Here is a 50,116-nt window from a genome sequence, read left to right on the forward strand (position 1 = left end):
ACTCCTGACTCCTGAACTCCTGAACTCCTGAACTCCTGAACTTCTGAACTTCTAATAAAATTATGGCTATGTGGTTAACTTTGTGTGGGGTAGTGGTTTTATTAGCTTACCTATTGGGTTCTTTTCCCACTGGGTATATTGTCGGTAAGTTATTAAAAGGTATTGATATTCGAGAAGTTGGTTCTGGTTCAACTGGTGCAACAAATGTCCTGAGAACTTTGGGTAAGGGACCAGGTGCTTTTGTTTTATTGGTTGATTGTTTGAAGGGAGTTTTAGCAATAAATCTAGTTTATGTTTTATTCAATCTTGCTCCCAATTACAATTTCATACCGCCAAATTTAGATGTGCAACTATGGCAATCTTTGTTAGTAACTTTAGTTGGTTTAGCGGCAATTTTGGGACATAGTAAATCAATCTTTTTGGGTTTTACTGGTGGTAAGTCTGTGGCTACCAGTTTGGGTATTTTGTTCGCCATGTGTTGGCAGGTTGGTTTGGCTACTTTTGGTGTTTTTGCTTTGGTTTTCGCTATATCGAGAATTGTTTCTTTAAGTTCAATTTCTGGTGCTATTGCTGTTTCTATTTTGATGGTGGTTTTCCAGCAACCTTTAATATATATTCTATTTACTATTGCTGGGGGTTTATATGTAATTATTCGTCATCGCAGTAATATTGAAAGGTTGCTTGCAGGTACGGAACCAAAAATTGGGCAGAAGGTAGAAAATGAATCTGAACAAACTGCGTAAAATATAAATAACGGTTTTAAATTCAGCCTGGGAATTAATTCCCAGTCTAATAGTTAAAGTCGGCTGAAGCCGACTAGAAGATTTTTATTTTTATAATTCAATAAACGAAGCAATAAATAGGGTTTGCTGAGAAAGTCTTTCCGTGAGGGCAGGGAACAGGGAACAGGGAACAGGGAACAGTTTCAAGAGTTGGATGGGAGCGATTTTTCCTTTGAGTAGCAATTAAATGCAAGGTTTTTAAGTTTCCACCTCGTAAAAGCTTGCACTTTTTTTTACTTGAAAACGGCTTAAACCCTTTACCCGTAATCTTTTCATGTTTATTCAGCAAGCCCTAAATAAAATTTTTAGTAAGTCCTGGAAATTGTCATATAGTTGTTAAAACGCTAATTAAACCAAGATGATTAACAAATGGCAGAAAATCTTTATCAGTAAATAAAAGTGAGTGTTTATTTGAGATACAAAAAGTTGCAATAATTACATCTGCCGTTTTGCGGATAGTAATACCACGTTTGCGGAGAAATCTATAGTTATCAACACTTTTGAGAGCAATATCTAAACCTAACATCTCAAAAATCGTTAGAGAAGTCAGTAATTCTTTTGCTGTTTCATATCCTGTATCTGAGCGAAAACCTTGTAAAACTTCAGTCAAAATGAGATCACCAATAGCAATTGGTTCTACTCCCAAAAGTTCATCTAGCTTATTAGCTTCTGGCGTTTCTATACCATTAAAATAGTCTATCCATACACTTGAATCTACAATAATCATGAGTTTGTTCTCATTTCTTCAAGATTGTCTTCCCATTTAAGTTTTCCTCGATAGGCTTTAATTTTTTCTTGTTGCTTGAGAATCCTTAACTGATATATTTCATGTTTAAAATTACTCCAATAATTAAACTCTTCATGTTCTACACTTTCATGATGATATGCAGCTTTTTCAGTACATCCCCGCTCTACCAGTGTAAGTAAATTATTAACAACATTTGCAAAATTATGATCATTAGGCAAATTTTCGACAAGTATACGGTAGATTTTTTGTTCTAATTCAGTATCCATAAACTTTCTCTCAGTGCTAAATATTTACAAAGTAAAAATCGAAATCTTCTATTCAATTTAGCTGGAAACCAATGCTTTTTATTTGTTTCTAATATTTTACTTTGCCTAACTTCCGGTGCGCTCGAATCTTGACTTAATATATCTATTGTTAATAATACCAAATTGTTCAGAAAAATTAACTTGTAAGTTATTTTTATTGGTAGGTTAAACAGTCGTTAACCCACCGGAAAAATTTACCTATTCTTTGTGCTGATGAAATCGAATACCTATGAAAATATCATAGACAAACTCAAAGAAGTCCTTTTTCTGCAATAACCCGGAAGTTTGAGGACTACCCTTTTCATCTAACAGCGGCTTCATGAGATAGTAAGCAGGTTGGTAATTATACCAAGGAATAGAAGGCCACAAATGATGAATTAGGTGGTAATTCTGTCCCAAAATCAGGATATTGAGAACTTTACCAGGATATACGCGGGCATTTTTCCAGCGATTACGTTCTACAAAAGGACGATGGGGTAAATAATCAAAAAATAACCCTAATGCGATTCCCACTATAAACGCTGGAATAAACCAAAAATTGAGAATATAGCCCAAAAAGTTATATTGGATGGAAATGTAAAAAATAGAAACTACAATCAAACGGCTAATAAACCATTCTAGTAGCTCATATTTACGCCACAATTTCCGTTGAAAGAAAAATACTTCATGGTACAAAAACCGCACCGCTATCAACCACAATGGACCACCTGTAGAGACGTAATGATCTGGGTCGTCTTTAGGGTCATTAACATTACCATGATGTTGGAGATGTACCCGTGTAAATACTGGAAAAGCAAAAGCTAAAATCAGGGCGCTACCATGCCCTAACATAGCATTAATCACCCGGTTACGATGGGCGGACTGATGACAAGCATCATGAATAATTGTCCCAGAACAGTGCAAGGACAGAGTATTAATGCTAAAACATAGCCAATGCGGCCATTCCCAAACCCAATAACCAAAGTTAGATAATACCAACATTGTCACTACTGCAAAAAACAGCAACATTGTGGGATTAAAATCACCAGGAGGTGCTAAAAGTTCTTTGGGTGGGATTGTCAGTGGCTTTTTTGCCTCCGACGTGAGCATTATTCAATTAACTCCTTATTTGTGACACATTACGAATATATGATAAATCTTAGTAAAAAGTAAAGTTATGTAAATTTTTGTATAGTAAGATTTAACCGCAGTGTTGCTGACTAGGGGATGAATAGGTTGATTAACGGTTATGATTTCAAACTAGACGAGTGCTTTGATAAAAAAGCTCTCCCAGAATCAGGTATTACAGTTTACCATTCCGGTTAACACCGAAAAAAGTAACTTGAGGATATGTGTCTATAAAGTTACTAACTGAACTGTACGATATCAAATCTATACCGCAGCTACCTCTTTAACTGCTAGTGACATTGATATAGCAGTGGCTGAAAAGTAGAGGCTGCTTAATTTACCATTATTTCCCAGATAGATCCAAAAAATCCTGAAATCCGCCCATGACGCAATTAAGAGATTCTCTGCGCCGCACCAAAATTGTTGCTACTATTGGACCTGCTACCAGCAGTCCAGAAATGCTGAAAGCAATTATTGAAGCGGGTGCAACAACCCTGCGCTTAAATTTTTCCCACGGAACTCATGCTGACCATCAGCGTAGTATTCGTTTAATTCGACAAACTGCTTTTGAACTTAATAGACCAGTTGCTATTCTTCAAGATTTGCAAGGTCCAAAAATTCGCTTGGGTAGGTTTGAAAATGGGTTTATAATTTTGGCTAAGGGCGATCGCTTCACTTTGACAAATCGCCCAGTGGTAGGAACCCAGGAAATTAGCTGCGTTACCTACGATTATTTAGCAGAAGAAGTCCCCGTCGGTTCAAAAATTCTCCTCGATGACGGACGTGTAGAAATGGTAGTAGAGGAGATTAACCGCGATAAAGGTGATTTACATTGTCGCGTCACAGTACCTGGTAAACTTTCTAACAACAAAGGTGTTAACTTTCCGGGAGTTTACTTATCCATCAAAGCCATGACCGACAAAGACCGCGAGGATTTGATGTTTGGTCTAGACCAAGGTGTAGACTGGGTAGCACTTTCCTTTGTTCGCAACCCCCAGGATATTATCGAAATCAAAGAGCTAATTTCCAGCACAGGTAAAAACGTTCCTGTAGTTGCCAAAATTGAAAAACATGAAGCTATAGAACAAATGGAAGCGGTTCTATCTTTGTGTGACGGTGTAATGGTTGCTAGAGGTGATTTAGGGGTAGAATTACCAGCGGAAGATGTACCTGTACTGCAAAAACGTTTAATTGCTACAGCAAACCGTATGGGTATTCCCATCATCACCGCCACCCAAATGTTAGATAGCATGGTCAGCAACCCCCGTCCTACCCGTGCAGAAGTCTCCGATGTGGCTAACGCGATTTTAGACGGGACGGATGCGGTGATGCTTTCCAATGAAACTGCGGTTGGTAGTTTCCCGGTGGAAGCAGTAGCAACAATGGCGAGAATTGCTGAACGCATTGAACAGGAAGAAGCACAAAACCCCAACTCCCGGCTGTCCAGAGATAACAGACGTTCTATTCCTAATGCTATTAGTCAAGCGGTTGGTCAAATTGCTGAGAATTTAGGCGCAGCAGCAATTATGACTTTGACACAAACGGGAGCTACTGCTCGCAATGTTTCTAAATTCCGTCCTAAAACGCCAATTTTAGCGATTACACCTCACGTTAATGTGGCGCGACAGTTGCAGATGGTCTGGGGAGTAAAACCGCTGTTGGTGCTAGAATTACCTTCTACGGGTCAGACATTCCAAGCCGCTATCAATGTAGCTCAGGAAAAAAACCTCTTGACAGAGGGTGATTTGGTGGTGATGACTGCTGGTACACTTCAGGGTGTTTCGGGGTCAACAGATTTGATTAAAGTGGAAGTGGTGACAGCGGTACTAGGTCAAGGAATTGGTTTAGGACAAGGTTCGGTCAGTGGTCGTGCTAGGGTAGTGCGTACTGCTATGGATGCAAGTAATTTTAATCATGGTGATATTTTGGTGGCATCCAGTACAGGCGTTGATTTTGTTGAAGCAATTCGCAAAGCTGGCGGTATTATTACTGAAGATGAAAGTCTCACAAGTCACGCAGCGGTGATTGGGTTACGTCTTGGTGTACCTGTTATTGTGGGTGTGAAGGAAGCGACACAGGTAATTAAAGATGGGGCAATTTTGACTTTGGATATGCAGCGGGGTTTGGTTTACTCTGGTGCGGTGGGAACACCTTAAAGAATTGAGAATTAAGAATTAAGAATTAAGAATGATGGTGGTTTTTAGTTTTTAGTTTTTAATTTATTTTGTTTTGGAAGTTCCATTGTTAAATCTGACGATAGATCGAATGCTAAGTTGAGGATTCTGTTTTTATCGTCAGATTCATTTTAATAATTAAATAAACTGTCTAAATCAGGATGTCTAGGATTTGAGGATTTACAGAATTTAGATAATACTTAATAGAATTACTAGCAATTTGGGTGAAATAGATAAAACATAGCTAGTCCAAGAAAAAGTTTTAGAATTGGTAGATAAGATACTGGTGTACAAGTTTCCTTATTTAAGTAGTCAGGAGTTAGAAGCAATGTTTGGACTAGATGAATTGAAGCAAACACGATATTTTCAAGATGTGAAGGAAGAGGGTAAAGCGCAAGGTAAAGCGGAAGGTAAGTTAGAGATGATACCTTTGTTGTTACGTTTGGGTTTAAGTGTGGAGGCGATCGCATCTGAATTGAATTTAGATATAGAATTAATTAGATCGAGGATATCGGAGAATAATCAATCAATGGATGTTAGGGAAGATTAGGAATTTGATAGATACTCAACTTCTTTAATAGACATCTGGTGAAAAAGACTGTAGAGACTTTCCATGGAAGGTCTCTACAAGGGTTTCAAGTCACGCACATTTAATTCTCGGAGATGCCTAATAAGTTTTTAAAATTGAATATCCATCCAGTTTTTTGCTTCAGCAAAGCGACTTAAATGTTTGACATTGGTGGTTGCTATGACAATATAGCGACCGGCAAAATCTTCTTTAAGTTTTTGCCAATGACTACGGATAATAATATCAATATCTAAACTTTTGTTATCTGCTGTTGGTATTCCTTGACTGCGAGCAGAAGCCCAAAGTGTAGATGCTTCTTTGAGTAATTCCCAGTCTATAGGTAAAAATGAGATTATTTCTGGAAGTTTATCTAAATTCTCAATACTATTTAAGTGAGGTTTTCTCTGATATTCTAGTATTAGATTTCTTCTAACCTCAAAATCACAAATCTGAGAGGAGCAGATATACACACCTTTTGAAAGCAATTTGTAAAGCCATTCTCTACATTTACTTGGTTCACCAATTTTATTAGGATTGGCAATAATTCCTAGTACACTGGAGTCAATAAACACTATCATACTTCTGAATACAATTTTTGTCCTTGTGGTCTTTCAGCATCCATTCTTTTTTTGAAACTTTCAAATATTTCTTGTCTTTCCCTAGATTCTTCATCGGACATATTGTTATCTTGTTCCATAAGTTGTGCCAAAATTGCCATTGCTTTTTGATTTTTTTGTAGTTGTTCTTGTTGATTCCATGTTGATTGATGGGTGGCTAATGGGGTATCTTGATCTAGTTTTGATTGCAAAATTATTTTCAGATTTTGAGCATCTGATGATTCTAAGTCGATGGGATGAGGATATCCTTCTAAAATTAGTTGATAATTACTATGAATATTATTATTGGGAATTAGGGCAATAAATCGGGCAATGTTGATAATTTTACCGCTTGGAAGTTCTATGGAGGTATTCATAGGTTTCTCCTTTAATAGTCACTATAAATCAATTTTAACATTTTCCATTGCATAAAGGTAAAGATTTAAACTTGGCCTTGTCGGGTTAGTGCCATGATTTCATTAGTTGTCATTTTGACTGTAGCTTTACCCCGCATCATTTCTATTAGAGTTTTACCAGGGGTGGGTTTCACTTTGGTTTTCTTTAAGTAAACTGCGTCTCCGATTACTTCAAATTCTACTTCTGTGTTAGATGTTAGTCCTAATCGTTCTCGTATTTCTACGGGAATAGTTACTTGTCCTTTGGATGTAATTTTCATATTTTTATTGTTAGGTAAGAATTTTCTTACTTTTAGTATTACATATTTGAGTTTTGAAGTAAATTTCTTTTTTATCCATTGTCGAATTTTCTTCTGTTTAGGATCTTAAATTCTCTTAAAGATAGTTTTTTAAAACTTCAACTGTAGCCATTCCGGTTTTGTCCCAACTAAATTGATTTGCTCTATTTATACCTTGTTGAGAAAGTTGTTTTCTGGTTTCTTCATCATTAATAAGATTTTGCATTGCTGATGTAATTTCTTCTGAATTATAGGGATTAATTAAAATAGCAGCATCTCCCGTAACTTCTGGAAGTGAAGAAAGATTAGAAGTAATTACTGGTGTACCACAAGCCATTGCTTCTAAGACTGGTAAACCAAAACCTTCCCATAAACTGGGGAAAACTAACGCAAGTGCTTGGTTTATGATTATTGGTAATTCTTCATAAGGTACATAGTTGAGAAATTTGACTAAATGATTTATTCCTAATGTTTCAACTTGCGTTTCTAATAATGGGGTGTAACGTTTATCCGTGGGTCCAACTAACCACAGTTCATAGTCATTTCTATTAGGTAGTGCGGAAAATGCAGTGATAAGACGTTGCAGGTTTTTGTAGGGATGTTGACGGCCGATATATAGGAAATAGTTTTTAGTAGGAAGGTTAAGAAATTGAAAATGTGAGCGATCGCACGCTAAAGGAATAGATGTGATTTTATTACTTGGGATTTGGTAAAATTCGGTGATATCGTTAGCTGTTGCTTGGGAAATAGAGATAATATGTTGTGCTTGATTCAGCACTTCGGGAATATAATAACGGTGATACAGTGTTAGGGGTGAGAGTTTGGGGAATCGTAAAGGTATCAAGTCAAGAACTGTGACGATAAAGCGACAGTTAGTATAAAGAGGTGCTTCTGGTATGGGGGAGAATAGAAGTTGAGATTTGAGGTTTTGATAGATTTTGGGTAGTTGAGATTGTGTCCAAATTAGACGGTTTAAATGTCCTTTAATTCCGTGTGCAGGTGTAAGATTAGTAGGGATGGGGTAGCAGTTGAAATCTGGGTAATTTTGTGCTGCTAATAGGGTAGGTTGGAGGGTTTTCAGGTAGGGAATGAGGTTTAAAGCGTAGTTGCTAATGCCGGTTGGTTGGGAGAAAATAATGGATAGGTTGATGATTAATTGATTTTCTAAAGGATGATAAAATTTATTCATTTAAGGATGGATGATGAAAAAAATAAATTATACTCACAATATGCCATTTTTGGTTTATTAGATGAAATCTAAAACTTTCATTAGCTCAGTAAATCTATTTTCCCAAGTATTAGCTTGAGCAAATTTTACCAGTAATTCTCTATTAATAACATCTGGTTCGGCAACTATCTGTTTTATATATTCAATAAATTCATGATTGTCTTTTGCTAAAAAAGCAGGAGAATCTAGATCCTCTAACTCACTCCAAGTAGTTGATACAACAGGTAAGCCAGTAGCCATGTATTCATATAATTTAATAGGATTAACTGATTCTATTAATTTTGTTCTTAAGAAAGGAATTATTCCAATTTGAGATTTTTGAAGATACATTTGTAGTATTGAATGAGGTTTATAACCCAGAAAATAAATGTTGGACAAGTCTTTCAATTTATCTATAGAAATTTCTACAGGTCCTATAATTACAAAAGAAAAATTTGGCAGAGATTTAGCTGCCTCATATAACAAATCTAAATCAAACCACTCAGAGATAACTCCTATATAAGTAATTCTAGGTTGGGGAATAGATTGAAATTCTGGAGTCAAGTCTAAACTCTGATCTGTAATTTGATTAAACTGATCAAAACTAACTCCATTTCTTAATAAAAATAATTTTTCATTAATTGAAAATTTAGATTTAATTTGTTTTAAAAGTGGAGTAGAAGTTACAGTAACAACATCAGCTTTTTGGATAAGTTTTTCGTGATTATATTTTAAACTTTTAGGTATGCGTGAAAATTCAAACAAATCATCTTCTATGCTATAAACTAGCTTTTTATATTTCAGCTTTTCTATCATTCCATAAAACTTTGGATTATTAATCCAAATTAAGTCAACATCTTTATTATTTCCTAAAAAGCTATTGATATTTTTATGGAATAGGTAACTTAATGATTGTACATGAAGGTCACTACACACTTTTAAATTAAATGGGAAAGTATTAACAACTGGTAGGAAAGTGAAAGGTATAAGACTCGCAAAATTTTGATGGTTGTTAATTTTGGAAAAAGAACGAATAATTTTAGTGAAGTTAGTTTTAATTCCATCAAGTTTCAACAAGTGAAATGGAGAAACCGCATCTGATACATATAAAACTCTAAAATTTTTATTAATTAGATATTCTGCAAAATGGTGAGACGTAACTTTTGCGTAACCGTCATAAATATTAAATGTCAAAATGATGCTCTTCATACTACTCCTATTCATGGTTCTGACAAATTAACAAGGTAATTATTTATTAGTTCATCTATTTTCTTAGCTCTTTGTAACCATGTATTTGACTAGCACTATTGTCTAAAATATGCAAATAATTAGGATCATCTTTTAGCTTGATAGCTTTCTCAACTTTTAGTATAAAATCGTTGGATAAAACATTGTACCTAATCTTCACTTTGAGTAAAATCAATGTACTGATAAAGTTGTTTTAAACTTATCTCAAAATCCACAGATTCCAACTTTAAAATTTCTGACTCTCCTCGATAATCAGTTAATACCCATTTACCTTGTTCATTTTTCACAAACTGTTTAATATAATATTCAGTTTGGGAAACTAAAACATATTCTTGAAAACTGGGAATTGTTCTATAAGCATCAAATTTATCCCCTTGATCATAGTTAGCTGTAGATTTTGATAAGACTTCAATGATAACAAGCGGATTAGTAATAATAGTTTGATTTTTACCTTGATAAATAGCTCTATCTTTTACTACCATCACATCAGGATAAGTATAGCGATTAGATGTTTCAATCCACAAATTCACATCTCCTATATATATTTCATAACCTTGTTCTTCTAAAATTGCTAAAAGTTTAGCTGCTATTTTCAAAGCTAATTTATTATGATTTGTTGTTCCTCCAGTCATCGCAATAATTTCTCCATTCAGGTATTCATGTTTGATTTCCGATTGATTTTCTAATTCCAAATATTCTTCTGGAGTATAATAGGTTTTTTCCGTTAACATAGGAGTGTTTAGAGTCATATTTTTCTCCTTTATTTAGTTACTGTATATTATAACTTGTTATTATCTATGAGTTTTTCACGGTTCATTCTTTAGCACCACCACAGGCTACTGTTAAAATATTCAGGCAGTTGATCTTAAAGGAAGTACACAACTAATTGATATGGTGCGTCAGATATTACAAATCAGATTATTTACAAGATTTATCTTCTCTGACACACCCTAAAACTATCAGATTTGTCTTTCTAGACAGGTTATTTTCCCTGAATAATTTACTACAAACTATCAGGATCAATATTTAACTCTCTTAATTTTTGTGCTAATATCGACATTTTAGTTTCTGCTTGTTCTAGTTTAGCTTTTGCTTGATTAGCTCTTTTCTGTTCAGCCTCAGCTTTTTGATTAGCAATTTCAGCTTTTTGATTAGCAATTTCAGCTTTTTTAATTTCTTGTAAATTCGCTTCTTCTGGTGTAGGTACTAATCTTCCTTCAACCGTAAAATATCTTAACCTACCTTCCAACACTCCCAGATATAAACCTAACTCCTGACTCCAATACCAATCATTTTCTGATGCGGGAATAGGTTTATATTCACTGTCTGTTAATCGCCATCCCACCAATTCTAACGTATTGGGCGAAAACCAAAAATACTCAGGAGTGCGGAATTGATTTTGATACAACTGTTTTTTTAATCCCTTGTCTACTTTGGCTGTAGAATCAGAAAGTAATTCAATGATTACATTGGGATATTTACCGTCTTCTTCCCATGTTACCCAAGACAAACGCGGACGTTTTTCCGTATCTTTGACTAGAAAAAAGTCTGGTCCTCTAAAGTCTCGATTTTTTAACTGTTGTCGGCTATAGTAGATACTGAGATTTGCACCTATAAAGAAATCTTCTCGATCACGCCATAACCATTCTAAACAAGTTACTAATATTAATAGTTGTGTATAATGTAATGAGCTTTCCATTTCTGGTTCGTCGCTAAGTAGTTCGGTGCAATCTGGCATTAATGCTTCTATTTCTTTTGCTGTTAAGGCCATATATTTTTTGTGGATAAATTACTATCTTTAGTTAATTATAAACTATGAGAATAGCAGGAAACCACGCTATTTGAGAATTGATGTGTAATTTGATGTATAACTCCTGAATAATTTACTACAAATTAACAGTATCAACGCTTACAGCAGGAGTCAGGAGTCAGGAGTCAGGAGTCAGGAGTAAAACTATCTTGGTGTACAGGTTTCAATTTAGATTCTGTACCTCATTGATCTGCAATCTGCTGTATAACTCTCTTATTAATTGTATGGGTTAACTATTAACGTAAGTTGCTAGTTATGCAAAAAGTCTTTTAAATGGAAGTGAAAACGAGAAATAGACAGCAAAAAACAAGGTAAGATTATCATAATTAATTCTTTCTACTGACTCCTGACTCCTATTCCTAACTAGCAACTATTTCCGATTCTTTAACACTTTGCAAATAATAATCTACAACTTCCTGTGAATCACCTGCAAATTTAATATTTCCTTGACTTAAATAAATCACCTTTTTACAGGATGTACTAATAAACTGTAAATCATGAGAAACCACCAAAACAGTTGTTTCCCCATTCCAAAAATCATCAATCCTCTGCTGACACTTATGCTTAAACCTCTCATCCCCCACAGATAAAACCTCATCCAAAATTAAAATATCCGGCTGCACATCCGTAGCAATAGAAAACCCCAAACGCGCCACCATACCCGAAGATAAACCCTTAACTGGAACTAAAGCATAATCCTCCAACTCTGCAAACTCCAAAATAGACCGCGCTCTTTCCTTCATTTCTGCTCTAGAAAAACCCAGCAATACACCATAAAGCAGTATATTGTCCATCACAGAAATGTCAGGGTCAAAACCTGCTCCTAGTTCAATTAAAGGGGCAACCTGACCACCTACTCTGACTGTTCCAGTTGTAGGTTGTAAAATACCAGAAATTATTTTTAACAGTGTGGATTTACCAGATCCATTAGCACCTATTATACCTATTTTTTCACCTTTTTCAACTACTAAATTAATATTATCTAATACTAATTTTTTGGCAGGATGACGATATTTACCTTCTACAATAGAAAGTAAAGTTCTCTTCAAATCGTAAGAAAACTCCTCTTGTGTACGTCGCCACAAAGAAACTTTATCCAGCCGAATAACTTCCATTTACAATAAATCCATAAACTGATGTCGCCACAGATGAAAACAAGTCCATCCCAACGACAAAATAATTATGCCACTCAGTAAAGCAGCACCAATTAAACCTAAATCTGGAGGCGAACCTGATAATGTAATCTGACGCAGACTTTCAATAATTGGTAAGAGAGGATTTAAACTCAGAAATGGTTTAACTTGCGGTGGTACGATCGCTGCTGGATAAAATACCGGACTACTGATCCAAATCACAAAGCTAACCAACTCATAAAAGTAAGGTAAATCTCTAAAAAAAACATACAAAGCACTTACCAAAAATCCGACTCCAGTGCAAACAAAAATTAATGCCAGAAATGGAAATACCAATGCTAGTACATTTACTAGACTTTGGGAATTAAATAAAGTCATCAATGCCAGTAATGGAAATGCCCCCACGGAAAATTGAAATACATTAGCTGCTACCATAGACACAGGAAAAACACTGACAGGCAGCCGAATCTTATTTAATAATGCCCCATTATACACCACACTCACCAAAGCTTGAGATGTGGAAGCTGAGAAAAAATTTATTACTACCAGTCCTGTAAACGCCGCCAATACGTAGTTGAGAACTGAGTTACCATAATAGGATGAAAAGGTAGCTCCAAAAATTGCGGTGTATAAACCAGTCATGATCAATGGGTTCAATAGGGACCAATAAACACCCAGAAAAGAACCCCGATAACGCACTTTGAGAGTCCGCACTACCAAAACGTGCAGCAGTTCCCAATAACGCTGCACCTGCAACCGAGTTAAATTGTCTTTGATTAAATTTTCTTTGATAGATAGGGTCATTCTCCACAAGCACCGCAGGGCATAACCAAGTTACCACGGCATTCTATACTATTTTCAGTATTAATTTAACCTAAACTATAACAATCCTGTTGAACGTCAAATAGATCCCTAACTTCTCTCAAAAGAAAAAGTCGGGATCTACTGAATGACAAATTATTTACAAACTCTCAGGATCAATACCTAAATCTCTTAACCTCTGAGCTAAAATAGCGGCTTTAGCTTCTGCCTCTTCAGCCCGTTGTTTTTCGGCTTCAGCTTTTTGTTTTTCAGATTCAGCCCGTTGTTTTTCGGCTTCAGCTTTTTGTTTTTCAGATTCAGCCCGTTGTTTTTCAGATTCGGCTTTTATACGTTCAATTTCAGCCTTTCTGATTTCTTCTAAATTAGCTTCTTCAGGTGTAGGTATTAACCGCCCCTCAACGCTAAAATATCTCAATCTACTTTCAAATACTCCTAAATACAATCCTAATTCCTGACTCCAATACCAGTCATTTTCTGAAGGAATAATACTTTCATATTCATTTCCAACTAATCGCCACCCTACCAATTCTAAGGTATTAGGTGAAAACCAAAAATATTCAGGAGTTCTAAATCGGTTTTGGTACAATTCTTTTTTTAATCCCCTATCCACTTTAGCAGTAGAATCAGAAAGTAATTCAATAATCACATTGGGATATCTACCGTCTTCTTCCCATATTACCCAAGAAGCACGAGGGCGTTTTTCTGTGTCTTTGACTAGAAAAAAGTCTGGTCCTCTAAAGTCTCGATTTTTTAACTGTTGACGGCTATAGTAGATGCTAAGATTTGCTCCGATAAAGAAATCTTCTCTATCACGCCACAACCATTCTAAACAAGTTACTAATATTAATAGTTGTGTATAATGTAAAGAGCTTTCCATTTCTGGTTCGTCGCTGAGTAGTTCACTACAATCTGGCATTAATGCTTCTATTTCTTGTGCGGTTAAAGCCATAGATTTTACTTGGATAAGTTACAATCTTTTATCCATTATAACCTAATACGTTTGGTGTTAAGAATTTTCTCATTATTTCCGTAATGCCAAGCAATACCAGCACTCCAACCCACACGCACACCTTTAAAAGCTTCTTGGATATATTGCCATAAAATCTGATTGCTGAGACGATGGGTAAATTTAAGCCGAATAATTCTTAATAAGCACCGATAAATTAACAGTGAAGCTAGACGTATTAACAAAAGGGGCAAAGGGATTTTTTGATAAGCGTGTTTTAAGGCAAAATAAGTCGTGTTTTTAGCTAGAGAATACCAACAAGTTAGATGTTTTTGATCATAACGATTATGACTAGGTTGAGGATAGTGATCTACAACAGTATCACAGTAGTGAATTTCATAACCTGCTTGAATCAATCGCAAACATACATCCGTTTCATCTAAAAAATATTCAAAAAATTCATCATAACCATTAATCTTTTCCAGTAATTCTTTACGGTAAGATGAATTTGTTCCCATCAAACCATTAAACCAAAAACCCTGCGGTTCGTTATAGTTAATCACATTAGCAGAACGAATGGGAATTGTATTACTAATAATATTCGTAATTCCTTGATGATATTGCAAGGGATAACCAGCTTTTGTCATATCTCTGACTGTACCACCAACCCCAGCACATTTATCACCATATAAAGTATAGGTTGCTATTAATTTATCTAACCAGTCAGTGGGCGGAATTGCATCATCATCTATAAAAGCAATAATCTTTCCAGATGATTTTTGGATTCCTATATTTCTAGAAATACTAATATTTTTGATCTGAGATGTAAATATTTTTATGCTAAAATTCACATCTTTTTTAATGAAATCCAGCATTTTTAATGTACTGTCATCCGATGAAGAATCTACAACAATAACTTCAAAATGGTTATAATTTATATGATTTAAAGATGCAATAGTTTTTTGCAGAGAAGCAGAACGATCTGCTGTACAAATAACTATAGATATCAAGACACTTGTGTTTGACATGGTTGCAATTATTTCCAATATTGTGAAGAGAGATGTTATTTTGCAACTGCGGATTTATTAACGAAAATGCTCGTATGCAAATATATTTTCAACAACCGATAAAATACTTGCAGAATTTTCAATAATACATTTTTAACCTTCCAATTTAATACTAGATAACCTGGAGCATTGAAAAAATAGACTTTCTTTGCTAAATGGAAGTACAAAAAATTAGGTTTATAGCAGCTAACTATTGCTACATCTACAGGTTTATAAAACCAAGCAATTAACCAGATATAAAACTTATGAAAAATGTTTTTTGGTAAACACCAAGGAATAATTTCTGAATGAGATTTACAAACATTTTCAGATATTGACTTTTGCAGCAAAATTTTACTATCAGAAGCAATAATTTCTGGGAGAGAATATTCTTGATAGGAAAGTTGAACTAAAGATTTACCTTGAACTCCATTAATAAAATCTCCCAAACCTTGTAAATAAAAATCTACAAGAAAAAACCGCCCAGTAAATGAATAGTAAATTAACTTTATAAAGAGTAATTTAAGACGTTTTAATAACAAATTTGGGTGATGTTTTTGCCAGCAATAACATAGATTACGTTCATCATAATAACTAATCCAAGGACGATATTTAAAATCAGGTGAAGAATGCCAAACAATAGAAGCAGGATGAGCAGCAACCACCCACCCAAATTGCTTTGCTCTTAAACACCATTCCGCATCATCAAAGTGTAAAAAGTAATTTTCAAATACTCCTATTTGAGTAATTATTTCTCGTCGAAATAATAATGAAGCTGCTGCACATACATCTACGGTTAAATAACTTTTACCTGCTAATAATTCTGCTGTAGATAAAATAGAAGAATTGGCAAAATTAGTTTTGAAATGAGCCTTGTTAACATTTATACAACTACCTATTTCTTGAATTATCTCTGGTTGTTCTAACTTTCTGATTTGAGAACCTACTAAACCTACTTCAGAATAGTTTTGCAAAGTTTCTACTAAAGGAAGCAAAGCTTGATAATCTAATCTCACATCATTATCTAGTAACCAAATGTAATCATAATTCAGGTTACTTACAAACTTCATTCCATGAGAAAAACCACCTGAACCACCGATATTTTCACCTGTCTGTAAAACTTTAATGTCAGGATAATTTTCTTCTAGATAAGCTTGTGTACCATCATTGGAAGCATTATCAACAACGAAAATATCTAGACATATCCCATTTAAATCAAGTTTATTAGTGTCTTCAATTAGCGAACAAACATCTTTAATTTTGTTCCAAGTGACAATGATAGCTGCGACTTTGGCAATCTTCATAAATCATTTATTAAAATCTATAATACCAATACCCATCCACTCTTCAGCGATATGACTAATTTCCAAAATTGACGCTGACTGACAGTATGATAATTTGAGTTCATTCCAACATCTTCTAGTTCCACCATCTAAGTGGTCATATTCGGCTGCATTAATATCATGAAAAGCACAAAATTTTGCATAACGACCTACATTGAAAAAATCATTTTTCATGCCATGATATGAATGATCAGCATCAATATAAACAACATCGAACTCTGAACCTATAAAATCAGCAGATGTCGCAGGAATAGCTTTTTCAAGGGGTAAAATAGATGAAAAGTATTCCCAATCTCTAAAGTTGTCTTCTATATCAACACAGGTATATTTAAAATTGGTGTTGAATTTAGATAAAACCGCACAGCACAATACAGAAAACCCTCCGTACATCACACCAATTTCTAGAAATGATGCGGGTTTTTTATGAATGCAATAAATTAAAAAATCTACTAATTCTGTAGGAATTTGTAGCGGTCCATAATCAGAAGCATTGAGATACTGTTGATAAGGAGAATAAAGATCCCATCCTTGATATGCACAACCATAAGCTTTTATTTTTTCTAACAAAAAATTTCTATTTGCTAATTGTTCTGTTGTAGAAGATAAAATTGATTCAATGACAACTCTACCTTTGTGTAAATCATGTTCTAGCGCTTTTGTTTTAATCACATTTGGAATATGTTCTGTTGTATCTTTCAAAGCTTCTAAATCGAATTTTCTATAACTGTTTTTCACATTTTCATACTCTAGCTTGAGATGCTTGTAATAATTTATTAGCTTTTTAAATGTTGTATTTTGATCACGAAAAAAAACAAGAAGAAACTTGGGAAAATTTTGTGTAAAGGATGTATATGACAAAGTATTCTTCCTCCAATAATTGTTGGTAAAACCTAATAAATTTGACTAATTCTGTTTTCAAACACCGTGAGAGCAGCAGCAACAACCTGATCCATGTTGTAATATTGGTATTGTGCTAATCTCCCTACAAATGTTACTGTTTCCAGCTTATCTGCTTCAGTTTTATACTGTTGAAATAACTCACGATTTTCGGGACGCGGAACAGGATAATATGGGTCTCCTTCCGCTTGTGGATATTCGTAGTAGATGGTAGTTTTCGGATGTTTTTGTCCAGTAATATGTTTAGATTCGACTATCCGTGTAAAATCATAATCGTTGGGATAGTTGACAACAGCAACTGGTTGGAAATATTCAACATCATGAGTTTCAAATTCAAAACGTAATGAGCGATAGGGAAGTTTACCAAATTTATAATCAAAAAATTGATCGATGGGTCCAGTATAAATTAGATGGTCAAACTTCAGCCATTTTTCTACGTCTTGAAAGCTAGTATTTAGCATAACTTTAATGTTGGGATTTGCCAACATTTTTTCAAACATTTTTGTATAACCATTTAGGGGCATAAGTTGATACTTGTCACCAAAATAACGGTTATCTTTATTGGTTCTTACGGGAATACGAGCGCAAACAGAAGCATCTAATTCATGAGGCCACAAATCCCACTGTTTGTAAGTATAGTTTTTAAAGAATTTCTCGTATAAATCAGTTCCTACTTTGCCAACTACAGCTTGTTCTGAGTTTTCAATTCTGTCATATTTTTCTTTAACTTGCTCATAAAAGTCTTTAATTTCTTGACTATTAAGATTTAGTCCATAGAGTTTATTAATGGTATTTAAGTTGATAGGAATTGGATATAAGTCACCATCAACTTTGGCTAATACTTCATGCTGATAAACTCGCCATTGAGTAAATTGTGAAAGGTAATCAATTATTTTTTTGCTATTAGTATGGAAAATGTGCGCTCCATATTTATGAATCAATACTCCAGCATTGTCATAAAAATCAAAAGCATTACCACCTATATGATTACGGGTATCAATAAGTAACACTTTACGATCTAGGTGCGTAGCTATACAATTTGCTAAAGTACAACCTGCAAACCCAGCACCAACAATCAAAAAATCAAACATTCTAGGGTACATAGTTTTATTCCGGTTATTTTAATTATTTTGGTTCTATTTCTAAATACTTTTCCCAGAAAGCTTGACTGGTAAATTCAGAAAATGAGTTGATATATAGCGTTTTCAATTTTGGTAATTTTAAGAGCATTACCAAGGACAACCATAAGGCATTTATTAGCACCTCAAAAAATCTGTTTCGGGAAAATTTAACTATAAAACCTTCTTGGGTTTGTAAATTGTAATACAAGACTTTTTTAGCTCGAAAAGCGTTTAAAGGTCTACTATTAGCAAATGGAACAATACTATATCCCTTATCGCTAAATGTGTCGTCTGCAAAGAAAAACCAATTTGGTAAAAGATGACCATTTAGAGTTAGAAGTCTGAAGAATCTATGTAATGGGTTTTCACTCTTTTCTAGATTTGCTATATATTTACTATATACAAATGGTAATTCTGGATCTTTAGTAGTTTTTTCTCTAGATTGACAAACTTCTTTATGCTTGTCTTGTGGTTGGTTAGCAACTAGAGCATCAGGACCTTCGAGAAAGTCGAATGTAGCTTTAATAATGCTTTCAGCCGTTTCATATCTATAACAAAATAGTTCTTTCAATAATGGTTTCAAAAACCATTTAATTGCCTTGATGCTACTAAATTCTTTTTGAAAATACAGGCTATGATAAATCATACTATTTCTGAAAAAATAGTATTCTATTGATGGATTTTTTTTATTTTCAAAGGGTTCGTGCCAAACACAGATACCATTTAAAATTATAATTTTCTTACCTATTCTTCGGCAAAATTCAACATCATCCATCTTAATAAAGAAAGGATATGGTAAACCATTATCTTTGATAAGATTAACTGGAAAGCAGAAAAACCACCATCCACTGTAATCAATATATTCATCTACTTCATTGAATAAAGTTTCTTTTAATTTTCTCAAATCCATATCTGGTTTGACAGGAACAAAACCTTTATTTCTATTCCAATATGCTCCTTTTTCATGCTGTATGTATTTTTTATCTAATCTCAACATACTACTACCAAGACAGATATCTTTTTGATTTGATAAGCTCAAAAAATTCCAAATTCTTTGGAGTATTTCTGGATCAAATAGAATATCATCATCCATCAAAATAGTATGTGAAAATTCATGTTGCTGCTGTAAAACTTCCAGCATTCCTCTTGCAAAGCCACCACTTCCCCCAGCATTTTTATTAGGTATTACATGAATTATAGGACTATTAAATCTCTCTAAGGTATTACCATTATCAATAATAAATACTTCTAGTTTATCTTCATATTCAGTTTGTTTTAAGAAAGATTCCTCTAATAATTTCATGTTTTTATAAACATAGGCTTCTCTTTTATAAGTACAGATAACAACTGCAATTTTGACCTTTGTATCCGCTTCTGTAAAAGTACAAAAATACCCTGTACTAATTTGACACATATTTTCTAATGCTTCTATTTCCAGGTATATCATTCCTGTATATGCGGATATATCGAAGTTTTCTAAAACTGTGATTTTCTCGATTTTGTTATTGTTGATTATCTTTTGTGCTAATACGGTTTTAGTTTCACCCAATCTGTCTATATTATAAATAGTAATTTTAAAATTTCCTTTTAATGTGAGACTAGCGCCTATAGTTGTAACCTTGGTGTATTCTTTCCAACTATCCACATAAAAAGCATTAAAATAGGTGTCAAAACTAACAATTCCACCTTGATTTAGTTCTAAGGTCTGATTTTCATAGTTAAATAAAACTTGTTCATTACTTCTAAAAAATAGTTCTTCAACACTACAAATATCGGTTTTAGGAAAAATAATATTTTGCAGATGATTTAATCTCTCCTTTTGAATAAGGTGACAGATAGTTGGTAATTCTAGTTGGTTAACCATAGTTTTTTTTACTCAACCTTATATTTTATATTGCCTAATAAAAATCTTCTTCAGTAACTGTTATGCCAAACCATCAGTTGAAATGCCAACAGAATAAACACTTAATTAGAAACCATTTATTCTGTATTGATATTACTTTTAACTGATACATTCTAGACCCGAATTTATTCAAAATAGATGTATAATTTGGTTTGTTTGATTTTTGCAAAGTGGCTATTTTCTTAGAAAAAATGACTTTTTTTAAATGAACAATGATATTTTTTACACCTAAATAACTCTCGATTTATGTCTAGCTATACTGGCTAACTATTTAACAGTAATAATCTATAAATCTCTTGTTATTTTTGGTTTTTGATTTCATTTAGCTTCCAGATGTAAACTTATACATTGATATTTTTGGTGATGATGTAATGTTACTTGGTAGCGATTCTAAAAATTGAGTTCATGCTCAATAAAGCAGACTGCATAAAACTTGATATTTCATGTGTCTTAAGATGGCTAATTTTTCATAAAAATACCTTGAGAGGACAGCGCATTTTTAGCTTTATAGAAAGCTTTTAAAACTAGATTGCAACTCTTCCCAGTAGCACCTGAAACTTAAACAGGGATGGAGTTTATGATTTAATCAGAATTGACTTACTAACTCTTAAAATCTAGATTATCCCTATTGGTTTAACACAGTAGGAGATATCTGAAGCCTAGTTTTTAAGCAGTTTGGAGAATATCAGTAGTAAGTTCTATTAATGCAAACATAGGGATATCAAAGAGATAGGAGGTGATGAAGTAACTTACCAAAAAGTTGTATTAAGTCCACCTATTCCCGTTACACCCTGTGACTATAAATCCTGCAACATTTCTGCTATTTCAGCACAGATTTGATTTTTGTAACAAAAGTTTACAAATCCAAATAAAATAAATGCACTCTGGTAAGTATTCGGCTATAGCAATCGTTTATACCCAGATACCCGACTTCACCAGATCAATTTATCATTTATGGACACAATAAACAAAAGAAGTTCGGGGATATTATCGCTTCACCTGAATTCTTACGCACTCTGTCATCTCAGATGGAATTTATTCTGGTATGACTTTACCCACCAGATAAGACTGTACTGCACGTTCTGCCGCACCAATGAAATTGATTTTTCCCTTCTCTAACCAAATTATTTTTTTACAAGACTGTTTCATAAAACCCAAATCATGGGATACAACTAAAACCGTTGCTTCTGCATCCCAAAACTTTTCAATTCGCTGCTGACACTTATTTTTAAACCTTTCATCTCCTACTGATAAAACTTCATCCAAAATCAAAATATCAGGTTGCACATCTGTAGCAATAGAAAAACCTAATCTTGCTACCATACCGGAAGATAAACCTTTAACTGGAACTAAAGCATAATCTTGTAATTCTGCAAACTCCAAAATAGACTGCGCTCTTGCTCGCATTTCTAACCTAGAAAAACCCAGTAAAACACCATAAAGTACAATATTGTCCATGACAGAAATTTCTGGGTCAAATCCTGCTCCCAGTTCAATTAAAGGAGCAATTTTTCCTTTTACTCTTACTGTTCCCTGAGTAGGTTGAAGAATCCCAGAAATTATTTTCAAAAGCGTGGATTTACCAGAACCATTCGCACCAATAATGCCTATTTTTTCACCTTTATTAACTACTAATTCAATTGTATCTAGCACTAATTTTTTGGCAGGTTGGCGATATTTGCCTTCTACAAGAGAAAGCACTGTTTTTTTTAAGTCGTAAGAAAATTCTTCTTGTGTTCGTCGCCACAGTGAAACTTGATCCAGGCGAATTACTTCCATTACAATAAATCCATAAATTGATGTCGCCAAATATGAAAACAAGTCCATCCCAAGGACAAAATAATGATGCCACTCAGTAAAGCACCCCAAATTAAACCTAAATCTGGTGATGTTCCTGATAACGTAATTTGACGCAGACTTTCAATGATTGGAGACAAAGGATTTAAGCTTAAAAATGGTTTTACTTGGTTTGGTACAATAGCTGCTGGATAAAATATAGGGCTACTTATCCACATTACAAAGGTGACTAATTCATAAAAATAAGGTAAATCTCTAAAAAATACATACAAGGCACTTACTAAAAATCCGATTCCTGTAGACACTAAAATTAATGCTAGAAACGGAAATACTAATGCCAAGACATTTACTAGGCTTCTGGAATTGATTAAGGTCATTAGTGACAGTAACGGAAATGCACCGACGCAAAACTGAAATATATTAGACGCAATCATTGATACGGGAAAAACGCTGACTGGGAGATGAATTTTATTCAATAATGCGCCATTATTGACTACACTTACTAAGGCTTGGGATGTAGAAGCTGAGAAAAAATTAATTACTACCAAACCTGTAAATGCTGCTAAGACATAGTTGAGTATTGAGTTACCATAATAAGATGCGAAGGTAACTCCAAAAATTGCGGTGTATAACCCTGTCATTATTAACGGGTTTAATAGTGACCAATAAACACCCAGGAACGAACCCCGATAACGCACTTTGAGAGTCCGTCCTACTAAAACTTGCAGCAGTTCCCAATAACGCTGTACTTGCAACTTAGTGAAATTGTCTTTGATAGATAGGGTCATCCTCAAATACCACTACACACCACAGCCAAGGTATTCGCGCATTTTATAGGATTGTCAGCATTAATTTTAGCCAATTTGTCAGAATTTGCCTGTCCTAAACTACGGGAATAGCATTTATACCAAATATCCCCAACTCCTTTGAGAAGTCAGGGATATATTTAGTAAACAAAATTACTTTTATTACAAATTATCAGGTTCAATACCTAACTCTCTTAACTTTTGAGCTAGAATAGCTGCTTTAACTTCTGCTTTATCAGCCCTCTGTCTTTCAGATTCAGCTTTTTGACGTTCAGATTCAGCTTTTTTAATCTCTTCTAAATTCGCTTCTTCTGGTGTTGATATTAATCTTCCTTCAACACTAAAATACCTCAATCTACTTTCAAAAACTCCTAAGTATAATCCTAATTCCTGACTCCAAAACCAGCCATTTTCGGAAGTGGTAATACTCTCATATTCACTTCCTAATAATCGCCATCCTACCAATTCTAAGGTATTAGGAGAAAACCAAAAATATTCAGGAGTGCGGAATTGATTTTGATATAACTCTTTTTTTAATCCTCTGTCTACTTTGGCTGTAGAATCAGAAAGTAATTCAATGATTAAATTGGGATATTTGCCGTTTTCTTCCCATATTACCCAGGAAGCACGAGGGCGTTTTTCAGTATTTTTTACAAGAAAAAAGTCGGGTCCTCTAAAGTCTCGATTTTTTAATTGTTGTCGGCTATAGTAGATACTAAGATTTGCTCCGATAAAGAAATCTTCTCTATCTCTCCACAACCATTCTAAACAAGTTACTAATATTAATAGTTGTGTATAGTGTAAGGAACTTTCCATTTCTGGTTCATCGCTAAGTAGTTCGGTGCAATCTGGCATTAATGCTTCTATTTCTTGTGCTGTTAAGGCCATAGCTTTGATTGTGGTTATTTATTATCTTTTTTGATTATAAACTATCAGGATTAATTCCTAAAGATCGCAGTTTTTCTGCTAATTTATCAGCCCGTTGACGTTCATTTTCTGCTTTTTCTGCTAATGTTGGCAACCAACCATCAGCGTTATACCAACTTAACCATAAACTCATAAGGGTGTATTAATCAAATACACCCTAAAACAATGAATTAATTAGTAATAATTAAAACTCTTAAATTTCCCTTTGTAAATCTTGAACTTGTTCCAAAGATAATTCCGTTATTTCCGAAATTTGCTCTAAACTCATACCAATTCTTAATAAGTTTAAAGATAATTTTCTGGTTGCTTCCGCTATCCCTTCCTGTCTCCCTTCCTGTTTACCTTCTGCTAAAGCCTCTTGATAAACTCTGGTTTGTTTTAACTCACTTAACCCTAACATGGCTTCAATCTCCTCGCGGCTTTTTTTGGGTAATTTATAGACGATAATTGTTTCAATTAGGTTGATGAGATCCCGTTTGGTGGTTGTATCATTAATTTGTTGGTTCGCTTGGGCAATTAACTGTTTTGCTAATTCTGGTGCTGTCTCTTCTGTTTCTATTACCAGTTTAACAACTCCTACCCCTAAAGAACTCTCTCCTAACTGATCTAAATAAATGCGTTTAACTCGATCCAACAGCAACATTTCGCCAAATTGTACAGGCTGTTCTCTTTCTATGTTACGACTAGGATAGATAATCACAACCTGCCAAGGATGGGGCGGTTTGTATTGTTTCAAGTAGAGGCAAAGTTCTGCAAATAGCCGATAATATAAATCATCGTCTGGTTGAAATTGCACTTCCACTAAGTAAAATGGTTTTTTGGCCTCTTTGGTAGTCGGCAAAAATAAACCATCCAAGCGAAAAGCTAGTTGTTTAACTTCACGGGATGTAAATTCATAAGCAACTGCTTCTGTAGGAGACTGGTTAATTAATTCAAAGAAAATGCTAGGAAATTCTTGAAATAAGCTATAGAAAATGGTATCTGTTTTCACGGTGGTTTATTAATTTATTATACTTTTTATAGGGATAATATTTGATTTACAAAACGATACGTAGGGTGCGTCAGACTGCATAAATTCTATCAATAAACAGATTTGTTATATCTGACGCACCCTACAAATACTTGATTTTTTCAAAATTCAAATATGAGTCCCATATAATATGCTTAAGTTGATCAAATACGCAGATTTTGTCTAAAAAATGTATCATTATCAGCTAACATAACTAGAAAAGTAACATTTCTGAGTGCCTAACTTCTAACAAAGTGCCAGATTCCGCTACACTGAGACTTGGCTTATTGGATTGTAACTAGATCATGGAAATCGGACAGAAAGTTAAGGTGATTCGTTTGCGCGATCGCGTATCTGCTACTATCGCTCAAAAATTAGGAAAAGTCGGTATTATTGAAGGCTACAAAGTTACTGACGGTGGTGGAATTGGCTTAGTAGTCAAGTTTGATGACAACTTCTCCACTTGGTTTTTTGAAGATGAAATCAAACCAGCATAGTTAAAACACCTCAAAGCATAAGCTCATAGCATTATGTTAGCGTGTTAAGTTGGAGTTGACCAGACAGACGGTAATTGGAACTCAAGTAATGGCCTTGATATTGACATTTTTAGGCAAAAGTGGTATCGCTCGTAGCAAAATAGCGATCGCCGCAGCCAAGCTATTGGCAACCCAAGGCAAACGGGTACTCCTAGCAGGATTAGCAGAACCAACGTTGCCAATTTTACTAGAAACTACTCTGTCTCCTGACCCCCAGGAAATCGCTCCCAACTTACAAGCAGTACAGTTTCAAGCATCTGTACTGCTAGAACGTAACTGGGAAGAAGTAAAAAAACTTGAAGCGCAATACCTACGTACACCTATTTTTAAAGAGGTCTATGGCCAAGAACTGGTAGTATTACCAGGCATGGATAACGCCCTCGCTCTCAATGCTATCCGCGAATATGATGCCAGTGGCAAATATGACGCAATTATCTATGATGGCACAGGCGACAGTTCCACCTTGCGGATGTTGGGAATGCCAGAATCTATTAGCTGGTATGTGCGAAGATTTCGACAATTGTTTGTTAACTCCGATTTAGGCAAAACAATTTCCGAATCTCCCTTAATTCAACCTCTGATTACCAGTTTCTTTAATGTTAATTGGACTGCTGATAACTTCTCCCAACCCACCAACCAAGTTAATAATTTTCTCGATCAAGGTAGGGCTGCTTTAGCTGATCCTCAGCGTGTTGCCGCTTTCTTGGTAACAACCTCAGATCCCATTGATGTAGCCAATTCCCGTTATCTTTGGGGTACTGCTCAACAAGTTGGTTTAACTATTGGTGGCGCTATTTTAGTATCTGCGGAAACAAGCACCAATCTAGCAGCAGAATTCACCCCCCTACCGCTAAGTATTGTTCCCGATGTGTCTAACGGAGAATGGCAACCCTTGATAGATGCTTTACCCAACTTTGTCGAGCAAGCATCACAGGCTCCCAAACCAATTGAAATAGACGTACATAATCGCCAAGTCCGCCTATTTTTACCTGGTTTTGATAAAAAGCAAGTCAAACTCATCCAACAGGGTCCAGAGGTGACGATAGAAGCCGGAGATCATCGCCGTAATATCTTCTTACCCCCTGCTCTCAGTGGTAGACCTATCACCGGCGCTAAGTTTCAAAATAGTTATTTGATAATTTCTTTTTAGGTAATGGGGACTGGGGACTGAGGATTGGGGACTGGGTAAGAATTATCCATGACCCATTACCAATCACCCATTACCCATTACCCATTACCAAACCATTACATCTTATGTCTGAATCAACTCCCATTAATCAAAATCCTCAACCAACTGAGGCTGTAGAATCTACAAATCAGGAAGTAACAACCACAGAAGACCGCAATGCGAAAACTCGCCAACTTCTGGGAATGAAAGGTGCAGCAGCAGGAGAAACATCAATCTGGAAAATTCGCTTGCAGTTGATGAAACCTATCACCTGGATTCCTTTAATATGGGGTGTAGTCTGTGGTGCGGCTTCTTCTGGAAACTATACTTGGACTTTAGAAAATGTCTTGAAGTCTGCCCTTTGTATGTTGCTTTCTGGTCCATTATTGACAGGTTACACTCAAACCATCAATGATTATTATGACCGGGAAATTGACGCTATTAATGAACCTTACCGTCCTATTCCTTCCGGCGCAATTTCTGAAAAACAAGTAGTTAGCCAATTCGTGCTTTTACTATTATTAGGATATGGGGTAGCCTACACTTTAGATTTATGGGCTGGTCATACCTTTCCTAATGTTTTGATGTTGTCTGTTTTTGGATCTTTTATCGCCTATATCTATTCTGCACCACCATTAAAATTAAAACAAAATGGTTGGTTAGGAAATTATGCTTTAGGTGCAAGTTACATTGCTTTACCTTGGTGGGCTGGTCATGCTTTGTTTGGTGAACTAAATTGGAAAATAGTAGTTCTTACCTTATTTTATAGCTTGGCAGGTTTAGGTATTGCCATTGTCAATGATTTCAAGAGTGTAGAAGGCGATCGCCAATTAGGTTTACAATCACTACCAGTTATGTTTGGTGTGCAAACTGCGGCTTTAATTTGTGTAGTCATGATTGACTTATTCCAAGGTTTAGTTGCAGGTTATTTGGTGAGTATTCATGAAAACTTGTACGCCGCAATCTTGGTATTATTAATCATTCCCCAAATCACTTTCCAGGATATGTATTTCCTCCGTGACCCCATAGCCAATGATGTCAAATATCAAGCCAGCGCCCAACCTTTCCTAGTTCTGGGAATGCTGATAACAGGTATTGCATTAGGTCATGCTGGAGTTTAACAGGGAACAGGGAACAGGGAACAGGTAACAGGTAACAGGGAACAGGTAATATTTTATCTTTCTCCTGACTCCTGACTCCTTGATCTGTAATATATCTTTAGCTAGAAGTGATCAATGAGGAGTGAGGAGTTATATTAATTTCTAACTCCTCACTTGTATTAGAACTTGCCATGTTAAATTTTGTATCTTTCCTAATTCAGGGACTACAACCATTCTTAATTCCAATTTGTTTTGTCATAGCTTGGACTATGATTATTTTGGTATTTCTAAATTTATGGACAGCAACACGAGAAACAGTTAAAACTGCTCAAAAAATGCACCAAATTCCTTGTCATAATTGCCAATTTTTTACTAATAATTACCGTCTTAAATGTACGGTAAACCCTTATATTGCTAATACAGAAGAAGCCATTGGTTGTAAAGATTATCAGTAAGAATTCAGGTGGGACGATAAGATCCCCGACTTCTTTTATTGATTATGTCCATAAATGATAAATTGATGTCAGAAGTCGGGGATCTAGTTTCTATAGCTAAATACTTACGACTTTTTTTATTGATTGTGTCCACAAATTATAAAAATTATAAATTGATGTCAGAAGTCGGGGATCTGGTTTCTATAGCTAAATACTGATGATTATCAATCAAATTAATTATTATCTTTCTGTCAGAATCAGGATTTAGAGGATTTGAGGATGTACAGGATTAAAAAATAAGTAGTTGATTATCCCCAGATGTAACACAAATATTTGTAACAATTATTTCTATCATCACAAGTTTTTCAAATTTGCCGGTTAAATTAAAACCAGTACAGTGGTCGCTTCTCAAAAGTACATCTGTTTGATAGCAACCAATTAAGTGCGCGTAAGTTTTAACTTGGCAAAGGAAAAAGAACTAATTATGACTATAGATCCTGTTGTTTTCATGAATACCTTGATAAACAGATTTGATTTTACCAATGAAGATAAAGTTATTCTCAAAGCCAATGCAGAATGGGGACTAGAAATAGCAGCAGAAATGGCAGATCATTTCTATACTTATCTAGGACGTGATGAAGAAATGAATGCCATTTTAAATGCAACTGAAGGCAGAATTCATCGCTTACGAGAAACATTCGTGGTATGGTTTCATGAAATGTTTACAGGAATTGATGATTGGAGTGCTGGTTATTCTCAATGTCGTTGGAAAATTGGCATTGTTCACGTCAAGATAGGAATTCAACCCCAGCATATAGTTCCAGCTATGGCCACCGTAGTTCATGAAGTCGGTAAAAAACTCAAAGTAGAAGGAAAATCAGAAGAATTAAAAGACGCTTTAGGTAAAATCTGTATGATAGATTTGGCGTTTATTGAACAGTCTTATATAGAAGTTGCCACAAATGCTGTTTTAAAAGAAACTGGTTGGTCAGCAGCTTTGTTTAAACGTCTAGTTACAAATGGTGCAGCATCAATGTAATATTTTCCATGATTTGCTAATTCATATCTAACAACACTTTTAAAACTCCCTTAGTTTGCGCTTTTTCAAAAGCAGCTAACCCTTCATTTAGGGAATAATGAGAATGAATTAGTGATTCTACATCAACCTGTTTTGTCGCTAATAATTTTAATGCTGGGGTAAAGGGTCCACAACGAGAACCTATCAAGGTAATTTCATCTACCACTAATGAAGAAGCATCTACGCTAAGATTACCAGCGTAGGTACTTTTTAAAACTAGCGTACCTCTAGGACGTAAAGCGCGACGTGCAGTAGCAAAACCTTCGGGATTTCCTGTACAATCAACGGAAATATCAAAAGTTCTATCTTTCACATCATCAGCTAAACCAGTTTTTATTCCCCTAGCTGCTAAATTCGCTAATTTATCTTTGTGTCTCCCTACTACTAATAAATCACAACCAGTTAAAGCTAAAGTTTGTGCTATTAACTGTCCTAATTTTCCATCTCCAACTACTAAAACTCTATCATCTTTAGATAATTTTACTTGTTCTTGAATTTCCAAAGCTGCTGCTATAGGTTCAGTGAAAGTTGCTGCGTCTGTGGAAACATTTTCCGGTACGAGATGCAGGTTTTTTTCAGGTAAACACAAATATTCAGCAAAAGCACCATTACGGTTAACAATACCTAAAACTGTGCGATTTTCACAGTGGGTAGGTTGTCCACTACGACAAAACCGACAATAACCACAAGCAGCGTTAATTTCACCGACAACTCTTTTATTAATGAGATGTTCTGAACCTTTTTCTACAACACCGACAAATTCATGTCCTAAAATACCTTTGTAGGGATAATAACCTCTGAGTAATTCTAAGTCAGTGTTACAAATTCCTGCACGCAAAACCCTCACCAAAGCTTCTCCCTCTGGTGGTTCAGGTATGGGAAGATCGGTTTTTAATTGTAATTGCTTGTTTTCTAACCACAGTCCTTTCATAATTTTGTCAGTTGTCATTAGTTGTTAGTCAATTAGTCATTAATTCAAAAGCCAGATCCCCGACTTCTTTTTTATATATTCAATAATTATGATATTGATCTTAGAAGTCGGGGATCTTAATTACCAAGTGCTGATGAATGATAGCTGAATGCTTAAAGTTTGAGGTTTGAGAGAAACGGTGTAAACACAGGAATTATTTCCGGTTGACTAACAACCATTGTGGGAAAAGAGCGATCGCTATAATCTGTTCCTGATAATAATGGAAAAGGTTCATCTTTTAGAGATATCCAACTACCCCCAGCAGCTTGAACAATTACCCAAGCACCTGCAATATCCCAAACCTTTGGTGTTGCTTCAATACCTCCCAAAACTGCACCAGTCGCAATTGTTAAAAAGTTATAACTAGCAACTCCTAACATTCTTAATTTACAGGGAAAACCAGGTTGAATTATTCCCGTACTGCGGGAACAAAGATTAAAAAAGTGATTACTGCTAGGAGCATCTTTACTGGTATGAATAGCGTGATTATTTAAAAATGCTCCTGTTGGGGTTGTTAAGCCTGAAGAACCAGGCCAAAAACCATAAAATGCTTGATTTAAAGGTGGTGCATAAACATAACCAAAAATGGGCGTTCCTCGATAAAGTAAACCCAAAGAAATCGACCATATAGGAATACCTCGTGTAAAGTTGGTTGTCCCATCTAAAGGATCAATTACCCAACACCATTCTGTATCAGGAAAAGTTTGATCGCTTTCTTCACTTAAAATACCGTAACCTGAGAAAGTAGAAGCGATCGCATCTCTAATTTCTTGATCAGCCCATTTATCAGCTTGAGTAACTAAACTACCATCTGCTTTTTGAGAAGCTTGCACTTTCCCAAAATCGCGCATTAATTGTTTTCCCACTCTGGTAGTAGTGGTTTCCGCAAAGTCTAAAATCGTATTCCAAAAATCATTCATTTTTTATTAGTTATTAGTTATTATTTATTAGTCACCTGTTCCCCGTTCCCTGTTCCCCGTTCCCTTTAATCTAAATCACTTTCTAAAACAGAAGCTAAAGCTTGTTTAGTATTGGTTTGAAATTCTGTCACATTGACTCGGTTTAAAAACCAAATCGAAATTAACATCCCCACTGCTTCTAAACCAAAAACCAAGCCATAAGCTAATACTAAATTATTGGGTAATAAATTACGTCCTATATCTAAAACTGTACCACCGATAACTACAGCTATTCCCCTAGATATAGACTGTGCTAGTCCCCAAGCACCAATAAAAGTACCTGCGGCTTCTGCAACTGTTAGATCTAACATTAAACTCACTGCTGCTGTAGTTAAGAAACCCGTAGATAAACCAAAGATTACTAAACCAAATTTTAGGAAATTAGGATTAGCAGAAAATCCAGAAAACCCTAGTAATAAAGCAGAAAAAGCTACTAAAATACAGCCTAATTTGATAGTTCTGCGTTTACCCAAACGTGGAACAATGAAAAAGCCTGTGACACCATAAGCAATTAAAATACCTATACCATAAAAAACATTGAGTTGGGTACTTTCAGCTAAAGGCATATTAAACACTTCACCCGCATAAGGTTCTAAAATTGGATCTTGCATAAACAAGCTGATAGTCATCACCAATAAAAAGGTGAAAAATATCCCTGTTTGCGGACTAGCTGTTAATATTGACCAAGCTTTACTGATGCTAATATTATCTTCTCTGTTTCCTGGTGTGGAACGGTTGGAAAAACGAGAATATTTTTTTTCTACACCCAAAGTAGCAATTATTGATAAACCAAATACTACACTGGGAACAATTAGAAATAATCTATTAATGGCAGATTGTAAAGTTTCTAAAGGTGCATTACCATCCAGTTGTTTTAATAAACTAGAACTAACAATAGCCCCAACTATAATACCTACCATTAGCATTGACCAAACAATACCAACGACTTGGGAACGGTTATCTTCTTCTGAGATATCAACCAACAAAGCTGCAAATGTTGTACCACTGATACAAATTGCTAAACCATAAACAGCGAAAACTAAACCTAAAACTCCTGTCCAAGCAATAGTTGTAGTTGTCCATACCCAGCTATCACCACTACTCGCGGCGTTTAACTGCCATATTACTTGTACAGCTAAAAAAGCAGCGATCGCAAATATTCCTGCTCCCACCCACACATAAGCTGTACGATGATAACCTAACAACGGTTTAGCATCCGACATCTGTCCAAATAAAATCCGGGTAGGAGACACAAAAGCAGGTATTGCTAACACTAAAGCCACTATTGTAGCCGGAATCGCTATTTCCTGAATCATGACTCTGTTGAGTACCCCCAGAGTCAAAATAGACATCATACTCAACCCCATCTGAAATAACCCTAGCCTAAACATGGTCGGTATATCGACCTTTGGGACTGCTAGAGAGTCTTTTGGAGTATCAAATGTATTACTATTACCTGCCATAGCTACTTTTTTGTATTGTTTACACTCATTAACCAAGATAAACCTAAACACCCAACCTATTTCGCATAACCTGAACAGGTTAAGGGAAAACGCTAAACTAAATAAGTAAAGAAATGTAAATATAATCTATTTTAGCAAAATGGAAGCGATCGCATTAGGTCACAATGGCGCAAATGTTCCTCCCCTGTGTATAGGAACATGGGCTTGGGGTGATAAACTGTTTTGGAATTATGGCGATGGTTACGGTGAAGAACAGTTACAAGCAGCTTTTACCGCAGCTTTAGATGCTGGTGTGACTTTTTTTGATACTGCGGAAGTTTACGGTTTAGGACTTTCGGAAGAGTTTTTAGGAAAGTTCATCAAACAAACAACCCAAAAAGTACAAGTTGCTACCAAATTTGGACCATTACCTTGGCGTTGGGATGGAAAATCTGTATCTGAAGCTTTAACCGCCAGCCTCCAACGGCTACAACTTGAAAGAATTGAATTATACCAAGTTCATTGGCCGTTTGCTTTCTTTCTCAGTCAAGAAACTTTGATGAACACCTTAGCTGATGAAGTGCAGAAGGGAAGAATCGGTGCAGTAGGTGTCAGTAATTATTCTGCATCACAAATGCGAGAAGCACATCAAATATTAGAAGCACGAGGAGTACCTTTAGCTGTTAACCAGGTGCGTTATTCTCTATTAACACGGCAAATTGAAACTAATGGTATTTTCCAAACTGCTCGTGATTTAAATGTCACAATTTTAGCTTATAGTCCCTTAGCTCAGGGATTATTAACAGGCAAATATACCACAGCCTACAAGCCCACAGGTGCAAGAAGCATAGACCCGCGATTTAGTCAAGATGGTTTAAATAAAATTGCCCCAGTTTTATCTTTACTGAGAAAAATCGGTGAAAAATATGATCGTACCCCTGCCCAAGTAGCCCTTAACTGGTTAATTGCTCAGGGTAACGTAATTCCCATTGCTGGAGTCAAAAACGCCGAACAAGCGAAACAAAATGTCGGCGCTTTAGGTTGGAGAATGACCGATGATGAATTTGGCGAGTTAGATCAAATTACCCGCCCTTGACACAATTTTAGATTTTAGATTGGCGACTTTAGATCAGGAAAAATCATCAGTTGCCAATTCCCTCAATTCCTAAATTTCAATCCAAAATCCAAAATCCAAAATTAACTCAAACCCCTATTCTCTATGTGAACCCAGTTTTTGATTGCTAGGTGTCACAGAAGGTTCACGGCGACTTGTCCGTAATTTAGGCTTGGATGATCCCCGTCCTTCATCACCATTGCTGTCAGATTTAGACCAAGAGGAACGACTGCGTTCACCACCGCCACTGCGTGGGTATTCACCACCATCACGATCACGACGCTTGTTAAGTTTAGGTTTGGAAGATGGTTCTTCTTGGGGAAGATCCACACCAGATTGCAACCAATCAGGACGGGTTTGATCATAGGCAATTTGTAGCGCCGCCGCAGCGATCGCTTGAGCATCATATTTCTCAATCAACTCGCTAATGATTGGTAAAAATGAAGCTAAACGCTCACCAGTTAAAGCTTCTGCTACTTGTTCCTGCAATTTCTTAATGTGTCTAGCTTCAATTTGCGCTCTGGTAGGAATTGTTAACACCTGCCAATTTTGGCGGTTATGGCGTTCAAATGCCTGTTGTTTGCGGCGTTCAAATGGTTGTACCAGAGAAATCGCAGTTCCTTCTTTACCAGCACGACCAGTCCGGCCAATTCTGTGAACGTAGGTTTCCACGCTATCTGGTAAATCAAAGTTGATTACATGAGAAAGTAGATCCACATCTAAACCACGAGCCGCAATATCAGTAGCTACCACCCAACGGACTTGATGATTACGGAACCGAGTCAATAATCTTTCCCGCGCTTGTTGGGATAAGTCACCATGATATTCATCCACACTATGACCAGCAGCTTGCAATTGATTTGTCAATTCTGCGGCGGTGCGTCTGGTGCGGACAAAGATTAAAGCTGTTTCTGGATCTTCCATTTCCAGAATTGGCTGTAAAGCTTTGGCTTTTGTCCAGTGACGAGGAATAAGGTAAGCTACCTGATTGATTTTATTAGGTGAAGCTTTTTGCTGCTCAACAGTGACAGTTGCTGGTGAGTTCAAAAATTTGTTAACCAAGGAGCGAATAGATGGGGGCATTGTTGCCGAGAATAAAGCTGTTTGGCGCTCTTTGGGAGCTTGGGACAAAATTTTGATGACATCATCAATAAAGCCCATGCTCAACATTTCATCAGCTTCATCTAAAACAAACCATTTCACCTGGTCAAGCTTTAAACTGCCACGCTCTAGCAAATCTATCACCCGTCCTGGTGTACCGACGACAACATGAACACCACGTTTTAACTGCATCATTTGGCGATCAATTGACTGACCACCGTAGATTGCTAATACTCGCAATCCATCATCACCCATGAATTGGGAAATAGCATTGTGAACTTGCATTGCCAGTTCACGGGTAGGCGTTAACACAATTGCTTGTACCGCTCTTTTGCTTACATCCAGCTTTTCTAACATCGGTAGAGAAAAGGCTGCTGTTTTGCCTGTACCTGTTTGCGATTGACCAACCACATCACGACCCGCTAACAGTTGAGGAATAGCTTGGGCTTGAATATTTGTAGGTGTGGCAAAGCCAAGTTTTTCTAGAATTTCAACACGCTCTTGAGAAATGCCTAGTTCTTGAAAGGTAAGATTCATTAATTCTCCTCGATTTTATTGATTGTGAGTTTTGGACTTGTAAACCGATACTTATTTGTAAGTTAGGTAATTGGTAATTGGTAATTGGTAAGAATAAACTCTTGCCTTTTGCCTTTTGCCTTCTTACTGTCACCTAATTCCCTGAACTGACAACTTCACCATAGAGATCGTAGGTATCGGCACTGTGGATCTTGACTGGCACGATGGTTCCTAGCCTCGCGTCGCCTTTAACATAGACTTGACCATCAACTTCTGGGGAAAATCTGCCGGAACGACCGATTAATTCTCCACTTTCGGGATTTTCTTGCTCAATCAGGACATCAACTATTTTGCCAACTTCCTGTTGATTTTTGCGGAGGGAAATTGGTTGTTGGAGTGCCATGATTTGATCGCGACGCTCTACCATCAATTCCTGTGGTAATTGATTTGGTAAATTGTAGGCGGGGGTTTCCTCTTCTGGAGAAAAGGTGAAGACACCAACATGATCAAATTCGTGTCGCTCGGTAAACTCTAGTAAATGTTCAAAATGCTCCTGTGTCTCTCCAGGGAAACCCACAATAAATGTGGTTCGCAGCACTGCTGATGGTAGGGAAGTTTTGATGCGCTCAATAATTCCGTCATTTACTCGTCCCTGCCAAGGACGATTCATGGAGCGGAGAATCTCTGGATGAGAATGCTGCAAGGGCAAATCTAAATAAGGCAGAACATTGGATGTTTCTTGAATTGCCGCTATTACATCTGGAGTTAGTCCAGTCGGATAAGCATAATGTATTCTGATCCACGGTACGTCTACTTTCCCTAAAGCGCGGATTAATTCCGCTAACTTGGGTCGTCCGTAAATATCTAAACCATAGTTTGTGGTGATTTGGGAAATTAAAATAATTTCTTTGACCCCTTGATGAGCCAATTGCTCGGCTTCAGCAACTATTGATTCAATAGTACGCGATCGCTGGTTTCCTCTTAAATAAGGAATTATACAAAATGCACAACGATAATCGCATCCTTCAGCAACTCTCAGGTAGGCTACTCCTTCAGTTGTTGTCCGATAGCGTGGTGTGTTTTCATCGGCTATGTAGGTGGGTTCGGCACTAATTTGTTTAACTCGCTCTCCCTGTTCTACTCGCTCTATCACATTCACAATTTTGTGATAGTCGCCTGTGCCAACTACGGCTACTGCTTCTGGCAATTCTTCCAATAATTGTGATTGAAAGTGTTGCGCCATACAACCAGTAATAACGACTTTTTTATTAGCTTCTGCCAATTCTACTAAAGTTTTTACCGATTCTTCCCTGGCAGCTTCGATAAAACTACAAGTATTGACAATTACATAATCAGCTAACTCTTCATTTGTATCTACACTATAACCTGCCTCTACCAATAGTCCTAACATATGTTCTGTATCTATTCGGTTTTTCTCGCAGCCCAGGTGAGAAATGGCAATCGTTGGCTTGTCACCCATATTTTGAAAATATCTTCAGTTTTTTGGTCTTGTTGTCAAACATTACAAACATCAATTATGTGCTTTTTCCTATACCCTAATCAGGTTACAGTCTTAATTACCTCGGTTGTTAGTTGTCTAGTTGAGGCTGGTATTTGGTCATCGGTAATTCGTAAAAAGCCTGAGCAAGAAATATAAATATTCCTGGTAAATATTCCTGGTAAATATTCCTGGTAAATATTCCTGTTGTTTTCGCTCGGCTTTGTCACCTTAATTAGCAACTTACGTTAGTAGATTTCCACTACCAGTATTTTTCCTGCAAATGCCCACGGGCGTAAGACCCTAATCAGTAAAGATATAGAGGTCATGCTATGATGTTTTTATTAATCTGTTTCCCAGGGTAAATTTAAGTGTCTTTAGGTAATTGTGACACTGTTGATATATTTTAACGATTCGCTGATTGGTATTTTAAACTACCCTAGCGTGTGCGTTGTTAATTTACCCATCGGGAAGCCGCCCAAAGGGCTGTTTGTGAGAAGTCGCTACCCTCAGGGAAATCGCAACCGCGACCACGCCTTTAAAGCAGTAATGCTACCCTACTTCAGGCTGGTGCTGCGACGATGCGCGAACGAGATGCCCAAACCACGGGAAGCTGCTTTGCGTCTTGTGAGTGGCAAACTCCTCTTGTAGCCAAGTTTTATCTTAACATATCTTATGAAAGGTTTAACGCCAATTTCCATCTTCAGCAGGAGGAGATTTCTTAAATCCTGAATAACACGCCAAAGCAAATCATGATTCTGACCAATAATTCCTTGATGGTACAAGCCGCCGGATTTATTTGTGGGGTGAATCCAAAATCCAAAATCCAAAATCCTGTTAGATGATAACCTTTTGAGCCTGGGTTTCTGAAACAAAAAAATTTTCAACTCTGGACAATGCCATCTTCAAATTAAAGACGTGGACTTATCTCAACTATTCAAAACTCGCAAACCGATTATTGGCGTAGTTCACCTGCTACCCCTACCTACCTCACCCCGTTGGGGAGGTAGCCTGAAAGCGGTAATTGACCGTGCTGAACAAGAAGCTACAGCCCTTGCCAGTGGGGGAGTAGACGGCTTAATTGTGGAAAATTTTTTCGATGCTCCGTTTACTAAAAACCAAGTTGATCCAGCCGTTGTCAGTGCTATGACTGTGGTGGTACAACGTATACAAAACTTAGTAACATTGCCTGTAGGTCTCAATGTTTTACGAAACGATGGCAGAAGTGCAATGGCGATCGCTAGTTGTGTAAAGGCACAATTTATCCGTGTTAACGTCCTCACTGGGGTCATGGCCACAGATCAGGGATTAATAGAAGGAGAAGCTCATCAATTACTCCGCTATCGTCGAGAACTAGGTTCTGATGTGAAAATCCTGGCTGATGTTCTCGTTAAACACGCCCGTCCTTTAAGTTCTCCTAACCTAACAGTTGCTGTTAAAGACACAATAGAAAGAGGTTTGGCTGATGGGGTAATTTTATCAGGCTGGGCAACTGGTAGCCCTACCAGTTTAGAAGACTTGGAGTTAGCTTGTGGTGCAGCTGCGGGTACACCAGTTTTTATTGGCAGTGGAGCAAACTGGGAAAATATTGGTACGCTGATGCAAGCTGCCGATGGTGTGATTGTTTCCAGTTCTTTAAAACGTCATGGTCAAATTTCGCAACCGATTGATCCAATTCGCGTCAGTCAATTTGTGGAAGCTGCTCATCGGAGTTGGAATTCCAAAGGTGAAACTAAATCAAGTTCCTCAGTAAAATTACATTCTTAGGAATTGGGGACTGGGTATTGGCGACTGGGGACTGGGGATTGGTAATATTTGAGTATTCCCTATTCCCTATTGCCTGACTAATGACTAATGACTAATGACTAAATACTTATGATTCGCCGTCGTTCTACTCCTTGGATTCATCAATGGTCGCGTCCATTAATTGGGGCGATCGCTGGACTTGGTATACTTAACACAGGTTATCTCACTTATGAAAAGCTCACAGGAGGTAACACTGTTTGTACTACACCAGAAGGTGTTAAAGGTTGTACTGATGTACTTTCTAGCCCTTGGGGTACGGTTTTTGGCCAGCCTTTAGCTCTGTTTGGCTTGTTGGCATACATTGGTATGTTGGTATTGGCTTTAGCTCCCCTGGCATTAAAATCAGAAGAGAAAGAAAGCAAGAAAAATACTAAACAAATAGAGAATTTGACTTGGTGGTTGCTGTTGCTGGGAGCGATCTCCATGTCAGTATTTAGTGGATATTTAATGTATGTCTTAGCATTTAAACTCCAAGCTCTATGTTGGTACTGTATTGCTTCAGCGTTGTTTGCGGTGAGTATGTTAACTCTGACAATTCTGGGACGTGACTGGGAAGATATAGGGCAAATCCTCTTTACAGGCGTTATTGTCGTCATGGTGACGCTGATTGGTACTTTAGGCGTTTATTCGGGCATTAATCCCGATGGGACAATCGGATCTCCAGATGGTCCTCAACGAATTGCAGCCTTTGTTCCCAAGGAACAGCCTAACCCTGAATTTGGTTGGGAAATCACCACCACTTCTGGAGAGTCAGAAATTGCCTTAGCAGAGCATCTAATCAAAACTGATGCTAAGGAATATGTAGCCTATTGGTGTCCTCATTGCCACGATCAAAAGCTGCTATTTGGCAAGGAAGCTTATAAAATCGTCAGCGATAATATTGCGGTAGAGTGTGCTGCGGACAGTCCCAAAGGCAAGCCAGAATTGTGTCAAGCTGCAAAAATTGAGGGTTTCCCCTCTTGGATTATCAATGGTAAAACCTATAGTGGTGTGCAGAATTTAGAGGAACTGGCAAATATTACTGGTTATACAGGTTCGCGCAATTTCAAATATTTTAGGTAAACTTCCGCAATAATTTAGTCCACATTATTCCCTAACTAGGCTTACCGCTAAAGTTGGGGATTTGCTTTTTTAATCAAAACACTGTCACCATCAATTGATATCTTAACCGCCTTGTCCGCTGCTATATTTTCACAATAAATATTAAGTAGGTAGGCGTTGAAAATTGTCGTTATGGCAAGGCAAAAGGCACTCATGCAAGAGACTTTCAGAGATTTTACATTTTTGTACTTGCTTGGTTTTTTCGAGCCGACTTACTTAGATTATAAATTACCAAAGACTAGGTTTTTATGAAACAACAGTCTAACAATTTTCTTTTGAGACTTGTATTGGCAATTAAACAAATCCTTAGTCAAGGACGCAGAGAATTGATTACTGCGGGATTAATTACCTTTTGTGTACTGTTGTTGCGATCTTTGGGATTATTGCAATCTCTGGAGTTAGCAGCTTTAGATCAGGTTTTTCGTTTACGTCCTGATGAAGCACCAGATGAACGCATCACTATCGTAGCAATTGATGAAACTTCTGTTCATCAAGTAGGTTCTTGGCCGATTGCTGATGAGAAAATAGCTCAGGTATTGTTCAAATTGAAAGACTATAAACCACGTGCAATTGGCTTAGATATCTACAGAGATTTTCCTGTACAATCTGGTCATGAAAAACTGGTGAATGCTTATCAAGAAATACCAAATTTAATCGGCATTGAAATGCTGACAACTAATAAAAATAATAGGGTTTTACCTGCACCAGAGTTAAAACAAAATGACCAAGTAGGGTTTAACAATGTGCTTTATGATGCTGATGGCAAAGTCCGCCGTAGCTTGTTATATCTGCACGTCAATAATCAAGCATATCAAAGTTTTGCTTTGAAGCTGGCTTTATTATATCTGAAGTCGGAGGGCATTACACCCAAAAAGTCTGCCAGCCATCCTGAATATTTACAGTTAGGTAAGGCTGTATTTACTCGGTTTGAAAGTAACGATGGTGCTTATGTTGGTGCTGATGCTAGAGGCTACCAAATTTTGGCTAATTTTCCTAAACCTCGTTGTCAAACTCCATCTATTCAACCTTGTTGTTATGATCTTGTCTCTTTGCAAGATTTATTAGCTGATAGAGTTCCAGAAAAATTGATTCGCGATCGCATTATTCTCATCGGTTCTACTGCACCTAGTCTTCAGGATTTTGTCTTTATTCCCTATTCCAGTCGTCTAATTGGTATGAGTGAAGCCCAACCTATAGCGGGTATCCAATTGCAAGCTTATTTTATCAATGAATTAATTTCTGCGGCTCTACAAGAAAGACCTTTGCTAAAAGTCTGGTCTGATTTTTTAGAAAGTTTATGGATTGTTATTTGGTCTTTGATCGGCTCAATTATTATATCACGTATTCAACAGCCAAGAAATAGTATATTCATATTTTTATTATGTGGATTGCTGTTAAGTATAAGTGTTTATATTGCCTTTTTATATGGTTGGTGGATACCGATTCTTCCAGCATGGCTAAGTTTTTATGGTTCAGCTATTGCCATGATTTTCCAGATTGTTTATATGCAGGAAGAATTAAAACGCTCTCAGGAATTTTTACATCAAGTTATCAATGCGATTTCCGACCCAATTTTTGTCAAAAATGAACAATATCAATGGATTGTTTTAAATGAAGCCTATTGTCAATTAATCGGTTATTCCTATAATTTATTAATAGAAAAATCAGACTATGAGCTTTTTCCACAACATCAAGCTGATATGTTTAGAAAACAAGATAATTTTGTTTTTCAGACTCATCAATCCCAAGAAAATGAAGAAGAATTTACTGATGCTCATGGCAATACTCATTTAGTTGCTACTAAGCGATCGCTCCACAAAGACGCTGCTGGTAATTTATTTTTAGTTGGCATTATTAGAGATATTACTCAACGCAAACAAGTTGAGGAAGAACTCAAACGTACTGCTGATAATTTATTCCGATCTAACCATGAATTAAAACTCCAAGAAGACAACTTGCGCCAACTAGCATACCATGACCCTCTCACTGGGTTATACAATCGCAAATTTTTTAATGAACAACTTGAAGAATCTCTCCATTGGTCACAAACTCATAATTTCATGTTGGGATTATTATTTATTGATTTAGATGGCTTTAAAAAAATTAATGATACTTTAGGTCATGACATGGGCGATCACTTGTTGGTAATTATTGCTCAACGCCTGAATAATGCCTTACGTGCTAGTGATATAGTTTCTCGTTTAGGTGGTGATGAATTTACTATAATTTTACGAGCTATGACTAACGAACAAGTAGCTGCAAATATAGCTGAAAAACTTTTAAACGTCATCACTGAACCAATTGTTTTGGATGGCCATGTCACTAGAGTTTCTGCCAGTATTGGGATTAGTATTTACCCTCACAACAGCGACAACAGTGAAACTTTAATTAAACAAGCTGACACAGCAATGTACCAGGCCAAACATCTGGGAAAGAATCGCTATGAGTTTACCTAATCACCCCAATATTCCCAACTTCTTGAAAAACTCCTGTAGGGGAACGCCCCTACTTGGGGAAAAACCGATAAATTATCGCCCGAATGCTGATGCTTACAGTCCCGTTAGGGATACGTCCCTACGACTCAATTAGATATTAATAATTTATATTAATTTAGATAAAAATTAATAACTATTATTGAATTTTTATACTTTTTTCCACAAGAAAGTTAGTATTTATACTGAAAAAAATTAAGCTTTTGTTAAGAAAAACCAAAGTCTGGAATTTTATCCTAATAAAGAATAATAAATATCCACCTTATGACTGATGTTGGAAAGGATGTAATAGTAATATTTCTTAATAATATGGATGATTTAAGATTATATTCCCCATCTTCAGTAACAAGCTAATACAAATCACTTAGAGGTTAATTAGCTATTTAGTAAGAGAAATAATTTCATCAAGTTTTGATTTTTTATGAACTACTTAATCAGTATACATCTTGAGCTAAAACGCGTCGGGGCGCAACTATATGCTAGTAAATCTACGAAAATACCTGGAAACAAATTTGAAACTCACAAGCATTATTATAATCTTGTGCATATTTAGTATCTTTATACTATATCTCTGTGTGTCAGAGGTAAAAATAAACTTTCATAGTTTAATTTTGAATAGTTTTAGCCACACTAAAAGCTTCCGTTTCAATAGTCGCGAGATGAATAATCTTAGTGAAGAGACTTATATCCCACCAAACTATGGTGCGCCTGATAGTCAACATGGTAGCGGTACACGCTAATACAATTTTAGAGTTTAGATTGAGATTGTGGTTAAGCTCGTGATAGTTTAGTGAGATTTCCACCAACAATGATTTTGAATAATTGTGTGAACTTGCCAATCAGGGTTTGATAGAGGATAATCTAAGCGGTAGTGTCCACCACGACTTTCGGTTCTAAAAGCAGCACTTTTGATAATTAAATAAGCTACATCTAATAAATTACGAGTTTCTGCCCAAAGTCGCAATTGCTGATCAATATTTGGTAAATTAAAATTAGCTGATTCTGTAGGAAGTAAACTTTGCAAGAATTTGCTCAAAGGTAAATTAGCGAAATCTTGTTGCCAAAATTCAATTGTTTTGATGGCATTTTCTAAACTTGATTTTTCTCGACAAATACCAGCACTTTGCCAAACTAAACGCGGTAACTTTTCTCTAAGAGCTTCCATCTGTAATTGTTGATGTTGCCAATCACTTGTAGACAAGATACAAGATAAAGGACTGGATTGTAAATCTGATTTTTTTACATCATCCTGCATGAATGCGTCAAGCTCTAAATTAGCCATCTGCGCCCCAAAGACAATACATTCCAACAGAGAATTACTAGCGAGACGATTAGCGCCATGTACTCCCGTACTAGCAGTTTCTCCCAGAGCATACAAACCGGGAATATTGGTACGATTTTGTAAATCTGTAAAAATACCACCCATCCAATAATGAGCCGCAGGTGCTACAGGAATCGGTTGATTAAAAACATCAATACCCCAATGTTGACAAACATTAATAATATTAGGAAAGCGTTGACGAATTTTATCAGCCGGGATAGGTCGCATATCTAACCAGACATTAGCAGTAGCCAGATCATCTGCGGTATGTTGTAGATGACTGAAAATGGCTCTACTCACCACATCTCTCGGTGCAAGTTCACCTGCTGGATGGTAATCAAAAGCAAAACGTTTCCCTTCATTATCGACAAGGTGCGCTCCTTCACCCCTTACCGCTTCACTAATGAGAAAGCGCCCTGGTTTGGTAAGAGCAGTAGGATGAAATTGGACAAATTCTAAATCACGGAGAATAGCCCCAGCCCGCCAAGCTATAGCCACACCATCACCTGTACTGACAGCAGGGTTAGTAGTTTGGGCAAATACTTGACCACCACCACCTGTTGCTAAGATGATAGCCCCAGCTTTGATCCATTTAACTTGACCTTGATAAAATAGGCTGATTCCTTGACAACGCCCTGTTTCTGGTTCTATCCATAAGGACAAAGCCAAAGCTTGCTGAATCACTTGGATATTTTGACGGCGTAATACTTGGGCGGTGAGAGTCGTTGTTACTTCCCTCCCTGTGGTATCGGCGGCATGAAGCACGCGATGACGGGAATGGGCGGCTTCTAGGGTTAAAGCTAGGGTGTTACCATGACGGTCAAAGGCTACTCCTAAGTTAACTAAAGATTGAATACAAGTGGGGGCTTGTTCAGCTAGGAATTTTACCGCTGCGACATCACATAAACCCGCACCGGCTTTTAAAGTATCTTCAATATGCAGTTGTGGTGAATCCTCTGGAGAAACAGCGGCGGCTATACCACCTTGCGCCCAGTCACTAGCGGATAAAGTAACGGTTTCTTTAGTAATTAAGCCTACTTGTAAGGATTCTGGTAAACACAGTGCTGTATATAGTCCAGCAGCACCAGCGCCGACTACTAAGACATCAAATTGGTTAGGAATATCTATCTGAGACAAGGTTAGAGGATTGGGGAGAAAAATTTTAGATTTTAGATTTTAGATTTTAGATTGGAGTTAACAAAATCCAAAATCCAACTGAGACAAGGTTATGGGAGGTGGGGGATGGGGATTGGGGAGAAAAATTTTAGATTTTAGATTTTAGATTGGAGTTAACAAAATCCAAAACCCAAAACCCAAAATCCAAAATTGAATTACCAATTCCCCAATGAGCAACTAGTACAACACGGCGTAAATAAACCAACCATTCTCAATCGCCAAAGAGCCTATACTGTCTTAGTTTTGACTTTTGACTTTTGACTTTTGACTTCCGAGAAAGCGGTACTAGGGTTATCTGTAGATACCGTTGTTAATACGATCATCTCCTTCGTTGAAGTTAGGCTCGTATTCTGTCACGGTCAAGTTATCTAGGTTTGCTTGTAGAAGCTGTTTTTGGCGATCGCTCAAATTAGCGATGTTGAATACATCATCTACACTCTTGTATGGAGCATTTTCGATGATTTTCTTGGCTAAGGTGGGATACATCCCTGGATACTTTTGAAAAGCCGCAATGTTGGTATTATTCAAATCTATTTTTTTACCAAATTCTGTTGCCAGCTTCTGATCTGCCTTATTTTGGCGGGCAATTGCCATTACAGGAACTTGTGGCCAGCTAAAGCTGTTGAAATTAGCAGCTTGGGCTGTTTGATTAGTGCCTAACCATCCCCAGCAGCCGAGCAACAAACTAAATACTGTTAATAAACGTACTAATCCTTTCACTATCTTTCTACCTCTTTCCATTGAACAGGAGTCAAACTTTTCAACTACAAGCTTTCAACTAGGGGCAAAAGTGAGAATTATGAAGTATTAATTCAACCCCACTGATAATGGAGGGACTGATGGATTACTTGTCTTCTCTGACTTCATGCTCTTGGTCAATAGCTGATAGCTGAATCAACACACAGCAGTCATCACAAACTAATATACAGCTTAGTGAACTACCCAACTTAGCTGTATTTGAAGTTCAAATTTCGGGTATTATTTGCCTTTACCACGTTAGAGATTTTTTTTTGATTTTACTTTGTAAAAATTTATTACTAATCGGTGATCTTCCGTGGCTGAAAAATTTAGGCAAGAACCGCAGCTAGTAAAAACAGACTGTCTACTAAAATTGTACTCAAAACTGCTCCACTAAAGGCGTACCAATGGCGTTGTTTTTTACCTAAAGATCCTAACCCCACTGTCAGGAGTGCTAAGGCTAAAATAATTGCCCAGCCTTCTCCCCAAGGGGTTTGCACTTGTGCTAAGGCATTTTTTAAGATTTGTGAAGCTCCAGCGGCATCTGTTCTCATAATTTGCCGCCAATAGGGCATTAAGTCTACTACATAGAAGTATATATCTGTTAAAACTGTGCCTAAGAGAGAACCTAAATAAAACCAGTTACCGACTTTGCCCCAGTTTCTACACAAGCACCAAATAGCAAAGGGTAGGCCGATTGATTCTATGGGGATGTGCCAGAGGGGTTCCCAGCGTAACCAACCCCAGTAAATTGCTCCTGTTAACCAACTCCAGCTAAATCCTAAGAGTAAATCACCCCAAAAATAGGTTTGCTGTCGTGACATTAATGTCAAACTCAGCCAAATCCAAAATCCTGTCATGACGACGCTGAGATTAGGTAGCGATCGCACTAATGGCGCTTCGATAAATACTGGTACTGACACCAAAAACACGGCAGCTATAAACATTAGCCAGCCTTGTTTCCAAGAAATTACCGTCGGTAGAGATGGCGATAATGAAAGGGTAGACTCTAATTCTTTGATACTTCTATGCCTGGGATCAGTGCTAGGTAATTCAGTGTCAATAGAGGCGTTAGCAGCAGTGTAAGCAGAAAATGTATGATTAATCAATTTTTTTAATATTTGTTACTAAACTTTACTTATCTACAATATCACACTATTAAATCCCCCCAGGGGGCATCCTAATTATACTGGAAATTTGCCTAGTGTGAATCTATCCCGGAAAAACTGATGACAACAGCGGATTAGATTGGATAATTTGCTAGAATTACGCATTCATTTTGGGAGTCTGATTGATGACAATGACATTAGAAATAAGTAGTATGGGTTTACTATTCTCACAACTGCTGGCCGTGGCGGAAAATACTGAAAAAGTCACCCCGGAATGGTTGCAGGCATTTATTTTAGGCATTGTGCAAGGGATTACAGAGTTTTTACCGATTAGTAGTACAGCACATCTTTTAATTGTTACCAAAGTATTTGCTTGGAAAGAACTAGGTTCTAAAGACTTTGTTGATGCCATTCAATTTGGTAGCGTTATCGCCATTTTGTTATATTTTCGGGTATTAATTTCTAGTTTGATTAAAGGCGCAATTAAAGCTCTCAAGGATAAAGACTGGGAAAGTGAAGAATGGAAAATTGTTGTGGGTATTGCCGTGGGGACAATGCCAGCATTAATTTTTGGCTTTTTGTTAAAAGATATTTTACCTGAGAGTGCATTAATTATTGCTATAATGTCAGTTGTGATGGCAATTTTGTTAGGTTTAGCGGAAAAAATTGGCACTCGCAAGCGTGGTTTTGATTCCTTAGAAATTCGGGATGGTATTTTAGTAGGATTAGGACAAACTCTAGCTTTAATTCCTGGGGTTTCTCGTTCTGGTTCAACCTTAACTACTTCCTTATTTTTAGGATTAGAACGTGATCCAGCAGCTAAGTTTTCATTTTTGTTAGGATTTCCCACGCTGACCATAGCTACTTTATATAAAAGCCTGAAAATATTTAAGCAATTTCAGGAACAACAATTACCAGATAACATAGTTTTACTATTAGTTATAGGAATTGTTTCCACCTTTATTTTTTCCTATTTATCAATTGCCTTTTTGATGCGATACTTACAAACTAAAAATACCTATGTTTTTGTTTGGTATAGATTAGCTTTTGGCAGTGCTATTTTATTAGCGATCGCATCTGGTTGGCAAGGATAATTGTCAAGGAGTCAGGAGTCAGGAGAAAGATAAATATTCCCCATTCCTCATTCCCCATTCCTCATTCCCCATTCCCCATTCCCCATTCCCCATTCCCCATTTCCTGATATATGTCTACTATTCAACCTGCAAAAATTACCAAGGTGCTTCCCGAATCCATCGCTGCTGAAATTGGCTTTGAAGTTGGTGATGAGATCGTTGCTATTAATGGAGTAAAACCACGAGATTTAATTGATTATCAATTTTTGTGTGCAGATGAAATTTTAGAACTAGAAGTATTAGACACAACTGGAAAAACCCATCATGTTGAAATTGAAAAAGATTATGATGATGATTTGGGATTAGAATTTGCCACCGCATTATTTGATAATTTAATTCAATGTAATAACCGTTGTCCCTTTTGTTTTATTGATCAACAACCACCAGGTAAACGTTCTAGTTTGTATTTCAAAGATGATGATTACCGTTTAAGTTTCTTATATGGTTCTTATTTAACTCTGACTAATTTACCAGAAAAAGAATGGCAGCGGATTGAACAAATGCGGTTGTCTCCCTTATACGTTTCCGTTCATGCTACAGAACCAGAAGTGAGAAATAGATTATTAAAAAATAATCGGGCAGGACAGATTTTAGAACAACTCAAATGGTTTCAAGAAAGACGCTTACAAATTCATGCTCAAGTAGTTGTTTGTCCGGGTATCAATGATGGTGAACATCTGGAAAAAACATTAAGAGATTTAACATCTTTTCATACAGGAAAAACACCAGCAGTCGCATCTGTAGCAGTTGTTCCAGTTGGTTTAACGCGATTTCGTCCCCAAGAAGATGAACTCATACCTGTGACACAAGAAAAAGCCAAAGAAGTAATATCTCAAGTTAAATTATTAACCCAGGAATTTCGGCAAAAATTTGGTTCTAATGTAGCTTGGTTAGCCGATGAATGGTTTTTAATTGCAGGTGAAGAATTACCCAGCGAAGCTGAATATGGGGAATATCCGCAAATAGATAATGGTGTTGGTTCAATTCGCTTATTTATCAAGCAATTTACCAGTGTTGCTAACGAATTACTACCAGAAAAAATCTCTTCCCAGAAAAAATTAACTTGGGTGGTAGGTAACGCCGTTGAACAGGCATTTCAACCACTTGTGAAACAGTTAAATGCAGTGAAAGGTCTAGAGATAAATATGCACGCCCTATGTAGTGATTATTGGGGGCAAAATATCAGTGTTACAGGATTATTAACTGGACATGATTTACTAGTTAATTTAAAAGGGCAAGATTTAGGAGATGGTATTTTGTTACCTAACGTTATGCTCAAACATGGAGAGTTAGTATTTTTAGATGATATGTCAGTAGAAGAAGTATCTCGTCAATTGAATATCAGCATATTCCCAGTTGCAGGAGTTGAGGATTTAATTAATACTTGTATCAGTGAGGGAGTTGGGAATAAGTAAGTTGTTATTTATTCTCACAATTTGCATTTCTGTTTTTATCTACTAATGTGTGAGGAATAAATCGTGAATAATCACGCAGAGAAAATTAGAAATAAGATTAAATTCCCATTCAAAGCAGTGGGATTATTTTGTTTGAAGTTTAATTTTTTAATGTTTAATTTTTGGGGGATTTTACCTGCAAATGCAGCAACACCAACAGGGGTATTGAATGTAATTAAAAGCCAGGAAAATACCCAGGAATGGACAGAGATTACTAAACGATTGCAAACTGTAGGAGCAAAATATTGTGTAATTCCCCTAGCTAATATCAAAAATGTAGAAGATTTAGGACAACAGCGGGTATTATTGTTGCCAAATGTGGAGACATTAACGGCATCACAAGCGATGGTACTACAGGAATGGATGAGCAGGGGAGGGCGTTTAATTGCCAGTGGTCCGGTAGGTAATTTATCAAGTTTAGGAGTGCGCCAAGCATTGCGAAATATGCTAGGTGGTTATTGGGGATTTAACCTCAATGATATTCAAGAATTGCAATCGGCAAAAACTAATACACAAGCATGGGCAAATCAAACAGAATTATTTGGTAAAGTGTTGGGTGCAGTGATGATTGCTGACAATCCTCAGACTCAAACTTCTGCGGTTTGGAATTCCCAAAATCAGTCAGCAGCAATATTAACAACTGAACGTTCAACTTTTTTAGGTTGGCGTTGGGGAACAGATAAAAATTCAACAACAGAATTAGATACTGCTTGGTTAAAAGCCTTATTAAATAATTATTTAAAACTAGCAACTAAACCAGAGGTAAGTCCTGCTCAAAAATGTCCGCCATCCTCAATAAATATAACTTTAATAAAACCCACTGCAATTAGTAATACTAATTCACGCCAACCAATAAATCAACCCAGAAAAGTAACTGTTAG

44 protein-coding genes and 2 pseudogenes are annotated in these 50,116 nt (G+C 36.5%); 15 read left to right on the top strand and 31 right to left on the bottom strand.

Annotation, left to right across the window (positions count from 1 at the left end):
* Positions 1-62: 62 nt before the first annotated feature.
* The gene (plsY, locus tag VB694_RS13900) at positions 63-743 is read left to right on the top strand and encodes a glycerol-3-phosphate 1-O-acyltransferase PlsY (RefSeq protein WP_323360912.1); all 681 of its coding nucleotides are present in this window, start codon (positions 63-65) and stop codon (positions 741-743) included.
* Between the two features lie 364 nt (positions 744-1,107).
* Here plsY and VB694_RS13905 read toward each other — a convergent pair whose 3' ends face one another.
* The 3 genes from VB694_RS13905 to crtR all read right to left on the bottom strand — a co-directional run bounded on the left by VB694_RS13905 (position 1,108) and on the right by crtR (position 2,924).
* Entirely contained in the window at positions 1,108-1,509 is a 402-nt protein-coding gene (locus VB694_RS13905; RefSeq protein WP_323360913.1) for a PIN domain nuclease, read from the bottom strand.
* A complete protein-coding gene (locus tag VB694_RS13910) occupies positions 1,506-1,796 on the bottom strand; it encodes a hypothetical protein (RefSeq protein ID WP_323360914.1) in 291 nt (96 codons plus the stop codon). Before VB694_RS13910 ends, VB694_RS13905 begins: the two co-directional genes overlap by 4 nt.
* Before the next feature lie 237 nt (positions 1,797-2,033).
* Entirely contained in the window at positions 2,034-2,924 is an 891-nt protein-coding gene (gene crtR / locus VB694_RS13915) for a beta-carotene hydroxylase (RefSeq protein ID WP_323360915.1), read from the bottom strand.
* Positions 2,925-3,325: 401 nt separating this feature from the next.
* Here crtR and pyk point away from each other — a divergent pair, with 401 nt between their 5' ends.
* A complete protein-coding gene (gene pyk / locus VB694_RS13920; protein ID WP_323360916.1) occupies positions 3,326-5,098 on the top strand; it encodes a pyruvate kinase in 1,773 nt (590 codons plus the stop codon).
* A gap of 280 nt (positions 5,099-5,378) precedes the next feature.
* A pseudogene (locus VB694_RS13925) lies at positions 5,379-5,666 on the top strand (flagellar assembly protein H); the annotation flags it as partial.
* 128 nt (positions 5,667-5,794) lie between these two features.
* On the opposite strand, the gene VB694_RS13930 reads toward VB694_RS13925, so the two are convergent.
* The 20 genes from VB694_RS13930 to VB694_RS14025 form a co-directional block, all read right to left on the bottom strand.
* Positions 5,795-6,262, bottom strand: coding sequence for a type II toxin-antitoxin system VapC family toxin (locus tag VB694_RS13930; protein WP_323360917.1), 468 nt, complete (start codon positions 6,260-6,262; stop codon positions 5,795-5,797).
* The gene (locus tag VB694_RS13935; RefSeq protein WP_323360918.1) at positions 6,259-6,657 is read right to left on the bottom strand and encodes a hypothetical protein; all 399 of its coding nucleotides are present in this window, start codon (positions 6,655-6,657) and stop codon (positions 6,259-6,261) included. Before VB694_RS13935 ends, VB694_RS13930 begins: the two co-directional genes overlap by 4 nt.
* Positions 6,658-6,722: 65 nt before the next feature.
* On the bottom strand, positions 6,723-6,956 hold the full coding sequence (locus VB694_RS13940) for an AbrB/MazE/SpoVT family DNA-binding domain-containing protein (protein WP_323360919.1): 234 nt from the start codon (positions 6,954-6,956) through the stop codon (positions 6,723-6,725).
* Between the two features lie 115 nt (positions 6,957-7,071).
* Complete coding sequence (locus tag VB694_RS13945; protein ID WP_323360920.1) at positions 7,072-8,163, bottom strand: glycosyltransferase family 1 protein; 1,092 nt, start codon at positions 8,161-8,163, stop codon at positions 7,072-7,074.
* A gap of 57 nt (positions 8,164-8,220) precedes the next feature.
* Entirely contained in the window at positions 8,221-9,390 is a 1,170-nt protein-coding gene (locus VB694_RS13950; RefSeq protein ID WP_323360921.1) for a glycosyltransferase, read from the bottom strand.
* 188 nt (positions 9,391-9,578) lie between these two features.
* On the bottom strand, positions 9,579-10,178 hold the full coding sequence (locus VB694_RS13955; protein WP_323360922.1) for a Uma2 family endonuclease: 600 nt from the start codon (positions 10,176-10,178) through the stop codon (positions 9,579-9,581).
* A 254-nt stretch (positions 10,179-10,432) separates the two neighbouring features.
* Positions 10,433-11,200 carry a Uma2 family endonuclease gene (locus VB694_RS13960; protein WP_323360923.1) on the bottom strand — a complete coding sequence of 256 codons (768 nt, stop codon included), beginning with the start codon at positions 11,198-11,200 and terminating at the stop codon, positions 10,433-10,435.
* 398 nt (positions 11,201-11,598) lie between these two features.
* Positions 11,599-12,354 carry an ABC transporter ATP-binding protein gene (locus VB694_RS13965; protein WP_323360924.1) on the bottom strand — a complete coding sequence of 252 codons (756 nt, stop codon included), beginning with the start codon at positions 12,352-12,354 and terminating at the stop codon, positions 11,599-11,601.
* On the bottom strand, positions 12,355-13,176 hold the full coding sequence (locus VB694_RS13970) for an ABC transporter permease (RefSeq protein WP_323360925.1): 822 nt from the start codon (positions 13,174-13,176) through the stop codon (positions 12,355-12,357).
* 157 nt (positions 13,177-13,333) lie between these two features.
* On the bottom strand, positions 13,334-14,143 hold the full coding sequence (locus tag VB694_RS13975; protein ID WP_323360926.1) for a Uma2 family endonuclease: 810 nt from the start codon (positions 14,141-14,143) through the stop codon (positions 13,334-13,336).
* A gap of 35 nt (positions 14,144-14,178) precedes the next feature.
* The gene (locus VB694_RS13980; RefSeq protein WP_323360927.1) at positions 14,179-15,168 is read right to left on the bottom strand and encodes a glycosyltransferase family A protein; all 990 of its coding nucleotides are present in this window, start codon (positions 15,166-15,168) and stop codon (positions 14,179-14,181) included.
* A 35-nt stretch (positions 15,169-15,203) separates the two neighbouring features.
* Complete coding sequence (locus tag VB694_RS13985) at positions 15,204-16,490, bottom strand: glycosyltransferase family 2 protein (RefSeq protein ID WP_323360928.1); 1,287 nt, start codon at positions 16,488-16,490, stop codon at positions 15,204-15,206.
* A 3-nt stretch (positions 16,491-16,493) separates the two neighbouring features.
* Positions 16,494-17,387, bottom strand: coding sequence for a class I SAM-dependent methyltransferase (locus tag VB694_RS13990; RefSeq protein ID WP_323360929.1), 894 nt, complete (start codon positions 17,385-17,387; stop codon positions 16,494-16,496).
* 32 nt (positions 17,388-17,419) lie between these two features.
* Positions 17,420-18,529: a UDP-galactopyranose mutase gene (gene glf / locus VB694_RS13995; protein WP_323360930.1), complete on the bottom strand. Its 1,110-nt coding sequence runs from the start codon at positions 18,527-18,529 to the stop codon at positions 17,420-17,422.
* A 22-nt stretch (positions 18,530-18,551) separates the two neighbouring features.
* Positions 18,552-20,411 carry a glycosyltransferase gene (locus tag VB694_RS14000; protein ID WP_323360931.1) on the bottom strand — a complete coding sequence of 620 codons (1,860 nt, stop codon included), beginning with the start codon at positions 20,409-20,411 and terminating at the stop codon, positions 18,552-18,554.
* A 1,074-nt stretch (positions 20,412-21,485) separates the two neighbouring features.
* Positions 21,486-22,229 (bottom strand): ABC transporter ATP-binding protein, encoded by a 744-nt coding sequence (locus VB694_RS14005; RefSeq protein ID WP_323360932.1) that lies wholly within the window; start codon positions 22,227-22,229, stop codon positions 21,486-21,488.
* A complete protein-coding gene (locus tag VB694_RS14010; protein WP_323360933.1) occupies positions 22,229-23,035 on the bottom strand; it encodes an ABC transporter permease in 807 nt (268 codons plus the stop codon). The genes VB694_RS14005 and VB694_RS14010 overlap by 1 nt, the downstream gene beginning before the upstream one ends.
* A gap of 180 nt (positions 23,036-23,215) precedes the next feature.
* Positions 23,216-23,941: a Uma2 family endonuclease gene (locus VB694_RS14015; protein WP_323360934.1), complete on the bottom strand. Its 726-nt coding sequence runs from the start codon at positions 23,939-23,941 to the stop codon at positions 23,216-23,218.
* A gap of 34 nt (positions 23,942-23,975) precedes the next feature.
* Positions 23,976-24,113 carry a hypothetical protein gene (locus VB694_RS14020; protein WP_323361013.1) on the bottom strand — a complete coding sequence of 46 codons (138 nt, stop codon included), beginning with the start codon at positions 24,111-24,113 and terminating at the stop codon, positions 23,976-23,978.
* A gap of 60 nt (positions 24,114-24,173) precedes the next feature.
* The gene (locus VB694_RS14025; protein WP_323360935.1) at positions 24,174-24,971 is read right to left on the bottom strand and encodes an Rpn family recombination-promoting nuclease/putative transposase; all 798 of its coding nucleotides are present in this window, start codon (positions 24,969-24,971) and stop codon (positions 24,174-24,176) included.
* 323 nt (positions 24,972-25,294) lie between these two features.
* On the opposite strand from VB694_RS14025, the gene VB694_RS14030 reads away from it, so the two are divergent.
* The 5 genes from VB694_RS14030 to VB694_RS14050 all read left to right on the top strand — a co-directional run bounded on the left by VB694_RS14030 (position 25,295) and on the right by VB694_RS14050 (position 29,266).
* Positions 25,295-25,486: a DUF2862 domain-containing protein gene (locus VB694_RS14030; protein WP_323360936.1), complete on the top strand. Its 192-nt coding sequence runs from the start codon at positions 25,295-25,297 to the stop codon at positions 25,484-25,486.
* An 88-nt stretch (positions 25,487-25,574) separates the two neighbouring features.
* A complete protein-coding gene (locus VB694_RS14035) occupies positions 25,575-26,675 on the top strand; it encodes an ArsA family ATPase (protein WP_323360937.1) in 1,101 nt (366 codons plus the stop codon).
* A gap of 104 nt (positions 26,676-26,779) precedes the next feature.
* Positions 26,780-27,814, top strand: a complete 1,035-nt coding sequence (chlG, locus tag VB694_RS14040; protein ID WP_323360938.1) for a chlorophyll synthase ChlG — start codon at positions 26,780-26,782, stop codon at positions 27,812-27,814.
* A gap of 170 nt (positions 27,815-27,984) precedes the next feature.
* Positions 27,985-28,248, top strand: a complete 264-nt coding sequence (locus VB694_RS14045) for a hypothetical protein (protein WP_323360939.1) — start codon at positions 27,985-27,987, stop codon at positions 28,246-28,248.
* Between the two features lie 463 nt (positions 28,249-28,711).
* Positions 28,712-29,266 (top strand): protoglobin domain-containing protein, encoded by a 555-nt coding sequence (locus tag VB694_RS14050; RefSeq protein ID WP_323360940.1) that lies wholly within the window; start codon positions 28,712-28,714, stop codon positions 29,264-29,266.
* 16 nt (positions 29,267-29,282) lie between these two features.
* Here VB694_RS14050 and VB694_RS14055 read toward each other — a convergent pair whose 3' ends face one another.
* The 3 genes from VB694_RS14055 to VB694_RS14065 all read right to left on the bottom strand — a co-directional run bounded on the left by VB694_RS14055 (position 29,283) and on the right by VB694_RS14065 (position 32,697).
* On the bottom strand, positions 29,283-30,236 hold the full coding sequence (locus tag VB694_RS14055; protein ID WP_323361008.1) for an MDR/zinc-dependent alcohol dehydrogenase-like family protein: 954 nt from the start codon (positions 30,234-30,236) through the stop codon (positions 29,283-29,285).
* Between the two features lie 152 nt (positions 30,237-30,388).
* Positions 30,389-31,195: an inositol monophosphatase family protein gene (locus VB694_RS14060; RefSeq protein WP_323360941.1), complete on the bottom strand. Its 807-nt coding sequence runs from the start codon at positions 31,193-31,195 to the stop codon at positions 30,389-30,391.
* A gap of 65 nt (positions 31,196-31,260) precedes the next feature.
* Positions 31,261-32,697 carry a BCD family MFS transporter gene (locus tag VB694_RS14065; RefSeq protein WP_323360942.1) on the bottom strand — a complete coding sequence of 479 codons (1,437 nt, stop codon included), beginning with the start codon at positions 32,695-32,697 and terminating at the stop codon, positions 31,261-31,263.
* A gap of 139 nt (positions 32,698-32,836) precedes the next feature.
* On the opposite strand from VB694_RS14065, the gene VB694_RS14070 reads away from it, so the two are divergent.
* Positions 32,837-33,772: an aldo/keto reductase gene (locus VB694_RS14070; protein WP_323360943.1), complete on the top strand. Its 936-nt coding sequence runs from the start codon at positions 32,837-32,839 to the stop codon at positions 33,770-33,772.
* A 114-nt stretch (positions 33,773-33,886) separates the two neighbouring features.
* On the opposite strand, the gene VB694_RS14075 is transcribed toward VB694_RS14070, so the two are convergent.
* Together VB694_RS14075 and rimO are read right to left on the bottom strand one after the other, a co-directional pair.
* Positions 33,887-35,428, bottom strand: a complete 1,542-nt coding sequence (locus VB694_RS14075) for a DEAD/DEAH box helicase (RefSeq protein ID WP_323360944.1) — start codon at positions 35,426-35,428, stop codon at positions 33,887-33,889.
* 133 nt (positions 35,429-35,561) lie between these two features.
* Positions 35,562-36,887 (bottom strand): 30S ribosomal protein S12 methylthiotransferase RimO, encoded by a 1,326-nt coding sequence (gene rimO / locus VB694_RS14080; protein WP_323360945.1) that lies wholly within the window; start codon positions 36,885-36,887, stop codon positions 35,562-35,564.
* 936 nt (positions 36,888-37,823) lie between these two features.
* Between rimO and btpA the strand changes: the two genes are divergently transcribed.
* The 3 genes from btpA to VB694_RS14095 all read left to right on the top strand — a co-directional run bounded on the left by btpA (position 37,824) and on the right by VB694_RS14095 (position 42,268).
* Positions 37,824-38,672: a photosystem I biogenesis protein BtpA gene (gene btpA, locus VB694_RS14085; RefSeq protein WP_323360946.1), complete on the top strand. Its 849-nt coding sequence runs from the start codon at positions 37,824-37,826 to the stop codon at positions 38,670-38,672.
* A gap of 108 nt (positions 38,673-38,780) precedes the next feature.
* Positions 38,781-39,773: a vitamin K epoxide reductase family protein gene (locus VB694_RS14090; RefSeq protein WP_323360947.1), complete on the top strand. Its 993-nt coding sequence runs from the start codon at positions 38,781-38,783 to the stop codon at positions 39,771-39,773.
* A gap of 287 nt (positions 39,774-40,060) precedes the next feature.
* Positions 40,061-42,268 carry a CHASE2 domain-containing protein gene (locus VB694_RS14095; protein ID WP_323360948.1) on the top strand — a complete coding sequence of 736 codons (2,208 nt, stop codon included), beginning with the start codon at positions 40,061-40,063 and terminating at the stop codon, positions 42,266-42,268.
* 823 nt (positions 42,269-43,091) lie between these two features.
* Here VB694_RS14095 and nadB read toward each other — a convergent pair.
* The 3 genes from nadB to VB694_RS14110 form a co-directional block, all read right to left on the bottom strand.
* Positions 43,092-44,762 carry an L-aspartate oxidase gene (gene nadB / locus VB694_RS14100; RefSeq protein WP_323360949.1) on the bottom strand — a complete coding sequence of 557 codons (1,671 nt, stop codon included), beginning with the start codon at positions 44,760-44,762 and terminating at the stop codon, positions 43,092-43,094.
* Positions 44,763-45,092: 330 nt separating this feature from the next.
* The gene (psbU, locus tag VB694_RS14105; RefSeq protein WP_323360950.1) at positions 45,093-45,521 is read right to left on the bottom strand and encodes a photosystem II complex extrinsic protein PsbU; all 429 of its coding nucleotides are present in this window, start codon (positions 45,519-45,521) and stop codon (positions 45,093-45,095) included.
* A gap of 347 nt (positions 45,522-45,868) precedes the next feature.
* Entirely contained in the window at positions 45,869-46,648 is a 780-nt protein-coding gene (locus VB694_RS14110; RefSeq protein ID WP_323360951.1) for a DUF3120 domain-containing protein, read from the bottom strand.
* Positions 46,649-46,833: 185 nt separating this feature from the next.
* Here VB694_RS14110 and VB694_RS14115 point away from each other — a divergent pair, with 185 nt between their 5' ends.
* From VB694_RS14115 to VB694_RS14125, 3 genes and pseudogenes are all read left to right on the top strand, one after another.
* Complete coding sequence (locus VB694_RS14115) at positions 46,834-47,742, top strand: undecaprenyl-diphosphate phosphatase (RefSeq protein ID WP_323360952.1); 909 nt, start codon at positions 46,834-46,836, stop codon at positions 47,740-47,742.
* Between the two features lie 110 nt (positions 47,743-47,852).
* Positions 47,853-49,196 carry a TIGR03279 family radical SAM protein gene (locus VB694_RS14120; protein WP_323360953.1) on the top strand — a complete coding sequence of 448 codons (1,344 nt, stop codon included), beginning with the start codon at positions 47,853-47,855 and terminating at the stop codon, positions 49,194-49,196.
* Between the two features lie 150 nt (positions 49,197-49,346).
* A pseudogene (locus tag VB694_RS14125) lies at positions 49,347-50,116 on the top strand (glycoside hydrolase family 10 protein); the annotation flags it as partial.

Origin of the sequence: Anabaena sp. UHCC 0451 (assembly GCF_034931405.1) — a bacterium.
Taxonomy (GTDB): Bacteria; Cyanobacteriota; Cyanobacteriia; order Cyanobacteriales; family Nostocaceae; genus RDYJ01.

Excerpts from the sequence above, each read along its gene's own strand:
- VB694_RS14055 (WP_323361008.1), bottom strand. The coding sequence starts at position 30,236 with ATGAAAGGACTGTGGTTAGAAAACAAGCAATTACAATTAAAAACCGAT.
- VB694_RS14030 (WP_323360936.1), top strand. The coding sequence starts at position 25,295 with ATGGAAATCGGACAGAAAGTTAAGGTGATTCGTTTGCGCGATCGCGTA.
- VB694_RS14015 (WP_323360934.1), bottom strand. The coding sequence starts at position 23,941 with ATGGCCTTAACAGCACAAGAAATAGAAGCATTAATGCCAGATTGCACC.
- VB694_RS13905 (WP_323360913.1), bottom strand. The coding sequence starts at position 1,509 with ATGATTATTGTAGATTCAAGTGTATGGATAGACTATTTTAATGGTATA.
- VB694_RS13930 (WP_323360917.1), bottom strand. The coding sequence starts at position 6,262 with ATGATAGTGTTTATTGACTCCAGTGTACTAGGAATTATTGCCAATCCT.
- VB694_RS13965 (WP_323360924.1), bottom strand. The coding sequence starts at position 12,354 with ATGGAAGTTATTCGGCTGGATAAAGTTTCTTTGTGGCGACGTACACAA.
- VB694_RS13950 (WP_323360921.1), bottom strand. The coding sequence starts at position 9,390 with ATGAAGAGCATCATTTTGACATTTAATATTTATGACGGTTACGCAAAA.
- pyk (WP_323360916.1), top strand. The coding sequence starts at position 3,326 with ATGACGCAATTAAGAGATTCTCTGCGCCGCACCAAAATTGTTGCTACT.
- chlG (WP_323360938.1), top strand. The coding sequence starts at position 26,780 with ATGTCTGAATCAACTCCCATTAATCAAAATCCTCAACCAACTGAGGCT.
- VB694_RS14120 (WP_323360953.1), top strand. The coding sequence starts at position 47,853 with ATGTCTACTATTCAACCTGCAAAAATTACCAAGGTGCTTCCCGAATCC.
- VB694_RS14010 (WP_323360933.1), bottom strand. The coding sequence starts at position 23,035 with ATGACCCTATCTATCAAAGACAATTTCACTAAGTTGCAAGTACAGCGT.
- VB694_RS13960 (WP_323360923.1), bottom strand. The coding sequence starts at position 11,200 with ATGGCCTTAACAGCAAAAGAAATAGAAGCATTAATGCCAGATTGCACC.
- VB694_RS14000 (WP_323360931.1), bottom strand. The coding sequence starts at position 20,411 with ATGGTTAACCAACTAGAATTACCAACTATCTGTCACCTTATTCAAAAG.
- VB694_RS13940 (WP_323360919.1), bottom strand. The coding sequence starts at position 6,956 with ATGAAAATTACATCCAAAGGACAAGTAACTATTCCCGTAGAAATACGA.
- VB694_RS14090 (WP_323360947.1), top strand. The coding sequence starts at position 38,781 with ATGATTCGCCGTCGTTCTACTCCTTGGATTCATCAATGGTCGCGTCCA.
- VB694_RS14045 (WP_323360939.1), top strand. The coding sequence starts at position 27,985 with ATGTTAAATTTTGTATCTTTCCTAATTCAGGGACTACAACCATTCTTA.
- VB694_RS13970 (WP_323360925.1), bottom strand. The coding sequence starts at position 13,176 with ATGACCCTATCTATCAAAGAAAATTTAATCAAAGACAATTTAACTCGG.
- VB694_RS14070 (WP_323360943.1), top strand. The coding sequence starts at position 32,837 with ATGGAAGCGATCGCATTAGGTCACAATGGCGCAAATGTTCCTCCCCTG.
- VB694_RS13980 (WP_323360927.1), bottom strand. The coding sequence starts at position 15,168 with ATGTCAAACACAAGTGTCTTGATATCTATAGTTATTTGTACAGCAGAT.
- VB694_RS13975 (WP_323360926.1), bottom strand. The coding sequence starts at position 14,143 with ATGGCTTTAACCGCACAAGAAATAGAAGCATTAATGCCAGATTGTAGT.
- VB694_RS14115 (WP_323360952.1), top strand. The coding sequence starts at position 46,834 with ATGACAATGACATTAGAAATAAGTAGTATGGGTTTACTATTCTCACAA.
- VB694_RS14020 (WP_323361013.1), bottom strand. The coding sequence starts at position 24,113 with ATGAGTTTATGGTTAAGTTGGTATAACGCTGATGGTTGGTTGCCAACA.
- VB694_RS14095 (WP_323360948.1), top strand. The coding sequence starts at position 40,061 with ATGAAACAACAGTCTAACAATTTTCTTTTGAGACTTGTATTGGCAATT.
- VB694_RS14075 (WP_323360944.1), bottom strand. The coding sequence starts at position 35,428 with ATGAATCTTACCTTTCAAGAACTAGGCATTTCTCAAGAGCGTGTTGAA.
- VB694_RS13910 (WP_323360914.1), bottom strand. The coding sequence starts at position 1,796 with ATGGATACTGAATTAGAACAAAAAATCTACCGTATACTTGTCGAAAAT.
- glf (WP_323360930.1), bottom strand. The coding sequence starts at position 18,529 with ATGTACCCTAGAATGTTTGATTTTTTGATTGTTGGTGCTGGGTTTGCA.
- plsY (WP_323360912.1), top strand. The coding sequence starts at position 63 with ATGGCTATGTGGTTAACTTTGTGTGGGGTAGTGGTTTTATTAGCTTAC.
- VB694_RS13985 (WP_323360928.1), bottom strand. The coding sequence starts at position 16,490 with ATGAAGATTGCCAAAGTCGCAGCTATCATTGTCACTTGGAACAAAATT.
- VB694_RS14060 (WP_323360941.1), bottom strand. The coding sequence starts at position 31,195 with ATGAATGATTTTTGGAATACGATTTTAGACTTTGCGGAAACCACTACT.
- rimO (WP_323360945.1), bottom strand. The coding sequence starts at position 36,887 with ATGGGTGACAAGCCAACGATTGCCATTTCTCACCTGGGCTGCGAGAAA.
- VB694_RS13955 (WP_323360922.1), bottom strand. The coding sequence starts at position 10,178 with ATGACTCTAAACACTCCTATGTTAACGGAAAAAACCTATTATACTCCA.
- crtR (WP_323360915.1), bottom strand. The coding sequence starts at position 2,924 with ATGCTCACGTCGGAGGCAAAAAAGCCACTGACAATCCCACCCAAAGAA.
- VB694_RS14050 (WP_323360940.1), top strand. The coding sequence starts at position 28,712 with ATGACTATAGATCCTGTTGTTTTCATGAATACCTTGATAAACAGATTT.
- VB694_RS14035 (WP_323360937.1), top strand. The coding sequence starts at position 25,575 with ATGGCCTTGATATTGACATTTTTAGGCAAAAGTGGTATCGCTCGTAGC.
- VB694_RS14005 (WP_323360932.1), bottom strand. The coding sequence starts at position 22,229 with ATGGAAGTAATTCGCCTGGATCAAGTTTCACTGTGGCGACGAACACAA.
- VB694_RS14065 (WP_323360942.1), bottom strand. The coding sequence starts at position 32,697 with ATGGCAGGTAATAGTAATACATTTGATACTCCAAAAGACTCTCTAGCA.
- VB694_RS13935 (WP_323360918.1), bottom strand. The coding sequence starts at position 6,657 with ATGAATACCTCCATAGAACTTCCAAGCGGTAAAATTATCAACATTGCC.
- VB694_RS13945 (WP_323360920.1), bottom strand. The coding sequence starts at position 8,163 with ATGAATAAATTTTATCATCCTTTAGAAAATCAATTAATCATCAACCTA.